Annotated in this window: 54 protein-coding genes and 1 pseudogene (2 of these 55 only partly in view); 27 read left to right on the forward strand and 28 right to left on the reverse strand. The window is 59.5% G+C overall.

The window, feature by feature from the left end; translation table 11 throughout:
- Positions 1-14 carry the 5' end (the start) of a GNAT family N-acetyltransferase gene (locus EC915_RS04070; RefSeq protein WP_133749217.1) on the reverse strand. The gene continues 637 nt to the left of window position 1, outside the view, so the window shows 14 of its 651 coding nt (coding positions 1-14); it begins with the start codon at positions 12-14; the stop codon falls past the left edge of the window.
- 216 nt (positions 15-230) lie between these two features.
- On the opposite strand from EC915_RS04070, the gene xthA reads away from it, so the two are divergent.
- The gene (gene xthA, locus EC915_RS04075) at positions 231-1,043 is read left to right on the forward strand and encodes an exodeoxyribonuclease III (RefSeq protein WP_133749218.1); all 813 of its coding nucleotides are present in this window, start codon (positions 231-233) and stop codon (positions 1,041-1,043) included.
- Positions 1,044-1,161: 118 nt separating this feature from the next.
- On the opposite strand, the gene EC915_RS04080 is transcribed toward xthA, so the two are convergent.
- Positions 1,162-2,394 (reverse strand): acyl-CoA dehydrogenase, encoded by a 1,233-nt coding sequence (locus EC915_RS04080; RefSeq protein ID WP_133749219.1) that lies wholly within the window; start codon positions 2,392-2,394, stop codon positions 1,162-1,164.
- A 159-nt stretch (positions 2,395-2,553) separates the two neighbouring features.
- On the opposite strand from EC915_RS04080, the gene EC915_RS04085 reads away from it, so the two are divergent.
- The 7 genes from EC915_RS04085 (at position 2,554) to EC915_RS04115 (ending at position 11,442) form a co-directional block, all read left to right on the forward strand.
- Positions 2,554-3,495 (forward strand): LysR family transcriptional regulator, encoded by a 942-nt coding sequence (locus EC915_RS04085; protein ID WP_133749220.1) that lies wholly within the window; start codon positions 2,554-2,556, stop codon positions 3,493-3,495.
- 185 nt (positions 3,496-3,680) lie between these two features.
- Entirely contained in the window at positions 3,681-4,061 is a 381-nt protein-coding gene (locus tag EC915_RS04090) for a MerR family DNA-binding transcriptional regulator (protein WP_133749221.1), read from the forward strand.
- Positions 4,062-4,112: 51 nt separating this feature from the next.
- The gene (locus EC915_RS04095) at positions 4,113-5,012 is read left to right on the forward strand and encodes a hydroxymethylglutaryl-CoA lyase (RefSeq protein ID WP_133749222.1); all 900 of its coding nucleotides are present in this window, start codon (positions 4,113-4,115) and stop codon (positions 5,010-5,012) included.
- 767 nt (positions 5,013-5,779) lie between these two features.
- Positions 5,780-6,943 carry an isovaleryl-CoA dehydrogenase gene (locus tag EC915_RS04100; protein WP_133749223.1) on the forward strand — a complete coding sequence of 388 codons (1,164 nt, stop codon included), beginning with the start codon at positions 5,780-5,782 and terminating at the stop codon, positions 6,941-6,943.
- Positions 6,944-7,037: 94 nt separating this feature from the next.
- Positions 7,038-8,645: a carboxyl transferase domain-containing protein gene (locus EC915_RS04105; protein ID WP_133749224.1), complete on the forward strand. Its 1,608-nt coding sequence runs from the start codon at positions 7,038-7,040 to the stop codon at positions 8,643-8,645.
- A 14-nt stretch (positions 8,646-8,659) separates the two neighbouring features.
- A complete protein-coding gene (locus EC915_RS04110) occupies positions 8,660-9,478 on the forward strand; it encodes a gamma-carboxygeranoyl-CoA hydratase (protein WP_133749225.1) in 819 nt (272 codons plus the stop codon).
- On the forward strand, positions 9,478-11,442 hold the full coding sequence (locus tag EC915_RS04115; RefSeq protein ID WP_133749226.1) for an acetyl/propionyl/methylcrotonyl-CoA carboxylase subunit alpha: 1,965 nt from the start codon (positions 9,478-9,480) through the stop codon (positions 11,440-11,442). The genes EC915_RS04110 and EC915_RS04115 overlap by 1 nt, the downstream gene beginning before the upstream one ends.
- Positions 11,443-11,589: 147 nt before the next feature.
- On the opposite strand, the gene EC915_RS04120 is transcribed toward EC915_RS04115, so the two are convergent.
- Entirely contained in the window at positions 11,590-15,072 is a 3,483-nt protein-coding gene (locus EC915_RS04120; RefSeq protein ID WP_133749227.1) for an indolepyruvate ferredoxin oxidoreductase family protein, read from the reverse strand.
- A gap of 224 nt (positions 15,073-15,296) precedes the next feature.
- Between EC915_RS04120 and EC915_RS04125 the strand changes: the two genes are divergently transcribed.
- The 3 genes from EC915_RS04125 to EC915_RS04135 all read left to right on the forward strand — a co-directional run bounded on the left by EC915_RS04125 (position 15,297) and on the right by EC915_RS04135 (position 18,075).
- Entirely contained in the window at positions 15,297-15,764 is a 468-nt protein-coding gene (locus EC915_RS04125; RefSeq protein ID WP_133749228.1) for an Lrp/AsnC family transcriptional regulator, read from the forward strand.
- A 524-nt stretch (positions 15,765-16,288) separates the two neighbouring features.
- Positions 16,289-16,819 carry a DUF4880 domain-containing protein gene (locus EC915_RS04130; protein ID WP_133749229.1) on the forward strand — a complete coding sequence of 177 codons (531 nt, stop codon included), beginning with the start codon at positions 16,289-16,291 and terminating at the stop codon, positions 16,817-16,819.
- A gap of 113 nt (positions 16,820-16,932) precedes the next feature.
- Positions 16,933-18,075, forward strand: coding sequence for a M14-type cytosolic carboxypeptidase (locus EC915_RS04135; protein ID WP_133749230.1), 1,143 nt, complete (start codon positions 16,933-16,935; stop codon positions 18,073-18,075).
- A gap of 114 nt (positions 18,076-18,189) precedes the next feature.
- On the opposite strand, the gene EC915_RS04140 is transcribed toward EC915_RS04135, so the two are convergent.
- The gene (locus EC915_RS04140) at positions 18,190-18,741 is read right to left on the reverse strand and encodes a cytochrome b (RefSeq protein WP_133749231.1); all 552 of its coding nucleotides are present in this window, start codon (positions 18,739-18,741) and stop codon (positions 18,190-18,192) included.
- The gene (locus EC915_RS04145; RefSeq protein ID WP_133749232.1) at positions 18,738-19,823 is read right to left on the reverse strand and encodes a catalase family peroxidase; all 1,086 of its coding nucleotides are present in this window, start codon (positions 19,821-19,823) and stop codon (positions 18,738-18,740) included. Before EC915_RS04145 ends, EC915_RS04140 begins: the two co-directional genes overlap by 4 nt.
- A 278-nt stretch (positions 19,824-20,101) precedes the next feature.
- On the opposite strand from EC915_RS04145, the gene EC915_RS04150 reads away from it, so the two are divergent.
- Entirely contained in the window at positions 20,102-20,395 is a 294-nt protein-coding gene (locus EC915_RS04150; protein WP_133749233.1) for a hypothetical protein, read from the forward strand.
- Here EC915_RS04150 and EC915_RS04155 read toward each other — a convergent pair.
- A complete protein-coding gene (locus tag EC915_RS04155; protein WP_133749234.1) occupies positions 20,372-20,761 on the reverse strand; it encodes a hypothetical protein in 390 nt (129 codons plus the stop codon). The two genes, EC915_RS04150 and EC915_RS04155, sit on opposite strands and share 24 nt — an antisense overlap.
- Positions 20,762-20,930: 169 nt before the next feature.
- Positions 20,931-21,246, reverse strand: a pseudogene (locus EC915_RS25115) (acetyl-coenzyme A synthetase N-terminal domain-containing protein); the annotation flags it as partial.
- Between the two features lie 168 nt (positions 21,247-21,414).
- On the opposite strand from EC915_RS25115, the gene EC915_RS04165 reads away from it, so the two are divergent.
- Together EC915_RS04165 and EC915_RS04170 are read left to right on the forward strand one after the other, a co-directional pair.
- Positions 21,415-21,963 (forward strand): TetR/AcrR family transcriptional regulator, encoded by a 549-nt coding sequence (locus EC915_RS04165; RefSeq protein ID WP_133749235.1) that lies wholly within the window; start codon positions 21,415-21,417, stop codon positions 21,961-21,963.
- A gap of 58 nt (positions 21,964-22,021) precedes the next feature.
- Positions 22,022-23,341 (forward strand): leucine-rich repeat-containing protein kinase family protein, encoded by a 1,320-nt coding sequence (locus tag EC915_RS04170; protein ID WP_133749236.1) that lies wholly within the window; start codon positions 22,022-22,024, stop codon positions 23,339-23,341.
- 210 nt (positions 23,342-23,551) lie between these two features.
- Here EC915_RS04170 and EC915_RS04175 read toward each other — a convergent pair whose 3' ends face one another.
- The gene (locus EC915_RS04175; protein WP_133749237.1) at positions 23,552-24,253 is read right to left on the reverse strand and encodes a YebC/PmpR family DNA-binding transcriptional regulator; all 702 of its coding nucleotides are present in this window, start codon (positions 24,251-24,253) and stop codon (positions 23,552-23,554) included.
- A gap of 327 nt (positions 24,254-24,580) precedes the next feature.
- Between EC915_RS04175 and EC915_RS04180 the strand changes: the two genes are divergently transcribed.
- Positions 24,581-26,095: a type VI secretion system Vgr family protein gene (locus tag EC915_RS04180; protein ID WP_166650907.1), complete on the forward strand. Its 1,515-nt coding sequence runs from the start codon at positions 24,581-24,583 to the stop codon at positions 26,093-26,095.
- Between the two features lie 24 nt (positions 26,096-26,119).
- Here EC915_RS04180 and EC915_RS04185 read toward each other — a convergent pair whose 3' ends face one another.
- From EC915_RS04185 to EC915_RS04200, 4 genes are all read right to left on the reverse strand, one after another.
- Positions 26,120-26,893 (reverse strand): enoyl-CoA hydratase, encoded by a 774-nt coding sequence (locus EC915_RS04185; protein WP_133749239.1) that lies wholly within the window; start codon positions 26,891-26,893, stop codon positions 26,120-26,122.
- Between the two features lie 88 nt (positions 26,894-26,981).
- A complete protein-coding gene (locus EC915_RS04190) occupies positions 26,982-28,190 on the reverse strand; it encodes an acetyl-CoA C-acyltransferase (RefSeq protein ID WP_133749240.1) in 1,209 nt (402 codons plus the stop codon).
- Between the two features lie 16 nt (positions 28,191-28,206).
- A complete protein-coding gene (locus EC915_RS04195) occupies positions 28,207-28,974 on the reverse strand; it encodes an SDR family NAD(P)-dependent oxidoreductase (protein WP_133749241.1) in 768 nt (255 codons plus the stop codon).
- Positions 28,975-29,177: 203 nt separating this feature from the next.
- Complete coding sequence (locus EC915_RS04200) at positions 29,178-30,572, reverse strand: DHA2 family efflux MFS transporter permease subunit (protein WP_133749242.1); 1,395 nt, start codon at positions 30,570-30,572, stop codon at positions 29,178-29,180.
- A 230-nt stretch (positions 30,573-30,802) separates the two neighbouring features.
- Here EC915_RS04200 and EC915_RS04205 point away from each other — a divergent pair, with 230 nt between their 5' ends.
- Positions 30,803-31,666 (forward strand): shikimate dehydrogenase, encoded by an 864-nt coding sequence (locus EC915_RS04205; protein ID WP_133749243.1) that lies wholly within the window; start codon positions 30,803-30,805, stop codon positions 31,664-31,666.
- A gap of 6 nt (positions 31,667-31,672) precedes the next feature.
- Here the strand turns inward: EC915_RS04205 and EC915_RS04210 are convergent, their stop codons facing one another.
- Both EC915_RS04210 and quiC read right to left on the reverse strand, forming a co-directional pair.
- A complete protein-coding gene (locus EC915_RS04210) occupies positions 31,673-32,344 on the reverse strand; it encodes a TetR/AcrR family transcriptional regulator (RefSeq protein WP_133749244.1) in 672 nt (223 codons plus the stop codon).
- Positions 32,345-32,433: 89 nt separating this feature from the next.
- Entirely contained in the window at positions 32,434-34,341 is a 1,908-nt protein-coding gene (gene quiC, locus EC915_RS04215; protein WP_133749245.1) for a 3-dehydroshikimate dehydratase QuiC, read from the reverse strand.
- Positions 34,342-34,645: 304 nt separating this feature from the next.
- Here quiC and EC915_RS04220 point away from each other — a divergent pair, with 304 nt between their 5' ends.
- On the forward strand, positions 34,646-35,992 hold the full coding sequence (locus EC915_RS04220) for an MFS transporter (protein ID WP_133749246.1): 1,347 nt from the start codon (positions 34,646-34,648) through the stop codon (positions 35,990-35,992).
- Positions 35,993-36,267: 275 nt separating this feature from the next.
- Here the strand turns inward: EC915_RS04220 and EC915_RS04225 are convergent, their stop codons facing one another.
- From EC915_RS04225 to uvsE, 11 genes are all read right to left on the reverse strand, one after another.
- A complete protein-coding gene (locus EC915_RS04225) occupies positions 36,268-37,155 on the reverse strand; it encodes a DMT family transporter (protein WP_133749247.1) in 888 nt (295 codons plus the stop codon).
- 272 nt (positions 37,156-37,427) lie between these two features.
- Complete coding sequence (gene pcaC / locus EC915_RS04230) at positions 37,428-37,823, reverse strand: 4-carboxymuconolactone decarboxylase (RefSeq protein ID WP_133749248.1); 396 nt, start codon at positions 37,821-37,823, stop codon at positions 37,428-37,430.
- 16 nt (positions 37,824-37,839) lie between these two features.
- Positions 37,840-39,204 carry a 3-carboxy-cis,cis-muconate cycloisomerase gene (locus EC915_RS04235; RefSeq protein WP_133749249.1) on the reverse strand — a complete coding sequence of 455 codons (1,365 nt, stop codon included), beginning with the start codon at positions 39,202-39,204 and terminating at the stop codon, positions 37,840-37,842.
- A gap of 46 nt (positions 39,205-39,250) precedes the next feature.
- Complete coding sequence (gene pcaG, locus EC915_RS04240; RefSeq protein WP_133749250.1) at positions 39,251-39,853, reverse strand: protocatechuate 3,4-dioxygenase subunit alpha; 603 nt, start codon at positions 39,851-39,853, stop codon at positions 39,251-39,253.
- Between the two features lie 12 nt (positions 39,854-39,865).
- Positions 39,866-40,585, reverse strand: a complete 720-nt coding sequence (gene pcaH / locus EC915_RS04245) for a protocatechuate 3,4-dioxygenase subunit beta (RefSeq protein WP_133749251.1) — start codon at positions 40,583-40,585, stop codon at positions 39,866-39,868.
- 126 nt (positions 40,586-40,711) lie between these two features.
- Positions 40,712-41,641, reverse strand: coding sequence for a pca operon transcription factor PcaQ (gene pcaQ / locus EC915_RS04250; protein WP_133749252.1), 930 nt, complete (start codon positions 41,639-41,641; stop codon positions 40,712-40,714).
- Positions 41,638-42,378, reverse strand: a complete 741-nt coding sequence (locus EC915_RS25120; RefSeq protein ID WP_166650908.1) for an ATP-binding protein — start codon at positions 42,376-42,378, stop codon at positions 41,638-41,640. Before EC915_RS25120 ends, pcaQ begins: the two co-directional genes overlap by 4 nt.
- Positions 42,302-42,862, reverse strand: coding sequence for a biliverdin-producing heme oxygenase (locus tag EC915_RS04260; protein WP_133749424.1), 561 nt, complete (start codon positions 42,860-42,862; stop codon positions 42,302-42,304). The genes EC915_RS25120 and EC915_RS04260 overlap by 77 nt, the downstream gene beginning before the upstream one ends.
- 178 nt (positions 42,863-43,040) lie before the next feature.
- Complete coding sequence (locus tag EC915_RS04265; protein ID WP_133749253.1) at positions 43,041-44,666, reverse strand: NADP-dependent glyceraldehyde-3-phosphate dehydrogenase; 1,626 nt, start codon at positions 44,664-44,666, stop codon at positions 43,041-43,043.
- A gap of 82 nt (positions 44,667-44,748) precedes the next feature.
- Positions 44,749-44,964 (reverse strand): hypothetical protein, encoded by a 216-nt coding sequence (locus tag EC915_RS04270; RefSeq protein WP_133749254.1) that lies wholly within the window; start codon positions 44,962-44,964, stop codon positions 44,749-44,751.
- Positions 44,965-45,239: 275 nt separating this feature from the next.
- Positions 45,240-46,271 (reverse strand): UV DNA damage repair endonuclease UvsE, encoded by a 1,032-nt coding sequence (gene uvsE / locus EC915_RS04275; RefSeq protein WP_133749255.1) that lies wholly within the window; start codon positions 46,269-46,271, stop codon positions 45,240-45,242.
- A 220-nt stretch (positions 46,272-46,491) separates the two neighbouring features.
- Between uvsE and msrA the strand changes: the two genes are divergently transcribed.
- Positions 46,492-46,998: a peptide-methionine (S)-S-oxide reductase MsrA gene (msrA, locus tag EC915_RS04280; protein ID WP_133749256.1), complete on the forward strand. Its 507-nt coding sequence runs from the start codon at positions 46,492-46,494 to the stop codon at positions 46,996-46,998.
- Between the two features lie 400 nt (positions 46,999-47,398).
- Positions 47,399-48,772: an LLM class flavin-dependent oxidoreductase gene (locus EC915_RS04285; protein ID WP_133749257.1), complete on the forward strand. Its 1,374-nt coding sequence runs from the start codon at positions 47,399-47,401 to the stop codon at positions 48,770-48,772.
- Between the two features lie 104 nt (positions 48,773-48,876).
- On the opposite strand, the gene EC915_RS04290 is transcribed toward EC915_RS04285, so the two are convergent.
- The gene (locus tag EC915_RS04290) at positions 48,877-49,440 is read right to left on the reverse strand and encodes a GNAT family N-acetyltransferase (RefSeq protein WP_133749258.1); all 564 of its coding nucleotides are present in this window, start codon (positions 49,438-49,440) and stop codon (positions 48,877-48,879) included.
- 197 nt (positions 49,441-49,637) lie between these two features.
- Between EC915_RS04290 and EC915_RS24770 the strand changes: the two genes are divergently transcribed.
- From EC915_RS24770 to EC915_RS04325, 8 genes are all read left to right on the forward strand, one after another.
- A complete protein-coding gene (locus EC915_RS24770; RefSeq protein WP_166650909.1) occupies positions 49,638-49,802 on the forward strand; it encodes a hypothetical protein in 165 nt (54 codons plus the stop codon).
- 4 nt (positions 49,803-49,806) lie between these two features.
- On the forward strand, positions 49,807-50,445 hold the full coding sequence (locus EC915_RS04295) for a helix-turn-helix domain-containing protein (RefSeq protein WP_133749259.1): 639 nt from the start codon (positions 49,807-49,809) through the stop codon (positions 50,443-50,445).
- 86 nt (positions 50,446-50,531) lie between these two features.
- Positions 50,532-51,062: a hypothetical protein gene (locus tag EC915_RS24965; protein ID WP_177413350.1), complete on the forward strand. Its 531-nt coding sequence runs from the start codon at positions 50,532-50,534 to the stop codon at positions 51,060-51,062.
- Positions 51,063-51,515: 453 nt separating this feature from the next.
- Positions 51,516-52,487, forward strand: a complete 972-nt coding sequence (locus EC915_RS04305) for an aliphatic sulfonate ABC transporter substrate-binding protein (protein ID WP_133749260.1) — start codon at positions 51,516-51,518, stop codon at positions 52,485-52,487.
- Positions 52,488-52,619: 132 nt separating this feature from the next.
- Complete coding sequence (gene ehuB, locus EC915_RS04310; RefSeq protein WP_133749261.1) at positions 52,620-53,492, forward strand: ectoine/hydroxyectoine ABC transporter substrate-binding protein EhuB; 873 nt, start codon at positions 52,620-52,622, stop codon at positions 53,490-53,492.
- Between the two features lie 206 nt (positions 53,493-53,698).
- A complete protein-coding gene (gene ehuC, locus EC915_RS04315) occupies positions 53,699-54,394 on the forward strand; it encodes an ectoine/hydroxyectoine ABC transporter permease subunit EhuC (protein WP_133749262.1) in 696 nt (231 codons plus the stop codon).
- Complete coding sequence (gene ehuD / locus EC915_RS04320) at positions 54,391-55,041, forward strand: ectoine/hydroxyectoine ABC transporter permease subunit EhuD (RefSeq protein ID WP_133749263.1); 651 nt, start codon at positions 54,391-54,393, stop codon at positions 55,039-55,041. The genes ehuC and ehuD overlap by 4 nt, the downstream gene beginning before the upstream one ends.
- Entirely contained in the window at positions 55,034-55,825 is a 792-nt protein-coding gene (locus tag EC915_RS04325; RefSeq protein ID WP_133749264.1) for an amino acid ABC transporter ATP-binding protein, read from the forward strand. Before ehuD ends, EC915_RS04325 begins: the two co-directional genes overlap by 8 nt.
- A 286-nt stretch (positions 55,826-56,111) precedes the next feature.
- Here EC915_RS04325 and EC915_RS04330 read toward each other — a convergent pair whose 3' ends face one another.
- Entirely contained in the window at positions 56,112-56,945 is an 834-nt protein-coding gene (locus tag EC915_RS04330) for a transporter substrate-binding domain-containing protein (protein ID WP_133749265.1), read from the reverse strand.
- Positions 56,942-57,132, reverse strand: the 3' portion of a protein-coding gene (locus EC915_RS04335) for an amino acid ABC transporter ATP-binding protein (protein ID WP_133749266.1). The gene runs 571 nt beyond the window's last position; only the last 191 of its 762 coding nucleotides appear in the window; the start codon falls outside the window, past its right edge; its stop codon occupies positions 56,942-56,944. Before EC915_RS04335 ends, EC915_RS04330 begins: the two co-directional genes overlap by 4 nt.

Below are 57,132 nucleotides of genomic sequence, written 5' to 3' on the forward strand. Positions count from 1 at the left end.
GCTGATTCAGGCATGTGATCGTGTCCCTTTCGATGACCACCCGACGCGTTCCGCCAGGTTCGTGATGTCAGGCCTTCGAGTAGCTGCTGCTGACGACAGTTCCGGCGAATTTTTCAGGCACTTGCTACAGCGTAGCAGCCTGCCGGATTCGCGAGATTGGACGCCGGCGCTGGCCGTCGGCAGACAGGTCAGCTAGCATCGCCGTTTGTTTTTTGCCAGGACTGCCGTCTATGAAAATTGTGTCTTTCAACATCAACGGCCTGCGCGCCCGCCCCCATCAGTTGGCGGCGCTGATTGAAAAGCACCAGCCTGACGTGATCGGCCTGCAGGAAACCAAGGTTTCGGACGAACAGTTCCCGCAGGCTGAAATCGAAGCCCTGGGCTACCACGTGCATTTCCATGGACAGAAAGGCCATTACGGTGTGGCGCTTCTCTCGCGACAGGCGCCGCTGACCTTGCACAAGGGTTTTGACAGCGACGATGAAGAAGCTCAACGGCGCTTCATCTGGGGCACCTTCGCTGATCGCGACGGCGTGCCGGTGACCATCATGAATGGCTATTTCCCTCAGGGCGAAAGTCGCGATCATCCCACCAAGTTTCCAGCCAAGACCAAGTTTTATGCTGACCTTCAGCAGTTGCTCGAAACCCGTTTCAGCAACGACCAGCCGCTGGTGGTCATGGGCGATGTGAACATTTCCCCGGAAGACAGCGACATCGGTATCGGCCCGGACAGCGCCAAGCGCTGGTTGAAGACCGGTAAATGCAGCTTCCTGCCCGAAGAGCGTGAGTGGATGGCCAAGCTGAAAAACTGGGGGCTGGTGGACAGCTTTCGCCACCTGTATCCAGAAGTGGTGGATCAGTTCAGCTGGTTCGATTACCGCAGCCGTGGCTTCGAAGACCAACCCAAACGTGGCTTGCGCATTGATCTGATTCTGGCTTCCCAAGGTCTGCAGCCGCGCATCAAGGCCGCAGGCGTGGATTACGATCTTCGCGCGATGGAAAAACCTTCCGATCATGCACCGATCTGGCTTGAGCTGAGCTGACTGTTGCCGGCTCCGAAACACGCTTAAGGTACGGCTGCACACAAACCTCGTGGCAGCCGTACGACCGCCGGTGCTTCCCTTCCATAGAGGTCAATAGCAGGGGTTCGTGGCGATGCGATCAACGCTGCTCGCTGCGCATCATCTCCTTGGGCACGTACTTGCCAACTTCATATTTGCCGATGGCGGCCCGATGCACTTCGTCCGGCCCGTCCGCCAGACGCAAAGTGCGCTGCATGGCATACATGTAGGCCAGCGGAAAATCCCCTGACATCCCTGCTGCGCCATGCATCTGGATCGCCCGGTCAATGACCCGCAGCGCTACGTTCGGGGCAACCACCTTGATCTGCGCAATTTCACTCTTGGCCACTTTGTTGCCCACGGTGTCCATCATGTAGGCCGCTTTCAGGGTCAGCAGCCGCGCCATGTCGATTTCCATTCGCGAGTCGGCAATCTTGTCCATATTGCCGCCCAGGCGCGCCAGCGGTCGGCCGAACGCCGTACGCTGCACCGAGCGCCTGCACATCAGTTCCAACGCACGCTCGGCCATGCCGATCGAACGCATGCAATGATGAATCCGGCCCGGGCCGAGGCGACCCTGAGCAATCTCGAAACCACACCCTTCACCGAGCAACACGTTTTCATAAGGTACCCGGACATCTTCGAACAGCACCTCGGCATGGCCGTGGGGGGCGTCGTCATAACCGAAAACCGGTAACGGTCGCACGATCTTCACACCCGGCGTGTCCGTCGGCACCAGAATCATCGAGTGCTGCTGGTGACGCGGGCCGTCCGGGTTGCTCAGGCCCATGAAGATCATGATCTTGCAACGCGGATCACAGGCGCCGGAGGTCCACCACTTGCGGCCATTGATAGCCCATTCATCGCCATCCCTCGCCGCGCGCGCAACCATGTTGGTCGCGTCGGAGGAGGCAACATCCGGTTCGGTCATGGCAAACGCGGAGCGAATCTCTCCGCGCAATAAGGGTTCCAGCCACTGCTGTTTTTGAGCGTCGCTGGCGTAACGCACCAGGACTTCCATGTTGCCGGTGTCGGGTGCCGAGCAGTTGAAGGGCTCCGGCCCCAGCAGCGAGCGGCCCATGATTTCGGCCAACGGCGCGTATTCCAGATTGGTCAGTCCCGCCCCCCATTCAGACTCGGGCAGGAACAGATTCCACAACCCCTCAGCTTTGGCGCGGGCTTTGAGCTCGTCCATGATCGCGGTGGGTTGCCAGCGATCACCTTGCGCAACCTGACGTTCGAACACCGATTCGGCCGGGTAAACGTATGCATCCATGAATGCCGTCACGCGCTCGCGCAGTGCTTGAACCTTGGGGAAATAAGCGAAATTCATGGGGCAGCTACCTTTCTTGTGAGGTGTTCAGGACATTGACAGGATGCTAGATCAAGGCCCTGCATTTATCTAACCTATTCTCGGCGTGTATAAACATTCATAACCCATATATGATCGGCCGAATTTTCCAACAACAAGAACAGCGTGAGGCGCACGGCAATGAATCTGACCAAGGTCGATCTCAACCTCTTTATTGTGTTTGACGCCATTTACACCGAAGCCAACCTGACCCGTGCCGGCCAGATCGTCGGTATCACCCAGCCCGCCGTCTCCAACGCACTGGCACGCCTGCGAGAAACCTTCAATGACCCGCTGTTCGTGCGCACTGCACAGGGCATGGTGCCCACGCCCATGGCGCAGAACATCATCGGTCCGGTGCGCAATGCATTATCGCTACTGCGGGTTTCGGTGCAGGAAAGCCGTATTTTCAACCCGCTGCAGGCCAACAAGAATTACCGCATCAGCATGACCGACCTGACCGAGGCAATAATCCTCCCTGTGCTGTTTCAGCGGCTGCGGCGCCTGGCGCCGGCTGTGACCATTGAAAGCTTTTTGTCCAAGCGCCGGGAGACCACCAAGGAGCTTGCCGCTGGGCGCCTGGATTTTGCCGTCGACGCGCCACTCAATACCGACCCGCAAGTGCGTCACGTCAAGCTGATGGAAGACAGTTACGTGTGCGCCATGCGCAATGGTCATCCGCTGGCGAACAAAGGCGCGATTACCCTGGACGACTATCTGGCGGTCGCCCATATCCATATCTCCAGCCGTCGCAGTGGACTGGGTCATATCGACCTGTCGTTGGGCAAGATGGGCATTCAACGCAAGATTGCCTTGCGCTCCCAACACTACCTGATGGCGTCGCAGGTATTGCAGCAGACCGATATGGTCATGACCGTCCCCGAGCGCTTCGCGCGGCGCAACGACTTGCACTTCGTGCATCTGCCGGTGAAAGATGTGCCCACGGTGGAAACCCACCTGTATTGGCATGAGAGCACCGATCAGGATCCGGCGAACCGCTGGATGCGCGAGCAGATCATCGAGCTGAGTCAGTGGGTGATTGCTCAAGAGCGCAAGTATGAAAAAGAGCAAAGCAGTTGCTAACGCTCTATCGGGGTTGGTTTTTTCGCATTGTCTTAATGTTTTTTCGAGGATCGCTCAGTAGCCATTGTTAATGTGGTTTCGAGGTAAGCATGCCCGCTAAACCACAGCACTCAAGCACACTCAGCTTGACGTTTACGTAAAGCCCCCCGTACGGTTAGCCCACGCTACTCTCGTCCGAGCCTCCCATGAGCAACCCGACTTACAGCATCTCCGATCTGGCCCGCGAGCTGGACATTACCACCCGGACCATTCGTTTCTACGAAGAACAAGGCATGCTTAGCCCCGAACGACGGGGCCTTGAGCGGATCTACACAGCGCGCGACAAAGTGACACTAAAACTCATCCTGCGCGGCAAACGCATCGGTTTTTCCTTGGCTGAATGCCGTGATCTGATAGGCCTTTACGACCCGTTGGGCGATAACCAGAAGCAGCTGACTTCCATGCTGACCAAGATAGTCGAACGTCGTGCGCAGCTGGATCAGCAATTATTGGACATTCAGCAGATGCAACTGGAGCTGGATACGGCTGAAGAGCGTTGCAAGGCCGCTCTGGAAAATACGCTTTAAAACAAAACGATAAAAACTACATCTATCACAGTTTCGAGGATACCTACCGCCATGTTGCTTCCTCAACGCGCACGCCTGGTCGAAGTCGGCCCACGAGACGGACTGCAGAATGAAGCCCGTCTTATTGAAGTTGCCGACAAAATCCGTCTGGTGGATGACCTTACCGATGCAGGTCTTGCCTACATCGAAGCCGGCAGTTTCGTATCACCCAAATGGGTGCCACAGATGGCAGGTTCGGCCCAGGTATTTGCAGGGATCCAGCGCAGGGAAAATGTCACTTATGCAGCACTCGCACCCAACCTGCGCGGTTTTGAAGACGCACTGACGGCAGGGGTCAAGGAGGTGGCGGTTTTTGCTGCAGCTTCCGAGGCCTTTTCCCAGCGCAACATCAACTGCTCGATCAGCGAAAGCCTGGACCGTTTCTTGCCAGTCATGGAAGCAGCGCGTCTGCACGGTATACGCGTGCGCGGATATGTTTCCTGTGTGCTGGGATGCCCCTATGAAGGCGCGGTTGCGCCCAAACAGGTGGCCGCGGTTGCCAACGAATTGTTCGCGATGGGCTGCTATGAAATTTCACTGGGCGACACCATTGGCACCGGCACCCCAGGCACGACGCGAGCGCTTATGGACACGGTGGCCGGGCAGATTCCGCGTGGCAAACTGGCTGGGCACTTCCACGACACCTACGGTCAGGCGCTGAGCAACATCTACGCCAGTCTGCTGGAAGGCGTCGAGGTATTCGACAGCTCCGTCGCCGGGCTGGGCGGCTGTCCCTACGCCAAAGGCGCCACGGGTAACGTCGCAACTGAGGATGTGCTCTATATGCTCAACGGCCTTGAGATTGACACCGGTGTCGATCTCGACAAGCTCATTGCCGCCGGTCAGCGCATCAGTGACGTACTGGGCCGCAGCAATGGCTCCCGGGTGGCAAAAGCGCGTCTGTCGGTTTGATGTGCGACAAGTTGTCACACAGTGTTACCCTGCTCGGCGTTGCAGAGCCTGGAAGGGGTAGCACGGAAACACCCGGCCCCGATCCTGATGAATACTGACAGCTCGGATTCGCTGTGAAAGCCCCACCGTTCGGGCATTTCGCATACTCAGCGAAAAGTTGGCATGGCATCTGCTATATCCTCCGTACAACAAAAACAATAAATCGCAGTCACCCAATAAAAATAAAACGTATCGGCTCTGACATAACAAGAACAACACAGGCAGAGACGCAGCTAACTGATTTTTTTGGAGCGGATCGCTTTGTGAGGCTCAGGCTTCTCGACCGGGCAGAGAATAATAAAACTACCTCAGGTAGCTACCCAACTGGTTGAATCGCAAGATCAAGGCAGTATCAGCGCTCAAAAAAATACGTTTGCTCTTGACCCCGCGTGGGGGTTGCTCAACACCAAAAAGGTCCGGCCTCCAAAAACAACAATAGGTCGTCTGAAAACAAAGAAGAGCATGCAATCGAACTTGAAGGGGAGCTTTGGCTCCCCTTCGTGCTGTCTGTCCTTTGCCAAATGTTCTTCAGCCTCGCTTTGTCCACTCACCCAGTTTGCTCACTCCCCTGTCAGGGCACACGCCAAACCACGTTGCCAGCAGCAATTGCACCCTGCCGATGTTCCCTCGTTGACATCTCCATCTCCGCAGGTTTACGTTAACGTAAAGGTGAAACACAATTACTACGCTCTGACAGCCCTCCAAAAACAACAAGGGAACGCAGTCTCATGAACTACCCCACGCTCAATTTCGGCCTCGGCGAAACCATTAACATGTTGCGCGACCAGTTGCAGGCCTTCGTTGCTGCCGAGATCTCCCCGCGCGCAGCACAGCTCGACAGGGACAATCTGTTTCCCGCCGACATGTGGCGCAAGTTCGGCGATATGGGTCTGCTCGGCATCACCGTCGATGAGCAATACGGCGGTGCTGGTCTGGGTTATTTGGCTCACGTGGTGGCGATGGAAGAAATCAGTCGTGGTTCGGCGTCCGTCGCGCTGTCCTACGGCGCCCACTCCAACCTGTGCGTCAACCAGATCAACCGCAACGGTAACCCTGAACAGAAAGCTCGTTACCTGCCCCCATTGATCAGCGGCGAACACATCGGGGCGCTGGCGATGAGTGAACCCAATGCCGGTTCGGATGTGGTGTCGATGAAACTGCGCGCCGACAAACGCGGCGATCGCTTCGTACTCAACGGCAGCAAAACCTGGATCACCAACGGGCCCGATGCCCACACTTACGTGATCTATGCCAAAACCGACCTGGAAAAAGGCGCCCATGGGATCAGCGCGTTCATCGTGGAGCGTGACTGGAAAGGTTTCTCACGCGGCAACAAGTTCGACAAGTTGGGCATGCGCGGCTCGCACACCTGCGAACTGTTTTTCGACGACGTTGAAGTTCCGGAAGAAAACCTGCTCGGCACCCTCAATGGTGGGGTAAAGGTGCTGATGAGCGGTCTGGATTACGAGCGCGTGGTGCTCTCCGGCGGACCGACCGGAATTATGCAGGCCTGCATGGACGTCGTTTTGCCCTATATCCACGACCGCAAGCAGTTCGGCCAGAGCATCGGCGAGTTCCAGTTGATTCAGGGCAAGGTTGCCGACATGTACACTCAGCTCAATGCCAGCCGCGCCTACCTGTATGCCGTGGCGCAGGCCTGTGAACGGGGTGAAACCACGCGCAAGGACGCCGCTGGCGTCATTCTCTACAGTGCCGAGCGGGCAACCCAGATGGCGCTTGACACTATCCAGATTCTGGGTGGCAACGGTTACATCAACGAATTCCCCGCAGGTCGCCTGCTGCGCGACGCCAAGCTCTACGAAATCGGCGCCGGCACCAGTGAGATTCGCCGCATGTTGATCGGTCGCGAACTGTTCAACGAAACGAAATGAAGCAGCCACGGGTTTCGCGCGGTAAGCGACGGGCGCAAGCAGCTCGTGCATGCCGTGACTTCGAAGTGACGACAGCGGTTGGAGCAAGCCTCACATGACCATTCTGAAAACCCAGCTCAATCCGCGCTCGGCGGAGTTTCTGGCTAACAGCGAAGCACTGCGCAAGCAGGTTGACGATTTGCGCAACCTTCTTGCTCAGGTCCATCAGGGCGGCGGGCCCAAGGCGCAGGAGCGTCACACCTCGCGAGGCAAGTTGTTGCCTCGTGAGCGCATCAATGGCTTGCTCGACAGCGGCTCGCCCTTCCTTGAAATCAGCCAGCTCGCGGCGCATGGCGTCTATGGCGAAGACGTGCCGGCAGCTGGCGTCATCGCAGGTATCGGCCGGGTGGAAGGCGTCGAGTGCATGATCATTGCCAATGACGCCACCGTCAAAGGCGGCTCGTACTACCCCCTGACCGTCAAGAAACACCTGCGCGCGCAAACCATCGCACAGCAGAATCGCCTGCCGTGCATTTATCTGGTGGACTCCGGTGGCGCCAACCTGCCGCGCCAGGACGAAGTGTTTCCGGACCGCGAGCATTTCGGGCGGATCTTCTTCAACCAGGCGAACATGAGCGCTCAAGGCATTCCGCAAATCGCCGTGGTCATGGGTTCCTGCACCGCAGGCGGCGCCTATGTACCGGCCATGGCCGACGAAGCCATTATGGTGCGCCAGCAGGCAACGATTTTCCTCGCAGGCCCGCCGCTGGTTAAAGCGGCCACGGGCGAGGTGGTCAGTGCCGAAGACCTGGGCGGTGCCGATGTGCACTGCAAGGTGTCTGGAGTAGCGGACCACTACGCTGAAAGCGATGAACACGCCCTGGCCCTGGCCCGGCGCAGCGTCGCTAACCTCAACTGGCGCAAGCAGGGCGAACTTCAGCGGCGCTCGCCGGCTGCCCCGCTGTATGCCAGTGATGAACTGTATGGGGTGATTTCCGCCGACCCCAAGCAGCCGTTCGATGTCCGCGAAGTCATTGCGCGGCTGGTCGATGGTTCCGCGTTCGATGAGTTCAAGGCGTTGTTCGGCACCACGCTGGTGTGCGGTTTCGCTCATCTGCACGGCTATCCGGTGGCGATCCTGGCCAATAACGGCATTCTGTTTGCCGAAGCCGCGCAGAAAGGCGCGCACTTCATTGAGCTGGCCTGCCAGCGCGGCATCCCGCTGCTCTTTCTGCAAAACATCACCGGTTTCATGGTCGGTCAGAAATACGAAGCTGGCGGCATCGCCAAGCACGGCGCCAAGTTGGTGACTGCGGTGGCGTGCGCCAACGTGCCGAAATTCACCGTGATCATCGGTGGCAGTTTCGGCGCCGGCAACTACGGCATGTGCGGACGCGCCTACGACCCGCGTTTCTTATGGATGTGGCCTAACGCGCGTATCGGCGTCATGGGCGGTGAACAGGCGGCGGGCGTGCTGGTTCAGGTCAAACGCGAACAGGCTGAACGCAGCGGCCAGTCCTTTACCGCCGAACAGGAAGCCTCGCTCAAACAACCGATTCTCGAGCAGTACGAACATCAGGGTCACCCCTACTACTCCAGCGCCAGGCTGTGGGACGACGGCGTCATTGACCCTGCGCAAACCCGCGAGATTCTTGCACTTGCCATCAGCGCGGCGCTCAACGCACCTATCGAACCGACCCGCTTCGGCGTGTTCCGGATGTGACCCGAGGACTGAACATGACCGATTTCGAAACCGTCGAGCTTGAGTACGATCCGCGCGGCTACGTCACGCTTTGGCTTAATCGAGCGGACAAGAACAACGCTTTCAACGCGCAGATGATTGGTGAACTGAACGTCGCCCTCGAGCGCATCCAGAGCGACGACAATCTGCGTTTCCTTCTCCTGCGTGCGCGTGGCCGGCACTTTAGCGCCGGGGCGGATCTGGCCTGGATGCAGGAATCTGCCAATCTGGACTACAACACCAACCTGGGCGACGCCCGTGAGTTGGGCGAACTGATGTACAACCTCGCCAAACTCAAATTGCCCTCCCTGGCCGTGGTGCAAGGGGCGGCGTATGGCGGCGCGTTGGGGCTGATCAGCTGTTGCGACATGGCCATCGGGGCCGACGACGCGCAGTTCTGCCTCTCGGAAGTCCGAATCGGCCTCGCCCCGGCGGTGATCAGCCCGTTCGTGGTGCAAGCCATTGGCGAACGGCACACACGCCGCTATGCACTGAGCGCCGAGCGTTTCGATGGACTGCGCGCGCGTGAGATCGGCCTGCTCGCCGAGTGTTACGCCGCCGCCGAGCTTGAAGGACAGGTGCAGCACTGGGTTGCCAATCTGTTGCTCAACAGCCCGCAGGCAATGCGCGTCAGCAAGGATCTGCTGTGTGAAGTCGGTCACGGCGAGCTAACCCCGGCCCTGCGCCGCTACTGTGAAAACGCAATTGCCCGCATCCGCGTCAGCCCTGAAGGCCAGGAAGGTTTGCGCGCGTTTTTGCACAAACGCGAACCCGGCTGGCGTGGCGAAAACAACAATAAAGGAGAATCACGTTGATGAGCGGCCCCAACACAATCGCCCTGTCTTCGGTACTGGTCGCCAACCGCGGCGAAATCGCTTGCCGGGTCATGCGCACGGCCAAGGCCATGGGCCTGACGACCGTTGCCGTCCACAGCGCGACCGATCGTGATGCCCGGCATGTGCGCGAGGCAGACATCGCGGTGAACCTGGGCGGCAGTAAAGCTGCCGACAGCTATCTGCAGATCGATAAAGTGATCGCTGCGGCTAAAAGCAGCGGCGCCCAGGCGATCCATCCAGGCTACGGGTTTCTTTCGGAAAATGCAGGTTTCGCGCGTGCTGTCGAGCAGGCAGGCCTGATATTTCTCGGCCCGCCCGCCTCCGCTATCGACGCCATGGGCAGCAAGTCAGCGGCCAAATCGCTGATGGAAACAGCCGGTGTGCCGCTGGTGCCCGGTTACCACGGCCAAGCACAGGATGCAGGGACATTCAGGGAAGCCGCAGCACGCATTGGCTATCCGGTGCTGCTCAAGGCCACCGCGGGCGGTGGTGGCAAAGGCATGAAAGTCGTTGAGCGTGATGAGGACCTGGCTGAAGCGCTGGCCTCGGCACAGCGCGAGGCGCAATCTTCCTTTGGCGATTCACGAATGCTGGTGGAGAAGTACGTCCTCAAGCCCCGTCACGTCGAGATCCAGGTCTTTGCCGACCAACACGGCCATTGCCTGTACCTCAATGAGCGGGATTGTTCGATCCAGCGGCGCCACCAGAAAGTCGTTGAAGAAGCCCCTGCCCCGGGCCTCACTCCCGAGTTACGCCGCGCCATGGGTGAAGCGGCCGTCCGCGCAGCTCAAACGATCGGTTATGTCGGTGCTGGCACGGTCGAGTTCCTGCTAGATGCTCGTGGCGAATTTTTCTTCATGGAGATGAATACGCGCCTGCAGGTCGAACACCCGGTCACCGAGGCGATCACCGGTCTTGATCTGGTCGCTTGGCAGATTCGCGTCGCCCAGGGAGAGCCACTGCCGATCACCCAGGCACAAGTACCGCTCAATGGCCATGCCATTGAAGTTCGGCTGTATGCCGAAGACCCGGCCAATGACTTTTTACCTGCGACGGGTAAGTTGCAGGTTTATCGCGAATCGACGCCTGGTTCCGGCCGACGTGTCGACAGCGGCGTTATCGAGGGCGATGAGGTCTCGCCATTTTACGACCCGATGCTGGGCAAGCTGATCGCCTGGGGCGAGAATCGCGAACAGGCGCGCTTACGACTGCTGGCCATGCTCGATGAGTTCGCCATCGGCGGATTACGCACCAATCTGGCGTTTCTGCGACGGATCATCGCTCATCCAGCCTTTGCCGATGCTGAACTGGATACCGGTTTCATCCCGCGTTATCAGGCCGATCTGCTGCCCGCCGCCGAGGCATTACCCGAAGCGTTCTGGCAAACGGCAGCGCAGGCGTATTGGCAGAGTACCCCGACTCAGGTACGTGAAGATGATCCTCACTCCCCTTGGGCTGGCGCTAACGGGCTGCGTCTGGCGCTGCCAACCGAGGTGGACATGCATCTTGGCTGCGCTGGTGAAACGCGCAAGGTTCGTTTGCGCAACGCTGCCAGCGATACCCCGCGACTTCAGGGCGATCAGCTCACCGTCGAGGAAGACGGCGTGCGCACCCGGACGCTGGCAATTCGTCGCGATGACAGGTTGTTTTTGCGTTGGCAGGGCGAGCTGCACATGGTCCACCGCGTGGACCCCATCGCGGCGGTAGAGGCCAGCCACACTCAGCATGGCGGGCTCAGTGCGCCAATGAACGGAAGCATCGTTCGGGTGCTGGTCAAGATCGGACAACGGGTGGAAGCAGGCACGCCACTGGTGGTGCTGGAAGCGATGAAAATGGAGCACAGCGTTCGCGCCGGTCAGGCCGGAACCGTTGCAGCGCTGTATTGCGCCGAAGGTGAGATGGTCAGCGAAGGGACGGTATTGGTAGAACTAGCCCCGCAGTAAACCCGTAAAAGCGCGCCTGCCTGCGATCACGTCAGATCAAGCAAAGACGTAACGAGTGATCTGACACCCCTTGCAGGCATGCGTGATATTCCCGCTACAGGTACGAGTGCGGGTGCGAGAGTCGCCAACCTCGCACTCGTTATTTTGTTAAGCCGCCACCTCATACAGCTTCGGCAATGCCACTTCCCCACTTAGCAGGCTTTGACGCATGCGTGCAGCCTGCAGGGCCGCCGCCTTCATCGCGCTTTCCTTTACCTGCCCGTAGCCGCGAATTCGCTCCGGCAGACGTGCCAGGCTCAAGGCTGTGTGACGATTGCCGGGCTTCAGGTGCGCCAGGATCAATTCGACATCCGCCACATAGCTGTCGATCAGCTCACGCTCTTGACGCCGCTCCAGGCTACGACCGAACGGATCGAAAGCGGTCCCACGGAGAAATTTGAATTTCGCCAGCACGTCGAATGCTTTCAGCATCCAGGGCCCGAAGCTGCGTTTGCGCGGCGTACCACTCTTCGGATCGCGCTTGGTCAGCCAGGACGGCGCCAGATGAAACTCCAGTCGATAGTCCCCTTCGAACTGAACGTTGAGCTGTTGCATGAACTCGCCGTTACTGTAAAGACGTGCGACCTCGTATTCATCCTTGTAGGCCAAAAGCTTGAAGTAACTGAACGCAACGGCTTCTGTCAGTGCCAGTGGCTCGCCGGGGAACAGACGACTTTCGACATCACGTACTTCGTTCACCAACTGCAGATAGCGCTGGCCGTAGGCCTGGTTCTGGTACTCGCCGAGGATTGTGCTGCTGTGGGCCAGACGTTGGTCCAGCGTCAGCAGTTCAGGCTCCTCGGTGACCGCCTGTGGATTGGCCGCTGCTTGTACCGCAGGCAGATCGAACGCTGCACGTCGGCCCCAGAGGAAGGCCTGCTGATTCAGATTGACCGCAACCCCGTTGAGCTCGATGGCCTTTTCTATGGCTGCCGATGTCAGCGGGATCAGGCCCATCTGGAAGGCATAGCCGAGCATGAACAGGTTGCTGGCAATGCTATCGCCCATCAGCTTGGTCGCAAGATCGGTGGCAGCGATGAAATGGGTCTTTTCAGCGCCGACCGCCTCACGAATGGTCTGCATCATGGCCTCGGCCGGAAACTCGGCGTCGGGGTTGCGGGTGAACTCCGCCGTTGGGGTTTGCTGACTGTTCACCACCGCGTGGGATTTGGCGCTGTTGAGCTTGGCAATCGCATCAGGACCGGACGCCACCAGCAGGTCGCAGCCCAGCAAAAGGTGCGCTTCCCCGGCAGCTATGCGCACAGCAAACAGATCCTGCTGACGTGCAGCGATCCGAATGTGGCTGACCACTGGGCCGAATTTCTGCGCCAGACCTGCCTGATCGAGCACGCTGCAGCCCTTGCCTTCCAGGTTCGCGGCATATCCCAGCATCGCGCCGACCGTGGTCACGCCGGTGCCGCCAACCCCTGGCAGCAGGATATTGAACGGCTGATCAAGGCTCGGCAGGATGGGCTCGGGCAGTTGAGCAAAGGCCTGAGCCTGCTTGGGCAGTTGAGGCTTGCGCAGTTGCCCGCCATGGACGGTGACGAAACTCGGGCAGAAACCCTCAACGCAGCTGAAGTCCTTGTTGCAGGCGTTCTGGTCGATTTCACGCTTGCGCCCTTCTGCGGTTTCTTTGGGCAGGATCGACAGGCAGCCGGATTTGGCGCCGCAATCGCCGCAGCCTTCGCATACGGCCGGATTGATGACGGCGCGTTTGTCGAGTTCGGCCATTTTCCCGCGTTTGCGCCGACGGCGCTTCTCGGTGGCGCAGGTCTGGTCATAGATGATCACCGACACGCCTTTGAACTCGCGCAGCTCACGCTGCACGCTGTCCAGATCGCGACGATGGTGGAAGGTGGTGATCGGCGCGAACTGCTCGCGGCTCGGGTATTTTTCCGGCTCGTCGGAGACCAGCGCGATGCGTTGCACACCCTCGTTGAACACCTGACGGCTCAGTTGATCGACCCGTAGGATACCGTCGATGGGCTGCCCGCCGGTCATGGCTACGGCATCGTTATAGAGAATCTTGTAGGTGATGTTGACCTTCGAGGCCACCGCCGCTCGCAGCGCCAGATGACCGGAGTGAAAGTAGGTGCCATCGCCCAGGTTCTGGAACACATGAGGCGTTTCGGTGAACGGCGCCTGGCCGATCCAGGTCACGCCCTCGCCGCCCATCTGGGTAAAGGTGTCGGTCTCCCGGTCCATCCAAATGGTCATGTAGTGGCAGCCAATACCGGCCAACGCCCGACTGCCTTCAGGCACCTTGGTCGACGTGTTATGCGGGCAGCCGGAACAGAAATGCGGGGTGCGCTGGGTAGTGAACAGCGGCGCGGCCAGCGCCGTTTCCTTGTCCTGCAGGAATTGCAGACGCGCGTCGATTTTCGCACTGCTGTAGATCGGCGCCAGGCGCCCGGCAATGACACGGGCGATCATGGCGGGCGTCAATTCCGCAAGGTTGGGCAACAACGAGCGCCCTTGTTCGTCGAACTCTCCGACGACACGCGGACGCTGGTCTACGGGCCAGTTGTACAGCTGGCCCGTCAACTGGTCTTCGATCACGCTGCGTTTTTCTTCAACCACCAGGATTTCATCCAAGCCCTCGGCAAAACCGTGAACCGATACCGGCTCCAGCGGCCAGCTCATGCCGACCTTGAGCACCCGGATACCCACCGACGCGCACAGATCCTCGTCAATGCCCAGCTCTTCCAGTGCCTGGCGCACATCGAGGTAGGACTTGCCGGTGGTGATGATGCCCAGACGCGGCTTGGGCGAATCGATGACGACCTTGTTCAGGTTATTGGCCCGCGCAAACGCACGCGCCGCGTAAATCTTGTAGGTGTTCAGCCGTGCTTCCTGCGCCAGCGGTGGGTCTGGCCAGCGAATGTGCAGACCGCCCTCGGGCAGCTGGAAGTCATCGGGAATACGAGTCTGGATGCGCAGCGGGTCAACCTCCACCATCGCGGAAGAGTCGACGTTCTCGGCAATGGTCTTCATCGCCACCCAGCAACCGCTGTAGCGCGACAACTCCCAGCCGATAATGCCGTAATCGAGAATCTCCTGAACGTTGCTCGGGTTGAGCACCGGGATCATCGAAGCAATGAAGGCGTGTTCGCTCTGGTGGGCAATGGTCGAGGATTTACAGCCATGGTCGTCACCCGCAAGGATCAGTACCCCGCCGTTTTGCGCAACGCCTGCAGAGTTTCCGTGTTTGAACACGTCGCCGCAACGATCAACACCCGGACCCTTGCCGTACCACAGGGCGAATACGCCGTCGTACTTGCCGTGGGGAAACAGGTTGACCTGCTGACTGCCCCAAACGGCGGTGGCCGCCAACTCCTCGTTGACGCCCGGTTGGAAATGGATGGCATTTTCCTGAAGATACTCCTTGGCATCCCACAGGCTCTTGTCGAGATTGCCCAGTGGCGACCCCCGATAGCCGGAAATGAAACCTGCGGTGTTCAGCCCACGGGCCTCATCGCGCTGCTTCTGGAGCATGGGCAAGCGGGTTAGCGCCTGGGTTCCGGTCAAGTAAAGATTGCCGGTTGCGAGTCGGTATTTATCATCCAGACGAATATCAGCCAAAGACATTCAGGCACTCCCTTATTTTTATTAGTGCGTTTTGAATGTGGCGAGCAGTGGTCGCGCAAGCTTTGTGGGCCGTGGTCCTGCCGCTCGGTCGCCGGGACGGTTCAACCCGGCGCCCACAGAGCCAATACTGCCTGCGGGCCAGAGGCTTTTTCTTTCTAATTTGGCTGAAATCTGCTCATATCCTGCATGCCTGTTTCAATTCAAGAATAAAAAAGGGTCATTTCATGCAGGTCAAACTCAGCCCCATTGATCGTAAGATTCTTCGCCTGTTACAGCACGACGCCGACCTCTCGGCCGCTGAAATCGCCGAGCGGGTGGAGCTTTCGCAGTCACCCTGCTGGCGGCGGATCAATCGCCTGGAAGAGGAAGGGGTAATCGAGCGCAAGGTCGCCCTGCTCAACCCCGCGAAGCTTGGGCTGACCATGACGGTGTTCGTGGATGTGAAGCTGTCAGGCCACGGTCGGCGTTACCTGACCGAATTCGAAGAGGCAATCATTGGCTACCCCGAGGTGCTGGAATGCTACACGATGGCCGGGGACATGGATTTCATGCTCAAGGTGGTGGTGCAGGACATCGCCAGCTATGAGCGTTTTCTACGCGATCATCTGCTGCAAAGCCCTCATGTTCAGGAGGCGCACTCGAACATTGCAATGAGTGTGGTGAAGCGAACAACTGAGTTGCCGATTGAATAACAGCAAGTTTTGCGCTGCAAGCCACAAGCGTGTCTGCGCCACACGTGCTGCTTGAGGCTTAAGGCCCAGGGCTTGAAGGTAACCGACTTTTTTCAAGAAAATGCAAAAAAACATTTGACATGCAAATGATAATGATTATTATTGAGCGCAACCGATCGCGAGATCGGCCGGTAACCCAGAAGCCTTAGGTCGGCTTCCGGATTATCTCCTCATCAGGCTAATCACGGTTTTTGACCCGGCTTTTGCCGGGTCTTTTTTTATGCCCTTTAAGGGTCTGGTTCGGTCGGGTGTTGCTTCTTCAGGCTAATGAAGAGGGTCTACTGTGCGATGGCGCGAATGATAGCAAAAGAACTACGCGCGCTGAACATGCGCAGCATTTAAAACGACATATCCGCTAGAGTTAATGAAACAACGACGTAACACTTGAGAATGAATCTCATAAGCATTGGCATCGTTCCGCATCACGGATGATGCCCCCGCCCTTGCCCAAGGACGATCCACGGATGACTCGCGAGTGAATTACCATGACTTATCACCTCAGCTCGATCTTCTCGCTTCCTAAAGCCCACCCGGAATCGCCTGTCAGCCAGCAAACGGACGCTTATCGGCGCCGCATTCAAAAACTGCCGCGCAGGATTCAGCAGGTCTTTTTGCTCAGTCGCCTCGACCAGCTCCCGTACACCGCCATTGCCCGCTTGCTCGAACTGGATATCGATGCGGTGGAGCGCAAGATGGTTCGTCTGCTTGAACAGTGCTGTGACCCGTCCGACGCGTCGTCGCAGGTCCAAAGCCGAGCCATGCGCTGGTATGTGCATCTGCAAAGCCCGCAGGCGACCGCCAGCCAGCGAATCGAGTTTCGCCACTGGCTGGATGCCGACGCCTCGCATCTCGCCGCATTCGAGGAAGCCGAACATCTATGGCGCAGGCTTCTGGCGCCGGCGACGCTCATGGGAGCGAGCGGCTGGCACCGGCGCAAGCGCCGCGGTTACCTGGGCTGGCTGATGCTGACGGCGTTTCTGTGCAGCCTGCTGGTCACGGCTGAGGCCTTTACCTGAGTCCCATCATCATCCGATTCTGTCGCTGGCAGGCGGCCTGATGCGTGTACAGTACCGTTCATTACAGCCATCCAATGGCGCTGAATTGGCACTAACGTACTCAGGACCTTTTCGTGACTCAGAACGCCCTATCCGTCACCTGTGATTTTGACAGCGGTAATATCGTCGTGCTCGATGCCAGCAATCCGCAGAATGTGCAACTGGCTATCCGCCCTGACACGCGCAGCGCGCATTTCCAGTGGTTTCACTTCAAAGTTGACGGCATGCAGGTCGGCGAGCCCCACGCCTTCAGCCTGACCAACGCCAGCGAATCGAGCTACAACCGCGCCTGGACCGGCTACAACGCCGCGGCATCCTACGATCAGAAAACCTGGTTCCGGGTACCCAGCGAGTTCGATGGCAAGGCGCTTAACTTCGCGCTTTCCTCGGAGCAGCCGCAGATATGGTTCGCCTATTTCGAGCCTTACAGTCGGCAGCGCCATGACTGGCTGGTGGATCAGGCGCTGCACCATGCAGGCACCCAATTGCTGGCCACAGGCTCCAGCTGTGAAGGCCGTAGCCTCGCGCTGTTGCGCAAAGGCGACGGTGCACCGGGCAAGCGCAAGATATGGATCATTGCCCAGCAGCATCCCGGCGAACACATGGCTGAATGGTTCATGGAAGGCGTCATCGAGCGCCTTCAGGAAAACGATGCCCAACTGCAGGCCCTGCTCGCCTCAGCAGACTTGTATCTGGTGCCGCACATGAATCCCGACGGATCGTTCCATGGTCACCTGCGCACCAACGCGCAGGGCCAGGACCTCAATCGCGCATGGCAGGACTCCACGCCCGAGTTGAGCCCGGAAGTGAGTTTCGTCAAGGAACAGATGGAAAAGTACGGCGTTGACCTGTTTCTCGACGTACACGGTGACGAAGAGATTCCCTATGTATTCACCGCAGCCTGTGAAGGCAACCCTGGCTACACCGACAAGCAGATGGCCCTGGAAGACGATTTCCGCACACGCCTGAGCGGGCTGACCGTGGATTTTCAGACCCGCTTTGGCTATCCGAAGGCGCAACCGGGCAAAGCCAACATGAACCTGGCGTGCAACAGCGTCGGTGAGCGTTATAAATGCCTGTCGTTGACCCTGGAAATGCCGTTCAAGGACAACGATGATGCGCCGGACCTCGTCACCGGCTGGTCGGGAAAACGCTCCAAACAACTGGCCAGGGATGTGTTGAGCGTGATGGGGCAAATGGTTTGCGTACTGCGCTGATCCAGGCTGGAACGCGCCTCGTCGGTAGGCGCGCTGCCTGCTGATGCGATCTGCCAGCGCCACTGGGGCAGCTGACATAACGCATTGGCGGGCAGGCAGGCGTCTACACCCAAGTCAGCCTCCACCCCGCGATTTACCCCGCAACATGCTGTCCAGCACTTCATCCCGCCGAATCCACCCATGAAACAGCGCAGCAGCCAGGTGCGTGAGGATGGTCAGGAAAAACAGATACGCCAGATACCGGTGGGCCTGCCGCAGAAAAGCGAAAGTGTGCGCATCGGGAGCGAGGATCGATGGCAGACGCAACGAACTGCCGAGCATGACCGGATCGCCCGCTGCCGAAATCATCGCCCAGCCAATCAGCGGCATAGCCAGCATCAGCGCATAGAGCAGGTAATGCGAGAGTTTGGCGGCCAGCACTTGCACTACGGGCAGATCGGCGGGTAGCGGCGGCGTTGGAGTGGTGATGCGTACGATCAACCGGACGACGACCAGTAGCAGAATCGTGACGCCCACCGGCTTGTGCAGGTTCAATAGCCATTCATGGCGTTCCGAAATTGACGCGGCCATCCCCGCCCCGATGAACAGCATGGCAATGACCATCACTGCCATCAGCCAATGCAGGGCACGGGCCAACGGAGCGAAATGCTTGACGGGCTTGTTCATGGCTGTTTCTCCTGGGCAGGCGTGGCGTGCAACTGATCAACTTCAGCGGTACGACGCAGGTACGAGGATGCGTATGCAGCCGATCGTGCCACCAGTAGCGGATCGTCCGAGCCTTCTATGCCGCTTGGCAGCACCAGCGGGTCGTAGTTGATGTCGCGGCACTGACCATCCAGTTGTGCACTGTCACTTTCCACGACCAGGGTGCCGGCGCTCACCGTCTTATGCTCGCCAGACCAGCTTTTGGATGCGTCGTTTGTCGAATCTGCGGCGTTGGCCAGCGTCAGCACCAAGTCCCAGCGTTGCGGCCCGCTGGCCAGTTTGGCGCTCAAGTCCTGTTGCAGGTAATCCTTGGTCTGCGGCGCGGGCGCATCGCTTTTGACCTGTGGTACCAGGCTCCAGCGTACGGGCTGACGCTTGCCCTGAGCATCTACCAGCACGAAGGCGTTGACGCTGTTGTAGGTCTCGGTCACGAAGCTGGCAGAGAGTTTGGCGGTTTTAACCCACGCAAGAAAGGGCTGGGCTTCGGGGTGTGCGGCGAAGAAAGCCGGCGGTCTGGCCGGATCGGGCTTGCCGGTCTTGGGGTCAGGCGCTGTGGCGATTTGCAGGTCGACGAAAGCTTGCGGCGTGCCCACCGGGAACACCGGCATGCTGTTCATCCCGCTGCGCCATTGCTGGCCGTTGGCTTGAGTGAACTGCACCGCGAAGCTGCGGATCGGCGCGGCGCTGTCAGGCGAATAGGGATTGCCGGTCGGCAGCGCAAGACGGCCTACGACGGGCGTACGGCCGCTGGCAAACACCTGGGCTTTGGACAGGGGCGCAGCGGCACCGTTGCTCTCGAAATAACCGGCGACGCAAATGCCTTTTGGATGATTCCGGCGATAGCCCGGATGCACACCATTGTTGTGTTCGAATACATCGACAACACGACCCGGGGTCAAACGCTGAGGATCAAGACTGCCGTTGACGTAGGCAAACGCCCCGGCAGCGATCAGCACTACCAGTGCGATGCCCGCCAGACGAACCAGTTTCTTCGAGGTGCCAAGAGGCGGTTTACGGGGGTACGGCGGCTCACGGTCAATCATCGGTCACACTCCGGGCCTTCGGCCTCTATGCACAATTGTTTTCAAGAATGCTGCGGCGGGACGCGGCACTGGCATTTCCATTCCATGAATCGATATTTATAGTCGCTGGCGACCGCATTCGCTGCCGTCGTGACCTCCGACTTCTTATGCAGGGCCTGCGACGTGCCAAGGTTTGCCTTTGCGCTGTAACGACATCGCGGCATATCAGCCATTTAGCCGGGACGGATCGCTTTGCAACAGTACCTGGTCATGAATATTGGCCAGGGTGTCCTTGAGCAGTGAAACACCCCGCCCTTGCTTTGCGGCCTTGTCCTGCTGCAAGCCTGTTGCAGGACCGACAGCAGCGGATCGCCATCGCCACGTTTGCGCGCTGCTTCTATCTGACTCACATAGCTCTTCAGCGCTATGGCCTGCTGATCGCTATTGCCAATAATGGCTGCGTTTTTCAAGTCGACCGCCAGGTTCAGCTCGCCCGAAGCTCCACTCAGATGAACCGTACGCTGGTCGGCGTCGGCCTGCATCTCCAGGATCTGCACGCCGGCGCCAGTTCAGCGGGCAAGCGCCTTGCCTGAGGACGAGGTCATCACCGACTGAGAAATGCCCTTTCCGGTCTCAGCCACCTGCGTCAACAGCGTGGCGCCCAGACCCTGAAAGCGACTGACGCCGGAAGAGGTGATGAAATTGCCCTGCATTGCCAAGGTGATCTTGTCCTGATGGGTGTATTCCCATGCAGGTGGCACCTCAGCGTCTGTCTTGAGGCTGCGGACGCTGTAAACCTGAGTATCGCTGACGCCAGTGTCCTGGCCCAGTGTGACGATGGACGAAGGAAGCGGATCCGTTGCGGCAGGCTTCGCGACCGGGTTAAGTGCTGTTGCATTTGCCACGACCTTCGCGACGATCAGAGGTTGTGCCGCAGAGATAGAAGAAAGCGCAGTCATAGCAGGTCCATGCTCGATTGAGTTGTTTTGTCCTACCCGGCATGTCGGCACTGCCCTCGACGTCTTGAGGCAACCGTCGGTGGCGCATTCCGCTCCTGGCGCTGGACATGCCAGGAAGGCCGCGTCAGTCCAGCGCAGTGGCAATTTCCTCAAGAATGACCGGATCATGGCCCTCAAGACCCAGGCACGGCGCAGTCACCGGCCATCCGGTTTCGGTTTGCCACCAGTGATCAAGTACGGGCTTGCCAGTGAGTTGTTCAAGCCATCAGTAGGTACTGGAGTCGAGCGTTTCACCGGCCAGAAACAGGTGCCGGGGAGAACTCAGATCGCGGCCCAAGCAAGTGGCCTTGCGGGTCTTCCTTACAGATGAGCTGGCCATCGGCAAACCAGCAATAGGTGCCATCGGGCAGGGCTTGCAGCACCTGCTGTGGCGCGCAGTACCAGGCCAACTGCCGCACTTGCTCTGCCCAATACGTCGCGGGGTCAGCGATAGAGCGTCTCTGCTCCCGGCCATCGATTTGCGGGTTCTGCAACGAATCAGACACGCGTACACTCTCCCGAAAAAGCACTCTGTAAAAGCTACGAATTAGCGTTAAAGAGCGTGCAAGCGTGACCCGCTTAAAGCAGATACTTTGTGTTAAGGTCCCAGTCCCATGGCTATCAAAGAAGGCATTCGCACCGGCGGCCGCAGTGCCCGGGTGCAGACATCAATCCACGCTGCGGTACGCGACTTGCTGCAGGAGCAGGAACGTTCTGCCCTCAGCGTGCCGATGATCGCCGCCCGTGCCGGGGTCACGCCGTCGACCATTTACCGGCGTTGGGGCGACCTCACCTCGCTGCTGGCCGATGCAGCCGTTGAACGCCTGCGCCCCGATGAGCCCGTGGACTGCGGCGGTCTGCGCCAGGATTTACGCACGTGGGTGGAGGTTTATCTGGAAGAGATGAACTCGGCGCCTGCTCGCGAGATGATGCGCGACGTGGTCGCCAGCAGTGCCACCCTGTGCTCGGGCAAATGCCTGGACATCGTTCGCGATCAGCTACAGATCATCATCGACCGGGCGCAACAGCGCGGCGAACGCAGCCCCTCGGCGGACGAACTGGTGGACGCGGTCGTCGCGCCCATGATCTACCGGATTCTCTACGCCGAGTCGGCTCCTACGCTCGATCGTGTGCATCAATTGCTCGACCGTTGCCTGGTTTAGCACCAGACGCCTGAACGGGTTATGATGGCGGGCCTTGGATCACGGGCCTCCTTTCCCCATGCACACTCTCGCAGACCTGCGCGCTGGCAAGCTGGCGGGCAGCAAACGGCTGGACCTCAGCTGCGGCCTGACGGCATTTCCCGAAGCGATTTTCGACCTCAGCGATTCGCTGCAAGTGCTGAATCTGTCCGACAACCAGTTGAGCGACCTGCCCACCGACCTGCATCGGCTCAAGCACCTGAAGATCCTCTTCTGCTCCAACAACCTGTTCACCCGCTTACCCAAAGCGCTGGGCCAGTGCGAGCAGCTGTTCTTCATCGGTTTCAAAGCCTGCCATATCGTTGAAATACCCCCCGAGTCGCTGCCGCCACGGCTGCGCTCGCTGGTGCTGACGGATAACCACATCGAGTCGCTGCCGGACGAACTGGGCAACTGTACGTATCTACAAAAGCTGATGCTGGCCGGCAACCGTCTGCAGCATCTGCCAGCCTCCCTTGCAGCGTGCCATCGACTGGAACTGGTGCGCATCGCGTCGAATGACATCCGCCGATTACCGCAGTGGCTGCTACAGATGCCTGCCTTGGCCTGGCTGGCGTTCGCTGGCAATCCGCTTAACGATATCCACACCGAAGAGCCGATCCGGCAGATTCCCTGGTCGGAATTGACGTTGCACCAGATGCTCGGCGAAGGCGCATCCGGGGTTATCCAACGGGCCGAATGGGTGGACAATTGCGGCTTGAGCGAAGACGTCGCAGTCAAACTCTACAAGGGTGAGCTGACCAGTGACGGTTCCCCACTGGATGAGATGGCGGCCTGCATCGCCGCAGGTCGACACTCGAATCTGATTCCGGTCGAGGGCAAGGTGTTCGGTCACCCACAGAACGTCAGAGGCCTGGTGATGCAACTGATCTCGCCGCGTTTTATCACCCTTGCCCGTCCGCCAAGCCTGGAATCCTGCACCCGCGATGTTTACAACGGCACACGTCTGAGCCTGGACACCGCTCTGCGCATCGCGGCAGGTATAGCCTCGGCCTGCCGCCACCTGCACGCCCGTGGTATCAACCACGGCGACCTCTACGCGCATAACATCCTGTGGGAAGAGAACGGCGAGAGCCTGCTTGGGGATTTCGGCGCTGCCGCGTTTTACCCGGATGCAGAAACCGGGCGCACGCTCGAACGTATCGAAGTGCGGGCTTTCGGAATTCTGCTGGGAGAATTGCTAGCGTGTTGTGACGCCGCTGATGACGCGATTGCGCGGTGGCGGACGCTGGAGCAGCAGTGCGTGCAGCCGGCAGTCACAAACCGCCCCAGCTTTACAGCGATAGAACAGGCGCTGACAGCCCATGAGGCGACGTGTACCCGGCCTGATAACGGGTAAGTGTTTTCGCAAAATCCTGGCATCGCGCAGCAAATATGGTGAGCACATTCATTGCGCAACGCTTTCCAATGAGAGACAGGCCCCGACGGTACATCGTCAGTGCCTGCCGCTTTTTTCTCGCGATTGATTCCGTTCACAGCCATCGATCCAAGAGCGGCCAGCCCTAAGCAGGCTCTTCTCTGGATGTGAGCCGCGCCACAGAAAGGTGTCTTACCCGGCCAGCCCTACGTACACGTTCTGCACATCATCGTGGCTGTCGATGGCCTCAAGGAAGACTTCGACTTCTGACATTTGCTCGTCGCTGAGGCCCGAGACCGGGTTTTTCGGGCGGTAGCCGAGCTTGGCCGATTCAACGGTAAAACCCTGCTCCGGCAATGCCTTGCACACAGCGTCCAGGTCAGTGGTTTCGGTATAGAACAGGGTCACGCCCTCTTCACCTTCTTCGACATCTTGAGCGCCCGATTCAATGGCCGCCTCTTCAGGGTCGGTTTTACCGTCGCCTGCCGCTTCAATCATGCCCAGATGATCGAAGTCCCAGGTGATCGAGCCGGCGGCACCCATTTGCCCCTTGCGAAACAACACACGAATCTCGGCGACGGTACGGTTGACGTTGTCGGTCAGGCACTCGACGATCACTGGCACCTTGTGCGGTGCGAAACCCTCGTAAGTGACGAAATGGTAGTTGACCTGCTCACCCAGCAGGCCGGCGCCTTTCTTGATTGCCCGTTCCAGGGTCTCACGCGGCATCGACGCCTTCTTTGCCTGCTCGACCACCAGACGCAGACGCGAGTTCATGTCGGGGTCAGCGCCGGAACGCGCGGCAATCATGATTTCCTTGGACAGCTTGCCGAAAATCTTGCCCTTGGCGTTGGCTGCTGCTTCTTTGTGTTTGACCTTCCACTGTGCGCCCATGATTGCTCTCTTGTTCCGATGGCGATAAACCGTCCATGGCGATCCGGCGTGGCGCGTCGGACCGAGGACGATAAATGCTGAAAAGGGTGACACGCCCGGACAGACCCCGGACGTGCGGCGCATTTTATACGCGCTGGCGGCAGAAGAAACCCCCGCCGTGGTGCTGTCGATCAAAGGATGGGTAATAAGTTTCGCGGAAATCGCCTACGCGATGCTTAGGATAGATGAGCGCTTTTTGTAGTCCGCTTCCGAAAATTCAGAACTGGCCCCTTTGCGCTGTAGCTTTTCGTACCCTCTGCGCCTCGAAAATTCATGGTGCCTCAGCAGATGCGCGACTCGCAGGTGACAATGACCTTGGCCATCGCCAATAACCCCAGCGATTGGCTGGTGATCGGTGTCAACGGTCGCGACCGGCTCAATGCGCCGTTCTGTTACGACATCGACCTGGTCAGCCCGGCGCCGAACCTGGATTGCACTTCGCTGCTATTGCGCGATGCCTGGCTGCAAATGGGTGGGGAGACAGCCCGGATGCACGGGTTGCATGGACAGATTCATCAAGCCCGGCGACTCTATCAAGGTCCCGGCCTGAGCCTCTATCGCCTGCGTTTGATGCCCGCCTTGCAAAGACTGGCAGGCCCGGTCCGGCGCCGCGCATTCAACGGGCAAAGCGTGCCGCAGATTATTACCCTGCTGCTGCATGCCCACGGACTGGACCACGACGCGATGCGCTTCGATCACCTGCTCGGTGTCTACCCGCCACGCAAGCATTGCTTGCAGTATGACGAGAGCGATCTGCACTTCTTATCTCGCCTCTGTGAAGAAGAAGGCATCAGCTTTCGCTTCGAGCATCACCTGCACCGTCACATTGTGGTGTTTTCCGACGATCCCATGGGGTTTGCGCAATGGCTGGAACCGGTCAGCGTCGATCACCTGGCCGAACAACTGTCCGTCCGCACCAGCTACAGCAGCCACGCGAGTGAGCAGTATGTCAGGCCTCCCTGTACGCCAGACCCGGACGGCTACCAGGCTGATCAGCAGCCGCGACGCGCGCCGTTGCTTGCGGCCGCCGCTTGCGGTCAGCAGCAGCTCAGTGCACGTCAACTCGAGCGGCTGCGTTGCGAACGTCGGGAAATCATGGGCCGCAGTCGACTGCCGTGGCTACGCGGCGGGCTGGTGGTGCAGGTCGGAGGGCATCCTGATACGTTTTTCAACGACCACTGGCTCCTGACCGACGTATGTCATTGCGCCTGGCACTTGGCGCCACTGCGCGGCTGCGTATCCAGGGAGGTGATTCGGATCCTGCAGGTCATGGCGTCAGCGGACACATCCGGCGAAGGGGGCGCCAGCCTCTTGCACCCCAGAAGTGGCCTGGGTCGGCCCTCGCTGGCCGGCTATGAGAAAAGCTTTCGCGTGTTGCCTTGGGCCATGCCCTATCGCCCCGCGCTTGAGCATCCCAAGCCGGTAGTCGTGGTGAGCGATGTGGCGATACAGGTCGATGAGCAGACCGACGCTTCGGGACGTGTGCGAATTCGGTATGACTGGCAGCCAGCATCGCTAGCTGGCAGCGCGGACGATAGCTGGGCAGCGGTAACCAGCGGGCTTGCCAGGCAAGCGGCTGGAACGACGCTGCAGATCGGATTTTTCGAGGGGGATCCCGATCAGCCGCTGGTCTGCGCGGTGCTGCCCCCAGGCCCTGACCACTCCAGATCGTCCGGCGCATCAGGCAACGGTAAGCAATTATGCATCGATAGCATCAGGCCGGTGACCCTGACCAGTGCGCGCGCCACTTTGCGCGTCACCGAACAGGGGGTGCATTTCACTGCGCATGAAACGGAGAAATGAACCGCCCGGCGTGTCCGCTTGCGGTCAGCGGTGTTTGAAGTCTGGCTCGCGTTTTTCGATGAAGGCCGTCATGCCTTCTTTCTGGTCTTCGCTGGCGAACGCCGCATGGAACACCCGACGCTCGAAGCGAATGCCTTCGGACAGACTGACTTCAAAAGCCCGATTGACGCTCTCCTTGACCGCCATGGCTGCCGCAAGTGACTTGGTGGCAATGGCTTGCGCGACCTTCAAGGCTTCGTCGAGCAGTTGTTCCTGAGGCACGATGCGCGCCACCAGACCCGAGCGTTCAGCTTCGACCGCATCGATCATTCGCCCGGTCAGGCACATTTCCATGGCCTTGGCCTTGCCAACGGCCCGGGTCAGACGCTGGGTGCCGCCCATGCCTGGCAGTACGCCAAGCTTGATTTCCGGTTGCCCGAATTTGGCGTTATCAGCGGCCAGAATGAAGTCGCACATCAGCGCCAGCTCGCAGCCCCCGCCCAACGCAAACCCCGCCACCGCAGCGATGATCGGTTTGCGACGATTGGCGACCCGATCGCTGTCACTAAACAGGTCATCCAGATAAATCTGTGGGTAGGTCAGCCCGACCATTTCCTTGATATCGGCGCCCGCAGCGAATGCTTTGGCCGAGCCAGTCAGAACGACACAGCCAATTCCACGGTCACTCTCCAGCTCGTCAAGGGCATGATTAAGCTCGCTGATCAGCTGGGCATTCAAGGCATTGAGGGCCTCGGGTCTGTTCAGCGTAATCAACGCGACCCGACCTCTGACTTCTTTAAGGATTGTGCTGTAAGCCATTGTTATTAATCCGAAATTCAATTGGTTAGTAAGCGAATACAATTCATAAAAAACTTTAGATATTAGTCCTAACTTATTGATTTATGAACTAATAAACCTCCAATGCCAACGCAGTCGCCTCTCCGCCACCAATGCAGATCGCCGCCACGCCGCGATGTAACCCCCGCTGCCTGAGCGCTGCAATCAAGGTGACGAGAATCCTCGCTCCAGAAGCACCTATAGGGTGCCCCAGGGCGCAGGCTCCGCCGTTGACGTTGACCTTTTCATGGGGCAGCTCCAATTTGCTCATGGTCACCAGCGCGACCACTGCGAATGCCTCGTTGATCTCAAACAGGTCGACATCGTCCAGAGACCAGCCGGTGCGGCGCATCAGCTTCTCGATGGCACCGATGGGGGCTGTGGGAAACAGTCCAGGGTGGTTGGCGTAAGCAGCATGACCCCGAATGACGGCCAGTGGTATGAGGCCTTGCCGCTCGGCTTGGGACTGACGCATCAGGAGCAGTGCTGCGGCGCCGTCGGAAATCGAACTGGAGTTGGCTGCCGTGATCGTCCCCCCGTCGCGAAACGCCGGTTTGAGCAGGGGAATCTTGTCCGGCCTGGCTTTAGGCGGCTGCTCGTCCCGGGAGATGATCTTTTGCTCCTTACCCGAGGTGACCTGCAGCGCAACAACTTCGGAGTCGAACCGGCCCTGCGCCATGGCCTCTTGGGCGCGGGTCAAAGAGGTTATAGCGAAAGCGTCCTGCGCCTCGCGACTGAAACCTTCCAGCGACGCGCAATCCTCAGCGAAGGTTCCCATCAGGCGACCGCGCTCGTAGGCGTCTTCCAACCCGTCGAAGAACATGTGATCAATGATCTTTGCGTGACCCATACGGTAACCGCTGCGGGCCCTGTCCAGCAGATAAGGTGCGTTGGACATGCTCTCCATGCCCCCCGCTACGACCACATCGGCGCTGCCAGCCAGCAACAGGTCGTGGCCCATGATCGCTGCCTGCATCCCGGAGCCGCACATCTTGTTCAGTGTCGTGCACAGCGTGCCTTCGCCCAGGCCAGCGCCCAAAGCCGCCTGACGCGCCGGGGCTTGACCCAGGCCTGCGGGCAGCACGCAACCCAACAACACCTGCTCGACATCGGCAGCTGCCAGGCCAGCGCGCTCGACCGCAGCGCGAATGGCCGCCGCGCCGAGCTGAGGTGCGGTCAGGCTCGCCAGATCACCTTGAAAACCACCCATGGGCGTGCGCACGGCACTGACGATCACCACAGGATCTTCGATGGGTGACTGGCTTTGATTCAGTGACATTGTCGAATCTCCTCGGTTAGCGGGCAGCCATGCGCAGGGCGCCGTCAAGACGGATCACTTCGCCGTTGAGCATGCTGTTTTCAATGATGTGGCGCACCAGTGCAGCGTATTCATCGGGTTTGCCAAGCCGTGGAGGAAATGGCACGCCCGCTGACAGGCTTTCCCGCACCTGCGGGGTCATACCGGCCATCATCGGCGTTTCGAATATGCCAGGGGCGATGGTCATGACCCGGATACCGAACCGCGCCAGCTCGCGAGCGGCAGGCAAGGTCAGGCTGGCAATCGCGCCCTTGGAGGCGGCATATGCGGCCTGGCCGATCTGGCCATCATAGGCGGCGACGGACGCGGTATTGACAATAACGCCACGTTCCCCGCCCTCATCGGCGGGGCCCTCGGCAATCGCCGCAGCGGCCAGGCGCAGGAGGTTGAAACTGCCGATCAGGTTGACGTTGATGACCTGGCTGAAGCTGTCCAGCGGATGAGGGCCTTCTTTGCCGAGGATCTTCTGCGCGCCGACGATGCCGGCGCAGTTGATCAGCCCGTTGACTTGCCCGAACGCCGTCAAGGCCTCGTCAACGGCGGCCTGGGCGGCTGTTTCGACCGTGATATCGGTCACACTGGCCCGCGCATTGCCACCCAGTCGGGCGACCTGAATGTCGAGGGCCTGAGCGTTGACATCCACCAGCATCACCTTGGCGCCCGCCTCGATCAGCATCTGCGCGGTGGCTGCCCCCAGACCGGATGCACCGCCACTGACCAGAAACACCTTGCCTGCGATCTGCATGATTGTGTCGTCCTTAGACTTTTATTGTGGGAGTGACGAAATACTCCGCCCTGGCGCTGCAATGGGCAATAGTCAAAGCATGCAACCGCGGTGGAGGTTTTAGACAGTGCCCACACAGCGTGCGCAGCGGTGGCGCAAACAGTTGATCCGATGCCAGCCCGATAAAATTCGCTTCCGCAGAAGCTGCTCCAGGCGCCCATCCGTCACGCCTTGCGCTGCAACACCGCCTCACCCGCTTGTGCCGACAGGCGCCGGTTATCCAGCAATGCCAGCAAGGCAATCAGTGCCACCCAAATGAAGGTCAGCTGGAAATCGCTGGTGTGCGCCTGACCTTCGTTGCCATGCAAGTACATCGAGCCGCGCAGGAGTAAGGCAGCGATGGCTACGCCCAGCCCCATGCTGAGCTGGAAAAACATGCTAAACATGGTCGATGCATGGCTCATCTGCGGTTTGGGTACATCGGCGAAACCCAGCGTGTTGAATGCCGTGAATTGCATCGAGCGCGACAGGCCGCCAATGAACAGAATCAGCAGGATCATCGGCCAGCCCATCTGTTCATCGAGCAAGGCGCAGGCGGCGATGGCCGCGACTCCGATCAAGCCGTTGCCCATCAGCACCGTACGAAAACCCCAGCGTTTCATGACGAAACCGGTAAAGGGTTTCATCGCCAGATTGCCAGCGAACACGCCCAATACCAGCAGGCCGGCGTCGAATGCCGACAGCCCGAAGCCCAGCTGAAACATCAGCGGCAGCAAGAACGGCAAGGTGCTGATGGCAATGCGAAACACCGACCCGCCGCAAAGGCTGACACTGAACGTGCGAATACCGATCACGCTGACGTTCATCAACGGCTCGGCGCGCCTGCGCATGTGTGCCCAGGCCAGACCTGCGCTGAGCAGCCCGGTCCCGGTGACCAGCAGTCCCGGCCAGTAACTCTGCCGCCCCTGCCCCAGCATTTCCATGCCGTAGAGCAACGCCGTGCAGGCCACGCCCAGCAGCACGAAACCCGGGAAATCGAACGCTCGTTGGTTGAGCTCATTGCGACGCGGAATCAGCACCCATGTGGCAATCAGCGCCAGCACCCCCAGGGGCAGGTTCAGATAGAAGATCCACGGCCAGGATGCGTGGGTGACGATGAAACCGCCCAACGGGGGGCCGAGCACGGGTGCCACGAGTCCCGGCCAGGTAATCAGCGAAATGGCTCGTACCAGATCCTTTTTCTCGGTCGCACGCATGACCGCCAACCTTCCAACCGGGACCATCATGGCCCCGCTCACACCTTGCAACACGCGTGCGACGACAAAGCCTTCGAGGCTGGAACTCATACCGCACAGCAAGGATGAGAGCGTGAACAGCACGATGGCGCCGCCGAACACCAGCCGTGAACCCAGGCGGTCCGCCAGCCAGCCGCTGATAGGGATGAACGCCGCAATCGCCAGCATATAGGCGCTCATGCCGATATTCAGGTCCACCGCGGTCACGCCAAAGGTTCTAGCCATTTCCGGCAGCGCAGTGGCGATCACCGTCGCATCCAGGTTTTCCATGAAGAACGTGACCGCAACCAGCAAGGCGATCAGCGTTGATTGGCGTTGCGACATCGGCAGGTTCCTTGAGGTGGCGGTGAAGGCAGCGCTCTATCGTAGCGGGTTCAGGTTGTTACGCGCAGAGCGAAATCCCCTCAGCGAGGTGCTGGCCCTGCAAATGGGCGATTAACGAACGGATTACACCACCCAGCGTGCTCCAGCCGCCTCTTCATAATTAACTATCTGGTACATTTTCACTCATGCCTGATTCTGTTCCTGCAATTGAATAACAAGAGCCCTTTACCATGACCTCAAATATCCGGAAACCTTCAATCCTCGCTGGCCTTATCGGCGCCGGTATCCAGGCTTCGCGCACTCCCTCGCTGCACGAGCATGAAGGCGACGCTCAGGGGATGCGCTACCTGTACCGTCTGATTGATCTGGACGCACAGAAACTCGATATCACTGCCCTGCCCGCAGTGCTCGCCGGTGCCCAGCACTGCGGCTTCACCGGGCTGAACATCACCTTCCCGTGCAAGCAGGCCGTCATCCCATTGCTTGACGAGCTGTCGGATGAAGCGCGCAGCATTGGCGCGGTCAACACGGTTGTCTTCAGGGATGGCAAGCGCATTGGCCATAACACCGACTGCCTGGGCTTTGCCGAAGGTTTCAGACGCGGACTCAATGAAGCGGCACGCCAACGCGTGGTGCAGATGGGAGCAGGCGGTGCCGGAGCGGCCGTCGCTCATGCGCTGTTAAGCGAAGGCGTCGAGCAGTTGAGCATTTTCGAAGTTGAGCCCGCCCGGGCGCAAAGTCTGGTGGACAACCTCAACGCGCATTTCGGCGACGGGCGCGCGCGGGTGGGGCTGGATTTGTCCGGCACGATGGCCGCGGCTGACGGGCTGGTCAACACCACGCCGGTGGGCATGACCAAATTGCCCGGCACGCCCCTACCCCCAGAGCTGCTGCGGGCGCAGATGTGGGTTGCGGAGATCATTTACTTCCCCTTGCAGACCGAACTGCTGGCTCACGCCCGCCGGTTGGGTTGCCGAACGCTGGACGGCAGCACGATGGCAGTATTCCAGGCCGTCAAGGCATTCGAGCTGTTCACCGGCCAGCAAGCCGATGCGGCGCGGATGCAGGCGTTTTTCGCTTCGATGGACGCCTGATCGCCATCAAGGCAGCAGGTAGCGCGTCACCGACTCGCAGATCATCGCTTTGTGCCGCGTCTTCACCTGCGGCTCCTCGAGTTCGATCTGGAAGATTTCCGAAAAGGTATGCCGGTTGGAGACGCGATAAAAGCAGAATGAACTGATCAGCATGTGCAGGTCGATGGCCTGCACACCGGAGCGGAACGCCCCTTCCTTTTCTCCACGGCGCAACGTCTCATCCAGCGCGTGTAACACGTGTTGGCTGAGCGTACGAATGGTGGGTAACTGCTTGACGTTTTCACCGTTGTGGATGTTCTCGATGCAGACAATGCGCACGAAGTCGACATTGCGATCGTGGTGATCGAAGGTGAACTCCACCAGACGCCGGATGGCAGCCATGGGCTCCAGCACATCAAGCTTCAGGCCACTTTCGGTATGGCGGATGTCGCCATACAACTTCTCCAGCACTTCGCTGTACAGCTGCTCCTTGCTGTTGAAGTAGTAATAGATCATCCGCTTGGAGGTTTGCGTGCGCTCGGCAATGGCATCGACTCTGGCGCCTGACAAGCCCTGAGAGACGAATTCGGCGACGGCCGCCTGAAGGATGCCCTCGCGGGTTTTTTCCGGATTGTTCTTGCGGCCCTTGCGCGGCGCCTCTACAGGCGCCTCGACCAGGGTGTCGTCGACAGTTTTCATGCTTGGCTCACGACCACGGTGGAATCGCCGGATTATGAGCCGCGGTGCGGGCTTACGGAAGTGGCCCGTTTCAGCATGGCGTCAGTCGGTCAGAGGCGAGCCTGGCGGCCACCCCCTTTTCGCGACTTGGCCATCGCTGCCAGACGCACCGCCACGTTAGCCGCGCCGTAGCCGGTGTAACCGTTCTTGCGTTGCAGAATTTCGAAGAAGAATCGCTCGTCAAATGCCTCGGTGTAGACGTGAAACAGCTCTCCGCCGTCAGCGTCGCGGTCATACAACACGTTGTAATAGGCCAGCTCACTGAGAAACTCGTCGTCGAAATCGAAGCGCGCCGCCAGATCGTCGTAATAGTTGAGGGGAATATCCAGCAACTGGACGCCAGCCTTTTTCGCGCGTGCGACCTGAGTGAAAATGTCCTCGCAGGAGAAGGCAATGTGATGAACACCTGAGCCGTGATAACTCGATAGCGCGTGGGAAATCGCCGTGTTGCGGTTTTCCGAGATGTTCAGCGGCAAGCGCACGGAGCTGCAGCGGCTACGCAACGCCCGACTTTTCACCAGACCGTATGGGTCGGGCAACACCACTTCGTCGTCGGCCTCGAAATCCAGCAGGCTCTTGTAGAACAGCACCCAGCTGTCGAGGCTGTCGGCGGGCAGCGCCATGGCCATGTGGTCGATGCGCTGCAGACCCGCGCCGACAGGCGTGTCGCTGGTGATGTTGAAGTCACTGTCGTAGATAGACTCGCCTGGCAGTGCAGGCTCGACCAGATAAATCAGGCTGCCATCCGGTGCACGAACAGCAGGAATCTCCCGCTCGTTGGGCCCGACCAGGCCACGATAAGGCTGGCCTTTGTACTGACAGGCGCGCTCGAGCGCTGCGCTGCCGTTGTTGACGCGCAATGCCGTGGCGCACAGCGACGGGCCGTGGGATTCAAAAAAGTTGTGGGCAAACGAATACGGTTCGCTGTTGAGCACGATCTTGATGTCGCCCTGCGCCAGCAAGCTCACGGCCTTGGAACAATGCTGGCCAAGCTTGACGAAACCCAGGCTTTGCAGCCACCCGCAGAGGCGTGCGCTGTGCGCGTCGTCTACTGCGAACTCGAGAAACTCGACGCCATCGTAGGTACTGGCCGCAGGCGGGCTGAACAGCAACTCTGGTTTAACTGCCTGGGCGTCTTCGGCCAAACGCTCACGGGTCTTCTCTTCCAGGTACAGCAGCGAGCGCAAGCCATCTGCGGCGTTGGCCCGCGGCGGCGCGGCGCGGAAGCCGTCGTTGAAGATTTCCAGCGACAGCGGGCCGGTATAGCCGCTGCGCAGGATAGGCGCGAGAAAGCCGGGCAGGTCAAATTCGCCTTGGCCCGGGAAGCAGCGAAAATGGCGGCTCCATTCCGACACTTCCATGTCCAGCAGAGGCGCATCGGCCATTTGCACGAAGAAGATCTTGTGGCCGGGGATTTCGGCGATTGCAGTGGGATCGCCTTTGAGTGACAGGGTATGAAAACTGTCCAGCAGTACGCCCAGCGCCGGGTGATCGATCTGGCGCACCAGATTCCAGACCTGCTGCCACGTTTTCACATGCCGGCCCCACGCCAGGCCCTCATAGCCGATTCGCAGTTGCCGGGCACCTGCGCGCTCAGCCAGCAGCGTCAGATCATCCAGCAGAATGCTCTGCTCACCCAGCGAGTCGCTGGCGCTGTTGCTGCACACCAGCATCAGATCGGCACCCAGCTCCTGCATCAGGTCGAATTTGCGCTCGGCGCGGTCGATGTTGCGTTGCAGACGGTCACGGCGGCAGCCTTCAAAATCGCGGAAAGGCTGAAACAGGGTGATGGCGATGCCCAGATCAGCACACATTTGCCGTATGTGACGCGGGCTGCCGTCGTAGTACAGCAAATCATTTTCAAACATCTCGACGCCGTCGAAACCGGCTGCGGCGATGGCTTCGAGCTTTTCCGGCAGGGTTCCGCTCAAGGAAACGGTGGCAATTGAACGCTGCATCTTGTAACTCCCTATTGAATGCACCTGACGGGCCGTTGTCTGCTGCCGCTCAGGTGTTAATCCGATTATTCTCCCGGTAATCTTTCACCGCAAATTAAATGTACGGACTGGTTAGTTTTATGTTCGATAATCGCCCAAAAGCGCTATCTGTGAATTGACGCTCATGCAGACGACGCCCAACATCGTCCGCACATTGTCGGACAAGGTGCGTTTTCAACGTCAGCGGCAGTTCCAGGCAGTCCTGAACATTGGGCACCGCGATCCACAGAAAAACCATAACAATTCCAAGACAGGTTAAATGCTCATGCGCTCATACCCTGCTTCGCCTGCGCCAGTCACAGCCGCCTCCGTGCACCCTCACGCCGGGATCGGCGAAAAAATCCGCAACGCCCTTGCGGTGGGCAAGACCCGCTGGGGCATGCTGGCTTTGGTGTTCTGCGCCACGGCCCTGAACTACATAGACCGCGCCGCCCTGGGCGTGATGCAACCTATCCTGGCCAAACAAATGAGCTGGACGGCCATGGATTACGCCAATATCAACTTCTGGTTTCAGGTTGGCTACGCCATCGGCTTCCTGCTGCAAGGACGGTTCATCGACCGCGTCGGGGTTAAGCGGGCGTTCTTTCTGGCCGTACTGTTGTGGAGCTTCGCCACGGGCGCTCGTGGCCTGGCGACCTCGGCAGCAGGGTTCATGGTTTGCCGGTTCATTCTCGGCATGACTGAAGCAGCCAACTATCCGGCGTGTGTGAAAACCACGCGGTTGTGGTTTCCGGCCGGAGAGCGTGCGGTTGCTACCGGGATCTTCAATGCCGGAACCAACGTCGGTGCAATGGTTACACCCGCGCTGCTGCCGTTGATCCTGACGGTGTGGGGCTGGCAGGCGGCGTTCATCTGCATGGGGTCGCTGGGCTTGCTCTGGGTGATCATCTGGCGCCTGAAGTACTTCAACCCTGAAGAGCATCCGACCGTGCGGCAAAGCGAGCTGGATTACATCAATCAGGCGAGTGAGCCTGAGCCTGCGCCGGCCAAGGTTGCGCTCTCAATCATCCTGAAAATGCGCGGCACCTGGGCTTTCGCCATCGCGTACGCCCTCACGGCGCCGGTGTTCTGGTTCTACCTCTATTGGTTGCCGCCGTTTCTCAACCAGCAATACAGCCTGGGGATCAGCGTCACACAGATGGGCATTCCGCTGATGCTGATCTGGTTGACGGCCGACTTCGGCAGCATCGGCGGCGGTATTCTCTCGTCGTGGCTGATTGGCCGTGGCATGCGCCCCACCACCTCAAGGCTGGTTTCGATGCTGATCTTCGCCCTGACGATTATCAGTGTGGTCATCGCCGCCAATACCAGCGGTCTTTGGATAGCGGTCGGTGCCATCGCGCTGGCAGTCGGGGCCCACCAGGCCTGGACCGCCAACATCTGGAGTCTGGTGATGGATTACACGCCCAAGCACATGATGAGCACCGTGTTCGGCTTCGGCGGCATGTGCGCAGCCATCGGCGGGATGTTCATGACGCAGATGGTCGGTGCGGTGTTGACCGCTACCCACAACAACTACAACGTGATGTTCACCCTGATACCAGCGATGTACTTCATTGCCCTGCTGTGGCTGTACTTCATGGCCCCACGGGAAGTTGAGACGGCAGGCTGACCGGGTGGGCATGAGTGATACATGGGGCGCCTGACACTGCGCGTTCGCTGCCTTCGTAACCTCCAGCGTCTCCTACGGGAGGTGTGCACCCGCCATAAGCAGTGTGCCCCCACTGTACGAATTCATTCGAGAACGATGTTTCAGACGATGAGGCTGTGTCGGTTCCCCCAGGCCGTACTGCACCACGCTGGTCACTGGCGATGGTTGCAACCACCCGGGAAATTGATGGTGAATGAATATTCGGCCAGACCAGCAAGCCCCGGCTGTCCGTTACCTCATCCGCCCTTTTTCCGCTGTTGCCAGGCCGCCGCCAGCCCGCTCAAGCAGATAATCGCTATCCCCGCCTGCGCCGTCAGCGACGGGGCATGATCGAACACGATAAACCCCCACAGCCCGGCAAACACAATCTGGCAATAGCTGAACGGCGCCAGCAGTGCCGGCGCGGCAAAACGGAATGCCTGGGTCAGCATCAGGTGCGCAACCATGCCGCAGGTGCCCAAAGCCAGCATGAACGGGATGTGTTTCCACTCAGGCGGCTGCCAGAAAAACGGCACGATGGCGCTCATCAGCAGGCTATTGAACAGCCCGGCGAAAAAGTTGCTGGTGGTCGGGCTGTCGTGAGCTGCCACCAACCGGGTCAAGAGTTGGTAGAAGGCAAAACACAGCGCCGAACCCAGAGGCAGCAACACGGCCGGGGTAAACAGCTCGCCTCCCGGATGGACGATCACCAATACTCCACTGAAACCCACTAACACAGCGATCCACTGCCCCCGCGACACTGTTTCCTTGAGCAGTGGGACCGACAAGGCGGTCACTAACAGCGGCGCAAGAAAGTTGACCGCTGTCGCTTCAGCGATCGGAATAAACATCAGGCCGCTGGTGAACAACAAACTGGTGCCCAGCAGACACGCTGCACGCAACGCCTGCAGTCCGGGCCGTTTGGTGCGCAATACACGCAGCCCCGCCGACGGCATGAAGATGCAGGCCATCAGGCAGGTGTGCACCACATAGCGCACCCACACCACCATCATGATCGGGTAGATGCCGGAGAGGTATTTGGACAGGGTGTCGTGACTGGAAAACAGAAAGGTTGCCAGGACAATCAGCGCGATGCCCTTGAGTGGCTGGTTGACGCCTGAAAGCGGCGTGCTGGTGGTGCTCATCAGCTTTCCTATGGACTTGCGTGGGTATCCGCTCGGACTTCCGGCGACCAGCGGGTTAGACACGCAGAGAATATAGAAGCTGTCGTCAGATAACCAAATAAACCTCAATCATGCGCAGCGAGCGATGCTGAGCGCTATAGGGTCGCGCTTGCTTACGAAGGACAGCCTCAATCGCGGCAAGATGCTGATTAAGGTCGCGTCCTCGTGAGCAAGCTCATTTCCCCAGAAGATGGTTATGGACTCAAGCAAAACGGCCCTGAGACCGCCACCGTTCAAACCTGCTGCGACTCCACGCCCAACTCATTCCAGACTTCTTCGGCCAGATGAAAGCTCGCATTGGCGGCAGGAATCCCGCAATAGATCGCGCTCTGCATCAACACTTCCTTGATCTCATCCCGGGTCACCCCATTGTTTTTCGCTGCTCGCAGATGCAAGCGCAGTTCGCCTTCGCGGTTCATGCCGATCAGCATGGCGATGGTGATCAGGCTGCGGGTATGCCGTGGCAGGCCCGGGCGGGTCCAGATGTCGCCCCAGGCGTGGCGAGTGATCATTTCCTGAAACTCGCCGTTGAATGGCGTGAGCTTGTCCAGGCTGCGGTCGACGTGGGCATCGCCGAGCACTTCGCGGCGCACTTGCATGCCCGCTGCGTAACGCTGTTTCTCGTCCATGTTCGCTCCTGTGGGTTTAACGAAGATTGAAGGCCTGATGTTCGGCAACCGCGCGTTCGACCCAGCGCGCCGACTGGCCCAGATAGTGGGCAGGATCGAGCAGATTATCCAGCGCCTGCGCCGATAGGTGCGCCCTGACGTCAGGGTTGGCACCCAGTACGTCGCGCAGATGGCTGCCCTGCTCCACAGCGCGACGGCAGCTTTGCTCGACCAAGTGGTGAGCCGCATCGCGACCGATGCGCTGTGACAGGGCAATGCTGACCGCTTCGGCCAGTACCAGCCCGTGGGTCAGGTCCAGGTTCTGCCGCATACGTTCGGCATCCACCTCTAGATCGGGAACCACGGCCAAAGCCTGTTGCAACGACCCGGAGACCAGACAGCAGAGTTCCGGCAGCGTCTCCCATTCGGCATGCCACAGCCCCAGGCTGCGCTCATGCTCCTGCGGCATGGCGCTGAGCAGCGTCGAGACCAGCCCCGGTGCCCGGGTCGCCGCCGCGATCATCACCGCAGCGCCCACCGGATTTCGCTTGTGCGGCATGGTCGAGGAGCCGCCCTTGCCCGCCGCTGCCGGTTCGAACACCTCACCGGCTTCGGTCTGCATCAGCAAGCTGATGTCGCGACCGAGCTTGCCCAGGCTTCCTGCGATCAGGCCCAGCAAGCAGGCGAACTCCACCAGACGATCGCGCTGAGTATGCCAGGGCTGTTCCGGCAGGTGCAGTTGCAGTTCTGTCGCCAGCGCCTCGGCGGTGGGCAACGCCATGTCGCCCAGGGCCGCCAGGCTGCCCGAGGCACCACCGAACTGCAGGCACAGGAGCCGGGGTTTGATTTCTTCAAGTCGCTGACGATGTCGAGTCAGCGCGCCCAGCCAGCCAGCGACTTTCGCGCCAAGGGTGACGGGAGTCGCCTGTTGCAGCCAGGTACGCCCCGCCATCGGCACCTGGGCATATCGTTGCGCCTGGCGGGCAAGACTGTCGGCGAGACTGGCCAGATCGTCCTCCAGCAACGTGACCGCCCTGCGCAGTTGCAACATCAGTCCACTGTCCATGACGTCCTGACTGGTGGCGCCCATGTGCACGTAACGCTCGGCCACTTCGTTGTGTGACGCGATCTGCCGGCCTAACACCTTGACCAGCGGAATTGCCGGGTTTCCGGCATTGGCGATAGCAATGGCCAAGGCGTCGAAGTCATAGAGCGTTGCATCGCAGGCGGCCACGATGTCGCTCACGACCTCGGGCGCAATCGCGCCAACGGTCGCTTGCGCCCGGGCCAGCGCGGCCTCGAAATCGAGCATGCCCTGCACGCGGCCATGATCGGAGAAAACCTCGCGCATGGACTGCCGGGTGAAATAGTGATCGAAAAGTTGATTAGTGGATCGGCTCAATGTACGGCTCCTGACGGCTCATGCTCACAGTTCATCCTGCCCTGGATCAAAAATCGAAGAACACCGTTTCATCGGCGCCCTGCACACGGATGTCGAAACGGTAGGCCACGTTGCCGTCCACGGTGCAACGCGTCGCGACCAATGTCTGCCGCCGTGCGGGCTGCTCGATGAGATTCAACACCGGGTCCAGGGCGTTGCGTGCGCTTTCGTCATCGAAATACAGGCGCGTTTGCAGGTGAATGTTGATGCCGCGGGCGAACAGCGAAACATTGACGTGAGGCGCCATCGGCACCCCTGCAGCATTGCGCACGATGCCCGGTTTGAGGGTCCTGACCACCCATTCGCCTTCGTCGGTGGTCGCTGTGCGGCCAAAGCTGTTGAAAGGTTTGGTCAGCGCATATTCGGTGTCGTAATGACCCTCGGCATCGGCCTGCCACAATTCCAGAAACGAGTCGCGGATCAGATGGCCGTTGCCGTCATACACATGCCCCAGCAGCAGGATGTGCTCGCCAGGAGCCTCGGGGCGGGCCATTTCATTCCAGATTTCCTGCTCGCGAGGCGGATTACCCGCAGCCTCCAGGGCAAGGCCGATGTGCACGTACGGGCCGGCGGTCTGTGAAGGGGTTTCGTGCAAAATTTCAATGGGCATGGGCTCCCCCCCTCAGATGTTTTCAAAGTGAGTCTTGCGCTGGCCGCGCAGGACGATATCAAAGCGGTAAGCCAGGCAATCCATCGGATTGGCCATGTTCATATCCAGCCGGGCGATCAGGCTCTGCACCGCCTCCGGGTGGGCAATGGACTTGACGATCGGGCACATCGGGATCAGCGGATCCCCTTCGAAGTACAGCTGTGTGATCAACCGCGTAGCGATTGAAGGACCGCTGATGGAAAAGTGGATGTGCGCCGGGCGCCAGTCGTTCGGGCCGTTGCGCCACGGGTACGGACCGGGTTTGACGGTGCGAAAGAGGTAGTTGCCGTCGCTGTCGGTAAGGCAGCGACCGACCCCGCCGAAGTTGGGGTCCAGCGGCGCCAGATAGGCGTCTCTTTTGTGCCGATAGCGCCCACCGGCGTTGGCTTGCCACATCTCCACCAGGGTATGGGGCACCGGCTTGCCATATTGATCGATCACCCGGCCGGCTACGATGATGCGCTCACCGATGGGCAGGCCACCGTTGTTGAAGTTCAGTAACAGGTCAGCGTCATGTTTGCCGAACTGCACGTGGCGAAAGTCAGGGCCAGTGGTTTCCGAAACCGATTGCGCAATGCTCACCAGCGCCTGCCGTGGCGAGCGCAGAACCGAGGTCTTGTAGTCGGGGGTCAGAGGGCTGGGGTGCCAGTGACGGTCGCGAATGGCGAATCGGCTGTCGTGGGCGTCAGACATGCCAGTTTCCTTTTGTAGTTATTGGAGGTCTGCGCCCGAGGCAGTGCCTGGCAGGCGCTGGCGCAGTGTCCCGCGCTGACGACCTCGACAAAACTGAAATAAACGCCCACATCCATAACCAAATGGTTATGGATAACAGCCTTCACGATAGTCCTGGCCTACTTCTCGAAGGACATCCACGCACCACTGAGTGGCAATGGTCAAAGGTAACGCCGGGTTGCTGCATAGGCCGACCGAGCCGCCCGGTTCGCGAATACCCAGCTGCAGTTCCACCAGATCGCCCTGGTTCACGTCCTCTCTGACCGCGTCGAAGGGCGCAATCCATACCGCGTCGCTGCACTGGACGTAGCGGCGGCTTAACGTCAGCGAGAGGGTTTCCAGGCGTTGTCGAGGGGGAGTGATGCCATGTTGCACAAACAGGCTGTCGGCGAATTTGCGAATGGTGGTGCCTGCAAGTGGCAGCACCAGCGGAAAGTCAGCCAATGCCATATGGCTGTCTGCGCAGCAAAGAAGTGGATGGCCGCCACGCACCACCAGCGTCATGGATTCGCTATACAAATGCTCAAAGCTCAAGCCCAGAATCTGCGGGCTGTCGGTCATGCGCCCGATCACCAGATCCAGCTCACCCAGGCGTAGCTGTGATAACAGATAGGCGCTGGGCCCGGTTGCGACACTCACGACCAGCGCCGGATGCCGGGCGTGCAATCGACAGATGACTTCTGGCGCCAGCACGCTTTCAACCGTCGACAACACGCCCAGACGCACTGCTACCGGTTCATGCTCGCCCGAGCGCAGGCTGTTCACCCCCTCTCGCAGGGCCTGCACGCTGGGCCCGGCGTAACGCATGAAAGCGACACCGGCTTCGGTCAACGCGGCCCCGCTCTTGCTGCGCACGAACAGGCGGGTGGACAGCAGGCTCTCCAGCTCCTTGAGCGTTTTCGACAGCGCGGGCTGGCTGATCGCAAGCTTGTCCGATGCCCTGGCCAGACTGCCTTGTCGGGCGACCTCAAGAAAACACAGCAGGTGGCGGAATTTGATGCGGGTGTCGAGATTCACGGCTCAATGGCCGCTGGAACCGTAACGCGGAACACGCTGCCTGCGCCCGGCTCACTGCTGGCGGTCAGCTCGCCACCGTGTGCTCTGACGATCCCTTGGAAAATATACAGACCCAAGCCGCTGCCGCTGGGATTGCCCTCCCGGATGCGCCAGTATCGCTCGAAGACATGGGGCAACCGGTCCGCAGCGATACCCGTGCCGGAGTCGGCGACGGTCATCACTGCCAAACCGTTCTCGACCATCGCAGTGACGCTGATGCGCCCCTCTCTGCGGGTGAACTTGATCGCGTTTGCGACCAGGTTCGACAGCACCTGAAACATCCGTTGCGGATCGGCCATGATCTTCAGTGCTGGCTCGGCGGTGAAGGTCAGGTCGATGAATTTGTCGAGCGCCTGAGGCGTAAGCAGCGACCAGGCATCTTCCAGCAATTTGCGCAGGCTGTCCCTGGACTGACGCTGACGTTGCGCCTGCAGATCCTCCAGTGCGCCGATCTGCATCGACACCACCTGGCCGATGGTCTGGCAGGTTGCACGCAATGCATGGGGCACGTGCAGCGGCTGACGGTTGCTACAGCTGATCAGGCCCCACAGCCGGTCTTCCTTGAGCAAGGACATGCTCATGGACGCCAACACACCCACAGATTGTGTTGGGTGATGGAGATCACAGCAGCACCCCCGAGCGGTCCAGCCAGCTTTCGAAACAAGCGAATGTGGCACAGGCTGCGTCCACCACTTCATCGTTGTGCCGGGGATGGTCGAACTCGGCGAGCGCTTTAAGGAACGCTTTCCACAACCGACCTGTTTCGCGGCCATAGACATCCAGGAATTCCCCACCGCTCTGCGCGTCGATGCCCAGCTTTGCGGCGATGATCCGGCGCAGCACTTGCCCCCCCAGCGTGGCGCCTTCCATAACGTACATGATGCCAAACAGGTGGGCATGGGTTTCCAGCGTCGGCAATGCCGTGCACAAGGGCAGTGCCTGGATGTGCGCGTCACTCAGGCCAAGCGCGTGCAGATCCTTGATCAAGGCCGCGATCTTGTACCGTTCGGGGTCTGGGGACCGAGGCGTCAGGAAGTGCGCGATGTGGCGTTGCAGCGGCACATGAAAGCCGTAATAGGCCTGGATGATGCTGGCATAGCCAGTACGGTCGAGGTTGGGGTGGATCAGAGGCAGTCGAGCTTCCAGCGCCCTGTGTTGCACGGCGGTGGCTGTACGTAACATCTGCAGGACGCTGGCAGGCGATGCGCAGGCATTCAGGGAGCTCAACTCGGGGGTGGCTTCGACCAAGGGCGGTGTCCAGTCAGGTGTTGAAGTTCGAGTACGCAGACATCGGCAGAGGTTCCAGGCGATGGCTACCGCGCACACTAATGGACGCGGTGGCCGGGTGTAAATACGTCGATCAGAAGATGTAATCGGTGGTCAGGAAACTCGATTCACGATTCTGGATGATGTCGCTGATCAAAGCCTTGTTGCTCTCCTGGAATTTGGTCGCTACCAGCGTGCGGATCGAGAACACGCGCAGCGCATCATCGACCGACAAGGTGCCCTCTGCCGAGTTCTTGCGGCCATTGAAAGGGAAACTGTCCGGCCCGCGCTGGCATTGGGCGTTGATATTGATACGGCCCACCTGATTGGCGAACGCATCCACCAGGCGCCCGACCTGCCTGGAGTCGTTGCCGAAGATGCTCAATTGCTGGCCGAAGTCAGAATCGAGCACGTATTCGATCACTGTATCCAGATCGCGGTAAGTCACCACGGGCACCACCGGGCCAAACTGCTCTTCGTGAAAGACGCGCATTTGCGGGGTCACCGGATACAGCACGGCCGGGTAGAAGAACTGCTGATGGGTGGTCGCACCGCCCTCGTTGACTACTCTGGCGCCTTTACTCACTGCGTCGTCCACCAGGCCTTGCAGGTACTCGGTCTTGCCGGGTTCTGGCAACGGCGTCAGCGAAACACCGGGTTCCCATGGCATCCCTGGCTTGAGTTGCGCCAGTTTTTCGTCGAACTTCTCAAGGAAGCTATCAACCACATCCTCGTGCACGAACAGGATCTTCAACGCCGTGCAGCGTTGGCCGTTGAACGAGAGTGAGCCTGTGACGGCCTCACTGACCGCGTTGTCCAGATCAACGTCGGGCAGCACGATGCCGGGGTTCTTGGCGTCCAGCCCCAGTGCGGCGCGCAGGCGGTGCGGCTTGGGGTGCAGTTTCTTAAGGGCGCTGGCGGCCTTGTTGGTGCCGATGAACGCGAAAACGTCGATCTTTCCGCTGGCCATCAGCGCGCTGACTGTCTCGCGGCCGCTGCCGTAGATCACGTTGATCACCCCAGCCGGAAAGCTGTCGCGGAAGGCTTCGAGCAATGGCCGAATCAGCAGCACGCCGAACTTGGCCGGTTTGAACACGACGGTATTGCCCATGATCAGCGCCGGAATCAGCGTGGTGAACGTCTCGTTCAACGGATAGTTGTAAGGGCCCATGCACAGTGTGACGCCCAGCGGAACACGCCGAATCTGGCCGAGGGTATCCTGCTCCAGTTCGAAACGGCTGGAACGGCGATCCAGCTCTTTGAGCGCGTTGATGGTGTCGACGATGTAGTCGCAGGTACGGTCGAACTCTTTCTGCGAGTCCTTGAGGTTCTTGCCGATTTCCCACATCAGCAGGGTGACGACGGCCTCGCGCTGTTCGCGCATCCGTTTCAGGAAGGTTTCGACGTGATGGATACGCTCGGCAACACGCAGGGTCGGCCAGGCGCCCTGCCCCCGGTCATAGGCTTTAACTGCAGCGTCCAGCGCGGTCATCGCGGTGTCGGCATCCATCAACGGCGTGCTGCCCAATACCACCGGCTCAAGGCCTGTAGCGGTCTTCAGCGACACCGGACTGAGCACTGGCGCCAATGGACCTTGCCACTGATGCAGTTCACCATTGACCAGATACTCACGCTGCTCGATCGCAGGCCCTGCGCGGAACTGCTCGGGAATCTCATCGGCGCTCGGGTACAGGTTGTCCAGGCGGTTTTGCAGGGTCATCTCTTTTACCTCTTCCAGTCGGCAAACGTGCGAAACACACTACGCCACAGCTGCGCCGGAATGAAAAGCGTTGAGATGAATGTCACCCAGGTGTGACGTAAAGGCCGCAGCACCTTTCGTGGCCAACCAAGCGCCGAGTGACTTGAGCGGCCTCAACGCGGAACACTAAAAACAGCCCGGGTGCGCGGACCGAGGCGTTAGCCAGCCACCACCGTCTGGGTGCGGCCTTGCGCCTTGGCCCGGACAAGGCCTTGTCGGCCTCGTTGAGCAGCGCGTGCACGCTTTGCTCGGCATTCATGGAGGCCACGCCAAGGCTGGCGGTGATGCCTTCGCCGTTCCCGCTGGCCAGCTGCGCGGATCAGCGCCTTACGCTCTGGGTGGAATTCAAGGGAATACATCAATGTCGGCTGGCCCAACCAGAGTAGGCGTGAAATGAGGCGATTGTGGCACCCTGCTATGACTCAATACAACCGGACGCGTGTAAACGGCAGACATTTATATTCGCTGCAGCAGTTTTACCAAGGACATAGTGCGAAATGGGCCTGTCTGGATCTGCAGCCAGAGGGTACCCGGTCACTCGCTTCGATGGACCAGGAAGCGTCGATAAAAAGACTCAACCGCCAGATTCTTGTCTTTGGCTTCGAACATGATGTCGAACCGATCGGTAAATTGCAGGGCGTAGGTGTTGGTCCAGTCGTTCCACATCCGGTCGCTGTGCAGATACAGGTCGCGTTTGTTGACCACTTTCAACAAATCGTCCATTTCAAGCTTCTGCTCTGCCGTGAACCCCAAGGCCTGAAGCCTTTCCGGCGGCTGCGAGTAATGCATGACCGGTCGCACGCCACGCCAGCTGTCGACGATTCGGTCCACGCGCGGGTCGTCGGGCTGGATGTAGCGGTTTTCGTGGATCCAGCAATGATGGATGTCCAGCACCACCGGCGCCAGATCCGCCAGTTGCAGGCAGTCGTCAACGCCGTAGGTTTTCTCGTCGTTTTCAAAAGTGATGCAGTTGCGTGCGACCTCTGACAGGCGCGACCAGACCACGCGTACGCCTTCGGCACCCAGACGCCCGGCGATGTGCACATTGCATTTGAGGTCCTGAAAGCGCTGACCGTAGCCCATCATGCGGATCATGTCGGCGTGGTATTCGAATTCGGCCAGGCTGTTCTCGACCACTTCCGGCCGGTCAGAACCCAGTACGCAGAACTGGCCGGGATGAAACGACAGCCGAATGTCGGCCTCACGCGCGGTTTCGCCCATCGTCGCGAACTGCTGATGCAGACGCGCCATAACCGACGGTGCCTGGTAAAACGCCGCGACTTTCGGGTGGCTGTAAAACGGCAGCAGATCGCTGCTAAGGCGCAACATTCTTCGGCCCTGGGGCAATTGCCCCACATAACCAAGCAGGCGAATCTGCGCCGCGAGGTTGTGCTCGACAATTTCCAGCAGCTTTTCCCGCGCTGCCTGCAAGGTCACGCTGTCCATCCAGCGCAGCGTTGTCGTGCGCGGGTTGTAACCGCCCTCCAGCGCCTTGAGTTCCTTGAGCGATAACTCGCGCTCGTGATGGCGATACATGCAGGCGAAGCCGATACGGGGGGTGTTCACGGAGAGTCCTTTGGCGAGTTTGGCTGAACGCTAAGTCGTGACTGCTTTCAAACCAGACTTCACAACAGGTGCAGGAGTTCGTGTTTTCCGACGCGTACTTCCCCTCGCTGACCGGTCGGCTGCAGGTTGTACCAGGCCTTGCGCGGGTCCCCGACAGGCGAGCAAACTGGCTCTCGAAATGCAAACAGCGCGCTCACGGCGCTACAGGAAGGATTGATCCATGACCACACAAACCGAAACCGCCCTGCTTGCTGGCGGTTGCTTCTGGGGCATGCAGGATTTGTTGCGCCGCTATCCTGGCGTGCTATCCACGCGGGTGGGTTACTCGGGCGGCGATGTCGAAAACGCCACCTACCGCAACCACGGCACCCATGCCGAAGCCATTGAAATCGTCTTTGATCCGGCGCAGATCAGCTATCGGCGGATTCTTGAATTCTTCTTCCAGATCCACGACCCCTCCACCGCCAATCGTCAGGGCAACGACATGGGCCTGAGCTATCGCTCGGCGATTTTCTATCTGAACGAAGAGCAGAAACGCATCGCCGAGGACACGGTCAAGGATGTCGATGCCTCGGATCTGTGGCCAGGCAAGGTCGTGACGGAAATCAGCCCGGCAGGCCCATTCTGGGAGGCGGAGCCTGAGCATCAGGATTATCTGGAACGTATTCCCAATGGCTACACCTGCCACTTCATCCGTAAAGACTGGGTACTGCCCAAGCGCGCTTGATCATTGATGCAGCAAGATCGGTAGCCAGCCCGGCTGGCCGACGGTGGCACACTTAAGTTCGCCACCGCCGGCCAGCCGGACTGCTACAGACTCATTTATCTATCCCCTATTTCGAATGAACCGTTATTCGCTGCACGGCTGTTGTGCCAGCAACAGCCCTTAGGCAAATACACACCTGCAGACGCATACCGGCTAACCCAAGTATCGCCATCATGGCCCGCTCCGCCCTCACCTCGCCGCGTTAAACCCGTCGATCACCGACGGCACACCCCTTGCACTGGCCTTCTACAACTTCCGACCTGTTGAGCGTTTTCTGCTGGGTTCAGCCCTGAAGGTCGGAAAAAGTCCATCTCCCCTTCGCCGTCCCCTGTTGCAGATTCACCCTATAAGGAGGCTTTGCATGAGCAAACGCACTGACACACTCAAACTGGGCCTGTTCCTGCGCGCTACCGGGCACCATATCGCCGCTTGGCGCGACAGCGGCTCGCAGGCGGACGCCGGGATTCGCCTGGACCATTTCATCGAGATGGCACGCAAGGCCGAAGCCGCCGGTTTCGACACGCTGTTTCTGGCCGACAGCGTGTCGGTGCGCGGGATCGATGCACCGACGTTCGACCGGGTGATCGCACCCAGCCTGAGTTTCGAGCCCCTCACGCTGCTGTCGGCACTGGCGACCGTCACCTCGCGCATCGGGTTGATCGCAACGGCCAGCACCAGCTATAGCGAGCCGTTTAACCTGGCCCGTCAGTTCGCCTCACTGGATCAGATCAGTGGCGGCCGGGTGGGCTGGAACCTGGTGACCAGCAGCGACCCTGATGCGGCGAAGAATTTCGGCGGCAAGTCCGAGGGGCATCAGGCCGCCCACGCCGATCGCTACAGCCGGGCGCGGGAGTTTCATGAGGTGGTTGACAAGCTGTGGGACAGTTGGGAGGACGACACACTGCTGCTGGACAAGGAAAAGGGCCTGTTTTTGGACCGCAGCAAACTGCACGTGGCAGACCATCACGGCGAACATTTTCATGTACGCGGCCCGCTCAACGTGTTGCGTTCACCACAAGGCAAACCCGTGCTGGTGCAGGCCGGGGCTTCGCAGGATGGTCGGGCACTGGCAGCCGCGACCGCTGAAGCGATCTTCGCGGCGCATCAGAGTCTGGCTGACGCGCAAGCGTTTTACAGCGACATCAAATCCCGCGCCGCCGTGCTCGGACGCAATCCCGGGCACATCAAGATTCTGCCCGGTGTGACCATCTTCACGGCGGCCACCTCGGCCCAAGCCCACGCCAAGCATCAGCGATTGCAGGACCTGGTGCACCCCCAGGTGGGCCTGAGCCTGCTGTCGGGACTGCTTGGCGGCGTCGACCTCTCCAATCTGCCGCTGGACGGGCCGCTGCCGCAGGATTTACCCGCGACTAACGCCTCGAAAAGCCGTCAGCAGTTGATTCTGCAACTGGCCGCCGAAGGCTTGAGCATTCGAGAGCTGTACTTGCGACTGGCCGGGGCGCGTGGCCACTGGACCCTGGTGGGCTCCCCCGAGGAAGTGGTCGATCAGTTGCAAGCCTGGTTCGAAGGCTACGGCGCCGACGGCTTCAACATTCTGCCACCCACCTACCCGCAAGGCCTGGACGATTTCATCGCACTGATTCTGCCTGAGCTGAAGCGCCGCGGCCTGGTGCCCGAAGACGGGCCGACCGGCAGCACCCTGCGTGAGCGTCTGGGCCTGCCTGTCCCGGAGCACCCGGCCAGGCTGTTGCGCGAGCATTCAATCGCTGTCTGACCCGACTCACCCAAGAGGTGAATGCCCTTCGATTCGCCCCTGCAGAGAGCTTCAGTATTGGCCTGAATGGGCAATGGCCCAGCCGCCTAGCGACCCCGGCTGCCTCAGTGAGAGGCTTGGCGCCGGGGTTGTTTCAACCAGTGCTCCCGCCGCAACTCCCAGAGTTCCTTGCTCAGCGGCCCACTGACGAAGTTGCCTGTGGTCACGTCCACAAGGCGCATGCCCTCACGCTCCGATACGCGCCGGGACGCCGCATTGCCAACCGCCTTGGGGACCCGCATGACCGGACGCTCAAGGCCCTCGAACCAGAAGCGGTTGATCACCTCGCACGCCTCCTGCATATTGCCCTGGCCCTGCCACGGCGGAGAAAGCCAGAAGCCCCGATTGTTATCCGGTTCGTCATACAGGCTGAGACTGCCGATGCACTGCTCCGGCACAGCGGCCAGCCTGATCATCCAGTGCCATTGCTTGCCCTCCCTGATCGCTGGCAGGACAACGCTCCGCACGTACTGCTCGGCACCGTCGTCGGGATATGGCCAAGGGGCCCGACTGTCGAGATAGCGCACCACCTCCCAATGGGGGAAGAGCTGCTGGATGGCTGTGGCATCGGCGGCTTGAAGGGGGGTAAGCAAAAGGCGCGGGGTTTGGAGGGTTGTGGCGCTGTCCATGGCGTTGCTCCAGGGCGTCCAGGGAGATAAGCGCTCAAGCTATCAAGCATTCCAGTCAATGTCAGGGCGAATGCTCTAACACTTACGGAGGAAGCCTAAGCTCCAAATGGAATTAACAAATGCAAACTCAGTATTTATGGAAATATGAGCGGCGCATTACTCTGAGGTCACTCAGTTGCCTGCCCAGAGATCAGCTCATGCGCCCTACCGAAGCTAACGTCATAGATTTCACTCTCTATCGCAAACGCCGTCAGGCCCGGGCAGCTGCCGAACTGATGTGGAACCTGTATGTGGCCCGAGCCGGGTTGGCGGCCTTCATTGCACGGGCTGCCGTGTCGTCCAGCGATACCCGCCAGGCATGAGGCGATGAATTTTCTGCACTCCGTTCCTGAAGAAGATGAAGCGGTGTTTGACCCTAAAGACGGTTCAGGCGCCGAAGAAGATCCCATAGGCCAGCGCGTAGCACTCAACCTGCAGCGGCTGCGCAGCAAACGTTACCTTTCTCTGGACGCCCTGGCCCGGATCTGCGGCGTTAGCCGCGCGATGCTGGCGCAGATCGAGTCCGGCCGCAGCGTGCCGTCGATCAAGGTGCTGTGCAAAATTGCCAAAGGGCTGAAAGTGTCGGTCGCAGCATTTCTGGAGAATCGTGCATTCGAAGGCGTAGAAGTGTTGCCCGCACAGCAGAGCAAGCGCCTGGTAAGCGCCGATGGCACGTTTACCAGTCGCGCATTGTTTCCCTACGACATGGCGCGTCAATCGGAATTCTACGAGATACGCCTCAAGGCGCTGGCTGAGGAAGCTTCCAACGGCAATGGACCGGGCATCCAGGAAAATCTGGTGGTGGCACAAGGGGTGCTGGAAGTCAGTGTCAACGAAGAGCGCTACCTGTTGTCAACGGGCGACTCCATCCTGTTTTATGCCGACCAGCCCCATCGCTATCGCAACCCTGCCGACAGCGAGGCGGTGGCGTTTGTAGTGATCACTTATCCCGAGCCTTTGCACTGATAAAGGAAAGCCCCGACGCTGTCGCATCAGGGCCCGGATAGTGCGCACGCTAGCCACGTAATCTCACGACGAGCTCAGATCAGCAAGTGCAGCACATCATTGGCATGCCGTTGCAGCTCATCATCATCGGCATCGAGCAATCGCTCATCATCTTCATCAGGAGCGTGCAGCAGTTGTTCATCATCTCCATGCTCATGCCGGTCATTGGCATCAGCTTGCACTTCATGCAATCGGCCTCGATGGTGCACACCATCATGCCCTTCATCATCGGCATAGGCATGCCCATCGGCATCATCATTGGCATGTTCATGGTCGACATCATGTTCATCATCGCCATGCCTTCTTCGGACATGCACATCACCGACATGTTGGCGCAATGCATCATCATCGGCAGGCCGCAGTTCATCATCATCGCCATCATGTCGGCGTTGTTCTTGAACATCGCCATGTCCATACCTGAAGCCGGCGTCATGGTGCACATCATGGCATCAGACATCATTTCGCATTTGAGGGTCGCCATCATCATTGGCATTCCCATCATGGGCATCATCGGCATGGCGGTGTTCATTGGCATTTGTGTGGCGTTCATCATTTCGAATCTCCGTAATCGACAGTAATGTTGAAAAACCTGGCCCGATTTTAACGACCGCCTTTATCCACACAAGACGCCAGCCAAGCAGCAGAAATTGCCGCTGCACCGGGCTTAGATGGACCGCGGCAGTGTTCACCGCTGCAACCGCATCGCTTTGGTCGTTCGAACGCCGTCTGTACATGTCATAACTGCCATAGGGGCGTTATGGATATTCGATACGGGAACAGTAACCATCGTTTAGGCAATAAACGATCTAACTTGTCTTGATTCTTTTTCGCTGTGAGCACACCGAATCCTATTGGATTACATGCAGATAAGTTCGCTATCGCCCTCACGCGTGGTAAGCCCTCACGATAAATCAACGGTCATCTAAGCTAATAACCAGAAGGTATTTAAAAAATCTTTGTTAGAACCTTATGATCGCCGCCCTGGAACTTGTCAAACGTGATCCGGCCTTCTGATCTGAGTACGAACTCCCATGCCCACTCACCCCCGTAGCACACGGAAGTCTCTTCGCCGTCCTTTAGCCGGACTGATTATCGCCCTCGCTTGCGCGCTCGCCCTGCCCGCCCAAGCGCGCGAGACGGTGCGCATTGGCTATCAGAAATCCTCGACACTGATCACCTTGTTAAAAGCCCAGGGCACGCTGGAAAAGGTTCTGGGTAAAGACAACATCGACGTCAGCTGGCATGAGTTCCCCAGCGGGTTGCCCCTGCTGGAGGCGCTGAACATCGGCAATGTCGACATCAGCGCTGACGTTGCAGACACTGTGCCGATCTTCGCTCAGGCGGCACAGGCCAGGTTGACCTACTTCGCAGAAGAGTCGGCTTCGCCCAGCGCTCAGGCAATCGTGGTCGCGAAGGATTCGCCGATCCGGCAACTGTCTGACCTCAAGGGAAAGAAGATCGCGGTGACCAAGGCCGCCGGTACGCATTACCTGTTGATCGCCGCGTTGAACAAGGCCGGCCTGACGTTCGGTGATATTCAACCCGCTTACCTGGCACCGGCCGACGGACGTGCCGCGTTCGAGAATGGCAAGGTCGATGCATGGGTCACCTGGGAACCCTTCCTCACCAGCGTGCAACGCCAATTGCCGACCCGCACGCTGGCCGATGGCACAGGTCTTGCGAGCTATAAACGCTACTACCTGACCAGTACCGCCTACGCCGGCGCGCACCCGGACGTGCTCACGCGGGTTTATCAGCAATTGCAGGAAGCCGGCAGCTGGGTCAAGAAAAACCCGCGCGATGCCGCGCAGGTGTTGGGCCCGCTGTGGGGCAATCTGGATGCGGATACCGTGGAGTCGGCCAATGCCCATCGCAGTTATCAGGTCGAGCCGGTGAAGGCCGATCAATTGGGCGAGCAACAGAAAATCGCTGATGTCTTCTTCGCGGCGGGGTTGTTGCCCAAGGCTGTGGATGCCAGGGATGTGGGCATCTGGAAGCCCTGATTCATTGATACACACTCGCACCTGCTCGGCCGTCTACGATGGTCGATTAAGGTGGGTCGCAACCTGACCCGCCCTCATTGTGGGCAAGGACGCTGCTACAGGTAAACGTTCACCTCAATTTGAGCATTGTCCATGAAAGGCCTGAAACCTCTGCCGCTGTCTGCTTTAATCGGATCCGCTGTACTGTTCAACGCACTGTTCGCCTCCTCTGCCATCGCCGGCCTGCTGGAAAAAGGTCGCGCGCAGGGTCTTACTGCGGGAATCGCCAACGAGCAGCCCTATGCCTACATCGACACCAGCGGTCAAACCGTCGGTGCCAACGTCGAGATTCTGCAGGCCATCCTCTCGCAACTGGGTATCAGCAAGGTTGAAACCCCGATCACCGAATTCGGCTCGTTGGTGCCTGGGCTGGTGGCTGGTCGTTTTGATCTGATCGGTGCCGGGCTGTTCATTAATCCGGCACGCTGCAAGGTGATCGGCTATTCCAATCCGGTGACCCGCTCCGGCGGCGCATTTATTGTCAAAGCGGGCAACCCGCTGCAGCTGCACAGCCTCAAGGACGTCGCGGCCAACGGTAAAGCGCGTCTGGCGACCCAGCCCGGCAGTAATCAGGTGCAGGAAGCCAAGGACAGCGGCATCGCCACCAGCAACGTCGTGTTGTTCGACAAGGACACCGAAGCGCTGGCCGCATTGCAGGCCGACCGCGTTGATGTGGTGTATTTCCCGGATGCGGAAATCATTGGTCTGCTCAAGAAAGCCAACGGCGCGACCATCGAACGTGCGCTGCCGTTCGATCAGATCCCGGATGCCGAAGGCAAACCGACCTGGAATTACCATGCCTACGGTCTGCCGAAGAACGATCCGGCGTTCACTGCCGCCTTCAACGAACAGCTGGCCAAACTGCGGGCTTCCGGCGAACTGCTGAAAATTCTGCAGAAGTACGGCTACACCGAGAACGAACTGCCAGCGGCTGATATCACTGCCGATCAGCGCTGCAACCGTTAAGCCCGCTCTGTTCGCAGCCCATTGAAACGGCCCTGCGACAGATGCCTCTCTGTGGGAGTGAATCTACCCGCGATGCGGTGGTGCTGACGGCGCAGCTTCGTCGCCAGCAGCAGCTTTCACGAATGAATTCGCCCCACAGTTTATCGTTCACATGCCCTATCCCGGGCACACGCCCTGCCCCGGCCCCAACCCACACGAGTACGGCCATGTTCATCGATCCGTCTGCCGTGGAAACGGCACGCTTCATCGCTCGCCAGCTAGCCAATGGTGCACTGGTGACCCTGCAGATCACCTTCTTCGCTCAACTGATCGTGGTACTGATGTCCTTCGTGATCGCGCTGATGCGACTGTCGCCCTGGCGATTATTGCGCTGGATCGCCACGGTCTACGTGGAAATCCTGCGCGGTATTTCCGCACTGGTGTTGCTGTTCTATCTGTTCTTCATTCTTCCGCTGTTCGGCATCAGCCTGTCGCCAATGACCACCGGTGTATTGGGTCTGGGGCTGACCTTTTCGGCCTATGGTTCGGAAATCGTGCGCTCGGCCCTGAGTAACGTCAGCCAAGGTCAGCGGGATGCGTTGCGTGCGCTGGACTTCGATTCGATCACCGCGTTTCGTCGCATCGTCCTGCCGCAGGCCCTGCCCTTCATGCTGCCGCCCATGGGCAATCAACTGGTCGAGTTACTCAAGACCACGTCGCTGGTGTCACTGATCACCTTGAGCGACCTGACCTTTTCCGGCGGACAGTTGATTACGACCCTGGGCCAGCAAACGCTGATCTGGAGCATCGTGCTGGTGTGCTATTTCGCCATGGCCTGGCCGTTGAGCTGGCTGGTCAAACGTTATGAGCGTCGCGTGACGTCATGGCGTCGTTCTGTTGCATCCCAGGGAGCGGCGACATGAACTTCGATTACGCGTTTGCCTGGTCGATTGTCCCGGAGTTGTTTCAGGGCCTGTTGGTGACCGTTCAAGTGGTCGTGCTGGGGTTTCTCCTGGCTGTGGTAGTCGGTCTGCTGCTGGCCATGGCCCAACGCTCGCACCTGGTCGTCCCCCGACGCCTGAGCAGCGGTTATCTGGGCTTCTTTCGCAATACGCCCCTGATGGTGCAGTTGTACGTGCTGTTCTTTGCCCTGCCGCTGGCCGGCATCACGTTGCCAGCGGTGTCCACTGGCGTGCTCGGCCTGGGCCTGTATTACGGGGCCTACATCGCTGAAGCCTTTGGCGGGGCAATCGCAGGTGTACCTGCCGGCCAATGGGAAGCGGCCCGGGCGCTGGATTTCGATTCAGCCACCACCTGGCGCCGCATCGTTCTGCCCCAAGCGCTGAAACCCATGCTGCCGGTGCTCGGCAACTACCTGATCGGCATGTTCAAGGAAACGCCTTTGCTGGCGGTCATCAGCATCCCCGAGCTGTTTCAGGCAGCCAAACAGATTGCGGGCATGACCTATCGCTACAACGAGCCTTATACGGTCATGGCCCTGATGTTTCTGGCGATCAGCGTGCCGACCTCACTCTTGTTCAAATATTTAGAAAGGCGCAGCCATGTCTGATCTTGCAAACGCCCAACCTCTGGCATCGCCCCAGATCCTGCTTAAAGGTGTCGTGAAGAACTTCGGCACCCACCGGGTAATCGATCATCTGGACTTGAGTATTGCTCAAGGGCAGAAAGTCGCTCTGATCGGGCCGAGCGGTTCGGGTAAATCTACCGTTTTGCGTTTGATCAAGGGCCTGGAAGCGTGGCAACAGGGAAGCATTGATGTAGCCGGTGCATCTGTGTCCTCTGAGCCCTCCGGCTGGCGTTGGCCGGGCTCGAAGAAGGCGCCTGTGGTGCATCGGGTCGGCATGGTGTTCCAGCAGTTCAACCTGTTCCCGCACCTGACCGTGGAGGAGAACATCACCGAAGCGCCGTTTCGGGTGCTTAAGCTCAGCCGCGAAGAGGCGCTGGCACGCGCCCATCAATACCTTGGGCTGGTGGGACTCAGCCATAAGGCCGACGCCTACCCTGCGCAACTGTCCGGCGGGCAACAGCAACGCGTGGCGATTGCTCGTGCGTTGGCGATGCGACCGCAAGTGATGCTGTTCGATGAAGTGACCTCGGCGCTGGACCCCGAGCTGGTGGGGGAAGTGCTCGCGGTGATTCGCGCCATCGCCCATGAGCAGCAGATGACCATGCTGCTGGTCACCCACGAGATGAAGTTCGCCCAGGACATTGCGGACCGGGTGCTGTTCATGGAAGCGGGGAAAATCGTCGCCGACGGCACACCGCAGCAGATCCTCGTCGACCCGGACAACGAGCGCACGCGGCGGTTTCTGAATCGGGTGGAACAGCGGTAACCGAGCGGGTTGGGGCATCGGTGATTGATCCAGCATCATCGTTGCCTGATGCTCAGCCTTCGTGAGCAAGCTCACTCCCACAGCAATTGCGTTAAGCCCAAAAGCTGCGAACGCTGTTTACCCTGTGGGAGCTGCTGGAGCGGGTATGACAGTGGCGAAGACGGAGGGTCAGGCAACACTGCGCTTACTGAAAGATCGCGTTCGCTGCCGTCGTAACCTGCGACTTCTCCCACGCGACTGCGTCAAGCCGGGAAGCTGCGAACACTGCATTCGCCCGAATGCAGCTTTACGGCTTCCACGCGCCGCCTTCGACAATCACTGCCGCAGGGTCGGTGCCGTCGGCCAGTTGGCTGCGTACGTATTGGTCGTACAGCTTGAGCAGGTATTTGTCCTTGCCCAGGTTGGCCAGTTCAGTGTTGACCCAGTCACGCAGTTCGACATTACCCTTCTTCACCGCCGGCGCGATCGGGGCTTCATCACCCAGCTTTTGCGCTAAAACGCGGTAGCCCGGGTTCTGCTTGGCCCAGCTGAACAGCACCAGGTTGTCTTGGGCATAGGCGTCGCCACGGCCGTTGGCCAGCGCCTGCAAGGATTCTGAGTTTTTCTCGAACTTGAGCAGTTTCCAATCCGGGTGGTTCTTGGTCAGCCAGATGTCGGCCGTGGTGCCGGTGGTCACGATGGTGGTCTTCCTGGCCAGATCATCGAGGCCCTTCACCTCGCTTTTTTCCGGCACCAGCGCCTGGACGGCGACACGCAGGTTGGGATTGGTGAAATCAACCACTTGGGCGCGTTCCGGCGTCACCGTCATGTTCGCCAGAATCAGGTCGACCTTGTCGCTCTGCAGGAACGGGATACGGCTGGCAGGTTCGACGACCACGAACTCGACCTTCTTCTCGTCGCCCAGCAAATCCTTGGCAAAACGGCGACCCAGGTCAGTGTCGAAACCAACGTAATCGCCCTTCTCGTTGACGAAGCCGAATGGCGGTTTGTCGCTGAAGACGCCGACGATCAATTTATCGCGGGCCTTGATCTTGTCCAGATAGCCTTCGGCATGGGCAGCGGCCCCGGCCAATAAACCGATAACCAGCAGGGGGAAAACGAGGGCAGTTTTAATGTTCACGATGCGTTCCTTTTAGGCATGTTTTCTACATAGGAGAATTTCTCCAGAAACTGCTGCGCGCGTGCGGTCTGCGGGGAGCTGAAGAAGATTTCGGGGTCGCCCTGCTCGACGATACGGCCGCCGTCCATGAACAGGATCCGGTCCGCCACCGCACGGGCAAAAGCCATTTCGTGGGTGACAATCAACA

It is taken from the genome of Pseudomonas sp. LP_7_YM (assembly GCF_004364435.1).
GTDB lineage: Bacteria > Pseudomonadota > Gammaproteobacteria > Pseudomonadales > Pseudomonadaceae > Aquipseudomonas.

Excerpts from the sequence above, each read along its gene's own strand:
- xthA (WP_133749218.1), top strand. The coding sequence starts at position 231 with ATGAAAATTGTGTCTTTCAACATCAACGGCCTGCGCGCCCGCCCCCAT.
- EC915_RS04080 (WP_133749219.1), bottom strand. The coding sequence starts at position 2,394 with ATGAATTTCGCTTATTTCCCCAAGGTTCAAGCACTGCGCGAGCGCGTG.
- EC915_RS04085 (WP_133749220.1), top strand. The coding sequence starts at position 2,554 with ATGAATCTGACCAAGGTCGATCTCAACCTCTTTATTGTGTTTGACGCC.
- EC915_RS04090 (WP_133749221.1), top strand. The coding sequence starts at position 3,681 with ATGAGCAACCCGACTTACAGCATCTCCGATCTGGCCCGCGAGCTGGAC.
- EC915_RS04095 (WP_133749222.1), top strand. The coding sequence starts at position 4,113 with ATGTTGCTTCCTCAACGCGCACGCCTGGTCGAAGTCGGCCCACGAGAC.
- EC915_RS04100 (WP_133749223.1), top strand. The coding sequence starts at position 5,780 with ATGAACTACCCCACGCTCAATTTCGGCCTCGGCGAAACCATTAACATG.
- EC915_RS04105 (WP_133749224.1), top strand. The coding sequence starts at position 7,038 with ATGACCATTCTGAAAACCCAGCTCAATCCGCGCTCGGCGGAGTTTCTG.
- EC915_RS04110 (WP_133749225.1), top strand. The coding sequence starts at position 8,660 with ATGACCGATTTCGAAACCGTCGAGCTTGAGTACGATCCGCGCGGCTAC.
- EC915_RS04115 (WP_133749226.1), top strand. The coding sequence starts at position 9,478 with ATGAGCGGCCCCAACACAATCGCCCTGTCTTCGGTACTGGTCGCCAAC.
- EC915_RS04120 (WP_133749227.1), bottom strand. The coding sequence starts at position 15,072 with ATGTCTTTGGCTGATATTCGTCTGGATGATAAATACCGACTCGCAACC.
- EC915_RS04125 (WP_133749228.1), top strand. The coding sequence starts at position 15,297 with ATGCAGGTCAAACTCAGCCCCATTGATCGTAAGATTCTTCGCCTGTTA.
- EC915_RS04130 (WP_133749229.1), top strand. The coding sequence starts at position 16,289 with ATGACTTATCACCTCAGCTCGATCTTCTCGCTTCCTAAAGCCCACCCG.
- EC915_RS04140 (WP_133749231.1), bottom strand. The coding sequence starts at position 18,741 with ATGAACAAGCCCGTCAAGCATTTCGCTCCGTTGGCCCGTGCCCTGCAT.
- EC915_RS04145 (WP_133749232.1), bottom strand. The coding sequence starts at position 19,823 with ATGATTGACCGTGAGCCGCCGTACCCCCGTAAACCGCCTCTTGGCACC.
- EC915_RS04155 (WP_133749234.1), bottom strand. The coding sequence starts at position 20,761 with ATGACTGCGCTTTCTTCTATCTCTGCGGCACAACCTCTGATCGTCGCG.
- EC915_RS04165 (WP_133749235.1), top strand. The coding sequence starts at position 21,415 with ATGGCTATCAAAGAAGGCATTCGCACCGGCGGCCGCAGTGCCCGGGTG.
- EC915_RS04170 (WP_133749236.1), top strand. The coding sequence starts at position 22,022 with ATGCACACTCTCGCAGACCTGCGCGCTGGCAAGCTGGCGGGCAGCAAA.
- EC915_RS04175 (WP_133749237.1), bottom strand. The coding sequence starts at position 24,253 with ATGGGCGCACAGTGGAAGGTCAAACACAAAGAAGCAGCAGCCAACGCC.
- EC915_RS04180 (WP_166650907.1), top strand. The coding sequence starts at position 24,581 with ATGCGCGACTCGCAGGTGACAATGACCTTGGCCATCGCCAATAACCCC.
- EC915_RS04185 (WP_133749239.1), bottom strand. The coding sequence starts at position 26,893 with ATGGCTTACAGCACAATCCTTAAAGAAGTCAGAGGTCGGGTCGCGTTG.
- EC915_RS04190 (WP_133749240.1), bottom strand. The coding sequence starts at position 28,190 with ATGTCACTGAATCAAAGCCAGTCACCCATCGAAGATCCTGTGGTGATC.
- EC915_RS04195 (WP_133749241.1), bottom strand. The coding sequence starts at position 28,974 with ATGCAGATCGCAGGCAAGGTGTTTCTGGTCAGTGGCGGTGCATCCGGT.
- EC915_RS04200 (WP_133749242.1), bottom strand. The coding sequence starts at position 30,572 with ATGTCGCAACGCCAATCAACGCTGATCGCCTTGCTGGTTGCGGTCACG.
- EC915_RS04205 (WP_133749243.1), top strand. The coding sequence starts at position 30,803 with ATGACCTCAAATATCCGGAAACCTTCAATCCTCGCTGGCCTTATCGGC.
- EC915_RS04210 (WP_133749244.1), bottom strand. The coding sequence starts at position 32,344 with ATGAAAACTGTCGACGACACCCTGGTCGAGGCGCCTGTAGAGGCGCCG.
- quiC (WP_133749245.1), bottom strand. The coding sequence starts at position 34,341 with ATGCAGCGTTCAATTGCCACCGTTTCCTTGAGCGGAACCCTGCCGGAA.
- EC915_RS04220 (WP_133749246.1), top strand. The coding sequence starts at position 34,646 with ATGCGCTCATACCCTGCTTCGCCTGCGCCAGTCACAGCCGCCTCCGTG.
- EC915_RS04225 (WP_133749247.1), bottom strand. The coding sequence starts at position 37,155 with ATGAGCACCACCAGCACGCCGCTTTCAGGCGTCAACCAGCCACTCAAG.
- pcaC (WP_133749248.1), bottom strand. The coding sequence starts at position 37,823 with ATGGACGAGAAACAGCGTTACGCAGCGGGCATGCAAGTGCGCCGCGAA.
- pcaG (WP_133749250.1), bottom strand. The coding sequence starts at position 39,853 with ATGCCCATTGAAATTTTGCACGAAACCCCTTCACAGACCGCCGGCCCG.
- pcaH (WP_133749251.1), bottom strand. The coding sequence starts at position 40,585 with ATGTCTGACGCCCACGACAGCCGATTCGCCATTCGCGACCGTCACTGG.
- EC915_RS25120 (WP_166650908.1), bottom strand. The coding sequence starts at position 42,378 with ATGAAGTGGTGGACGCAGCCTGTGCCACATTCGCTTGTTTCGAAAGCT.
- EC915_RS04260 (WP_133749424.1), bottom strand. The coding sequence starts at position 42,862 with ATGTTACGTACAGCCACCGCCGTGCAACACAGGGCGCTGGAAGCTCGA.
- EC915_RS04265 (WP_133749253.1), bottom strand. The coding sequence starts at position 44,666 with ATGACCCTGCAAAACCGCCTGGACAACCTGTACCCGAGCGCCGATGAG.
- EC915_RS04270 (WP_133749254.1), bottom strand. The coding sequence starts at position 44,964 with ATGAATGCCGAGCAAAGCGTGCACGCGCTGCTCAACGAGGCCGACAAG.
- msrA (WP_133749256.1), top strand. The coding sequence starts at position 46,492 with ATGACCACACAAACCGAAACCGCCCTGCTTGCTGGCGGTTGCTTCTGG.
- EC915_RS04285 (WP_133749257.1), top strand. The coding sequence starts at position 47,399 with ATGAGCAAACGCACTGACACACTCAAACTGGGCCTGTTCCTGCGCGCT.
- EC915_RS04290 (WP_133749258.1), bottom strand. The coding sequence starts at position 49,440 with ATGGACAGCGCCACAACCCTCCAAACCCCGCGCCTTTTGCTTACCCCC.
- EC915_RS24770 (WP_166650909.1), top strand. The coding sequence starts at position 49,638 with ATGCGCCCTACCGAAGCTAACGTCATAGATTTCACTCTCTATCGCAAA.
- EC915_RS04295 (WP_133749259.1), top strand. The coding sequence starts at position 49,807 with ATGAATTTTCTGCACTCCGTTCCTGAAGAAGATGAAGCGGTGTTTGAC.
- EC915_RS04305 (WP_133749260.1), top strand. The coding sequence starts at position 51,516 with ATGCCCACTCACCCCCGTAGCACACGGAAGTCTCTTCGCCGTCCTTTA.
- ehuB (WP_133749261.1), top strand. The coding sequence starts at position 52,620 with ATGAAAGGCCTGAAACCTCTGCCGCTGTCTGCTTTAATCGGATCCGCT.
- ehuC (WP_133749262.1), top strand. The coding sequence starts at position 53,699 with ATGTTCATCGATCCGTCTGCCGTGGAAACGGCACGCTTCATCGCTCGC.
- ehuD (WP_133749263.1), top strand. The coding sequence starts at position 54,391 with ATGAACTTCGATTACGCGTTTGCCTGGTCGATTGTCCCGGAGTTGTTT.
- EC915_RS04325 (WP_133749264.1), top strand. The coding sequence starts at position 55,034 with ATGTCTGATCTTGCAAACGCCCAACCTCTGGCATCGCCCCAGATCCTG.